General features: G+C 41.1%; 54 protein-coding genes (2 of these 54 cut by a window edge). 15 read left to right on the forward strand and 39 right to left on the reverse strand.

All coding sequences use genetic code 11. The features are described 5' to 3' along the window. Both HG263_RS01455 and HG263_RS01460 read left to right on the forward strand, forming a co-directional pair. A protein-coding gene (locus HG263_RS01455; protein WP_171624310.1) for a collagenase crosses the window boundary here: on the forward strand, positions 1 to 589 show its 3' portion. 245 nt of this gene lie to the left of the window's left edge; 589 of the gene's 834 nt are visible here — the last part of the coding sequence; its start codon lies beyond the left edge, outside the window; it ends in the stop codon at positions 587 to 589. 90 nt (positions 590 to 679) lie between these two features. Then, the gene (locus HG263_RS01460; protein WP_171624311.1) at positions 680 to 1,387 is read left to right on the forward strand and encodes a hypothetical protein; all 708 of its coding nucleotides are present in this window, start codon (positions 680 to 682) and stop codon (positions 1,385 to 1,387) included. Positions 1,388 to 1,471: 84 nt separating this feature from the next. Here HG263_RS01460 and HG263_RS01465 read toward each other — a convergent pair whose 3' ends face one another. The 6 genes from HG263_RS01465 to HG263_RS01490 form a co-directional block, all read right to left on the reverse strand. Next, on the reverse strand, positions 1,472 to 2,860 hold the full coding sequence (locus HG263_RS01465) for a DUF4910 domain-containing protein (RefSeq protein WP_171624312.1): 1,389 nt from the start codon (positions 2,858 to 2,860) through the stop codon (positions 1,472 to 1,474). After that, a complete protein-coding gene (locus tag HG263_RS01470) occupies positions 2,850 to 3,635 on the reverse strand; it encodes an AAC(3) family N-acetyltransferase (RefSeq protein ID WP_171624313.1) in 786 nt (261 codons plus the stop codon). The genes HG263_RS01465 and HG263_RS01470 overlap by 11 nt, the downstream gene beginning before the upstream one ends. Before the next feature lie 943 nt (positions 3,636 to 4,578). After that, positions 4,579 to 5,139 (reverse strand): YbhB/YbcL family Raf kinase inhibitor-like protein, encoded by a 561-nt coding sequence (locus HG263_RS01475; protein WP_171624314.1) that lies wholly within the window; start codon positions 5,137 to 5,139, stop codon positions 4,579 to 4,581. Between the two features lie 84 nt (positions 5,140 to 5,223). Then, positions 5,224 to 6,030, reverse strand: a complete 807-nt coding sequence (locus HG263_RS22635; RefSeq protein WP_171624315.1) for an AraC family transcriptional regulator — start codon at positions 6,028 to 6,030, stop codon at positions 5,224 to 5,226. A 229-nt stretch (positions 6,031 to 6,259) separates the two neighbouring features. Further along, positions 6,260 to 7,186 carry an electron transfer flavoprotein subunit alpha/FixB family protein gene (locus tag HG263_RS01485; RefSeq protein ID WP_171624316.1) on the reverse strand — a complete coding sequence of 309 codons (927 nt, stop codon included), beginning with the start codon at positions 7,184 to 7,186 and terminating at the stop codon, positions 6,260 to 6,262. After that, a complete protein-coding gene (locus HG263_RS01490; RefSeq protein WP_171624317.1) occupies positions 7,183 to 7,935 on the reverse strand; it encodes an electron transfer flavoprotein subunit beta/FixA family protein in 753 nt (250 codons plus the stop codon). Before HG263_RS01490 ends, HG263_RS01485 begins: the two co-directional genes overlap by 4 nt. Positions 7,936 to 8,110: 175 nt before the next feature. Between HG263_RS01490 and HG263_RS01495 the strand changes: the two genes are divergently transcribed. From HG263_RS01495 to HG263_RS01515, 5 genes are all read left to right on the forward strand, one after another. After that, positions 8,111 to 9,760, forward strand: coding sequence for an electron transfer flavoprotein-ubiquinone oxidoreductase (locus HG263_RS01495; RefSeq protein ID WP_171624318.1), 1,650 nt, complete (start codon positions 8,111 to 8,113; stop codon positions 9,758 to 9,760). A gap of 129 nt (positions 9,761 to 9,889) precedes the next feature. After that, positions 9,890 to 10,366 (forward strand): acyl-CoA thioesterase, encoded by a 477-nt coding sequence (locus HG263_RS01500; protein WP_152085857.1) that lies wholly within the window; start codon positions 9,890 to 9,892, stop codon positions 10,364 to 10,366. Between the two features lie 105 nt (positions 10,367 to 10,471). Then, a complete protein-coding gene (gene tsaA, locus HG263_RS01505; RefSeq protein ID WP_171624319.1) occupies positions 10,472 to 11,176 on the forward strand; it encodes a tRNA (N6-threonylcarbamoyladenosine(37)-N6)-methyltransferase TrmO in 705 nt (234 codons plus the stop codon). A gap of 79 nt (positions 11,177 to 11,255) precedes the next feature. After that, positions 11,256 to 12,980: a proline--tRNA ligase gene (locus HG263_RS01510; protein WP_171624320.1), complete on the forward strand. Its 1,725-nt coding sequence runs from the start codon at positions 11,256 to 11,258 to the stop codon at positions 12,978 to 12,980. Positions 12,981 to 13,339: 359 nt separating this feature from the next. Continuing rightward, on the forward strand, positions 13,340 to 14,485 hold the full coding sequence (locus HG263_RS01515; protein ID WP_171624321.1) for a peroxidase, FMP-type: 1,146 nt from the start codon (positions 13,340 to 13,342) through the stop codon (positions 14,483 to 14,485). Positions 14,486 to 14,869: 384 nt separating this feature from the next. Here the strand turns inward: HG263_RS01515 and HG263_RS01520 are convergent, their stop codons facing one another. After that, a complete protein-coding gene (locus tag HG263_RS01520) occupies positions 14,870 to 15,703 on the reverse strand; it encodes an HDOD domain-containing protein (protein WP_171624322.1) in 834 nt (277 codons plus the stop codon). A gap of 166 nt (positions 15,704 to 15,869) precedes the next feature. Continuing rightward, complete coding sequence (locus HG263_RS01525) at positions 15,870 to 16,328, reverse strand: energy transducer TonB (protein WP_171624323.1); 459 nt, start codon at positions 16,326 to 16,328, stop codon at positions 15,870 to 15,872. Positions 16,329 to 16,682: 354 nt separating this feature from the next. Between HG263_RS01525 and HG263_RS01530 the strand changes: the two genes are divergently transcribed. Continuing rightward, complete coding sequence (locus tag HG263_RS01530) at positions 16,683 to 17,486, forward strand: UDP-2,3-diacylglucosamine diphosphatase (RefSeq protein WP_171624324.1); 804 nt, start codon at positions 16,683 to 16,685, stop codon at positions 17,484 to 17,486. 63 nt (positions 17,487 to 17,549) lie between these two features. Here the strand turns inward: HG263_RS01530 and HG263_RS01535 are convergent, their stop codons facing one another. Genes HG263_RS01535 through HG263_RS01545 form a run of 3 tightly spaced genes read right to left on the reverse strand, consistent with a single transcriptional unit; the run spans position 17,550 to position 20,344 of the window. Beyond that, entirely contained in the window at positions 17,550 to 18,758 is a 1,209-nt protein-coding gene (locus HG263_RS01535; protein WP_171624325.1) for an ABC transporter permease, read from the reverse strand. Next, complete coding sequence (locus HG263_RS01540) at positions 18,751 to 19,536, reverse strand: ABC transporter ATP-binding protein (protein ID WP_171624326.1); 786 nt, start codon at positions 19,534 to 19,536, stop codon at positions 18,751 to 18,753. Before HG263_RS01540 ends, HG263_RS01535 begins: the two co-directional genes overlap by 8 nt. Continuing rightward, positions 19,502 to 20,344: a DUF3025 domain-containing protein gene (locus HG263_RS01545; RefSeq protein ID WP_171624327.1), complete on the reverse strand. Its 843-nt coding sequence runs from the start codon at positions 20,342 to 20,344 to the stop codon at positions 19,502 to 19,504. Before HG263_RS01545 ends, HG263_RS01540 begins: the two co-directional genes overlap by 35 nt. 159 nt (positions 20,345 to 20,503) lie before the next feature. On the opposite strand from HG263_RS01545, the gene HG263_RS01550 reads away from it, so the two are divergent. Beyond that, positions 20,504 to 22,132, forward strand: coding sequence for a M28 family metallopeptidase (locus HG263_RS01550; RefSeq protein ID WP_171624328.1), 1,629 nt, complete (start codon positions 20,504 to 20,506; stop codon positions 22,130 to 22,132). A gap of 69 nt (positions 22,133 to 22,201) precedes the next feature. Here the strand turns inward: HG263_RS01550 and HG263_RS01555 are convergent, their stop codons facing one another. Both HG263_RS01555 and HG263_RS01560 read right to left on the reverse strand, forming a co-directional pair. Continuing rightward, the gene (locus HG263_RS01555) at positions 22,202 to 22,345 is read right to left on the reverse strand and encodes a hypothetical protein (RefSeq protein WP_171624329.1); all 144 of its coding nucleotides are present in this window, start codon (positions 22,343 to 22,345) and stop codon (positions 22,202 to 22,204) included. An 87-nt stretch (positions 22,346 to 22,432) separates the two neighbouring features. Next, complete coding sequence (locus HG263_RS01560) at positions 22,433 to 22,867, reverse strand: AAA family ATPase (RefSeq protein WP_171624330.1); 435 nt, start codon at positions 22,865 to 22,867, stop codon at positions 22,433 to 22,435. 306 nt (positions 22,868 to 23,173) lie between these two features. Here HG263_RS01560 and asnS point away from each other — a divergent pair, with 306 nt between their 5' ends. After that, the gene (gene asnS, locus HG263_RS01565; RefSeq protein ID WP_171624331.1) at positions 23,174 to 24,571 is read left to right on the forward strand and encodes an asparagine--tRNA ligase; all 1,398 of its coding nucleotides are present in this window, start codon (positions 23,174 to 23,176) and stop codon (positions 24,569 to 24,571) included. A gap of 114 nt (positions 24,572 to 24,685) precedes the next feature. Here the strand turns inward: asnS and HG263_RS01570 are convergent, their stop codons facing one another. The 3 genes from HG263_RS01570 to HG263_RS01580 form a co-directional block, all read right to left on the reverse strand. Further along, entirely contained in the window at positions 24,686 to 27,544 is a 2,859-nt protein-coding gene (locus HG263_RS01570; protein ID WP_171624332.1) for a TonB-dependent receptor plug domain-containing protein, read from the reverse strand. A gap of 360 nt (positions 27,545 to 27,904) precedes the next feature. After that, the gene (locus HG263_RS01575; protein ID WP_171624333.1) at positions 27,905 to 28,048 is read right to left on the reverse strand and encodes a hypothetical protein; all 144 of its coding nucleotides are present in this window, start codon (positions 28,046 to 28,048) and stop codon (positions 27,905 to 27,907) included. Between the two features lie 386 nt (positions 28,049 to 28,434). Next, positions 28,435 to 28,893 carry an HPP family protein gene (locus HG263_RS01580; protein ID WP_171624334.1) on the reverse strand — a complete coding sequence of 153 codons (459 nt, stop codon included), beginning with the start codon at positions 28,891 to 28,893 and terminating at the stop codon, positions 28,435 to 28,437. Between the two features lie 88 nt (positions 28,894 to 28,981). Here HG263_RS01580 and HG263_RS01585 point away from each other — a divergent pair, with 88 nt between their 5' ends. Continuing rightward, positions 28,982 to 29,533 (forward strand): TetR/AcrR family transcriptional regulator, encoded by a 552-nt coding sequence (locus HG263_RS01585; RefSeq protein WP_171624335.1) that lies wholly within the window; start codon positions 28,982 to 28,984, stop codon positions 29,531 to 29,533. Positions 29,534 to 29,551: 18 nt separating this feature from the next. Here HG263_RS01585 and HG263_RS01590 read toward each other — a convergent pair whose 3' ends face one another. Both HG263_RS01590 and HG263_RS01595 read right to left on the reverse strand, forming a co-directional pair. Then, positions 29,552 to 31,744, reverse strand: coding sequence for a fasciclin domain-containing protein (locus HG263_RS01590; RefSeq protein ID WP_171624336.1), 2,193 nt, complete (start codon positions 31,742 to 31,744; stop codon positions 29,552 to 29,554). A gap of 358 nt (positions 31,745 to 32,102) precedes the next feature. Then, a complete protein-coding gene (locus tag HG263_RS01595) occupies positions 32,103 to 32,396 on the reverse strand; it encodes a YciI family protein (protein WP_171624337.1) in 294 nt (97 codons plus the stop codon). A 585-nt stretch (positions 32,397 to 32,981) separates the two neighbouring features. On the opposite strand from HG263_RS01595, the gene HG263_RS01600 reads away from it, so the two are divergent. Continuing rightward, a complete protein-coding gene (locus tag HG263_RS01600; protein ID WP_171624338.1) occupies positions 32,982 to 33,728 on the forward strand; it encodes a hypothetical protein in 747 nt (248 codons plus the stop codon). Positions 33,729 to 33,906: 178 nt separating this feature from the next. On the opposite strand, the gene HG263_RS22540 is transcribed toward HG263_RS01600, so the two are convergent. Continuing rightward, positions 33,907 to 34,038, reverse strand: a complete 132-nt coding sequence (locus HG263_RS22540) for a hypothetical protein (protein WP_281358233.1) — start codon at positions 34,036 to 34,038, stop codon at positions 33,907 to 33,909. A 458-nt stretch (positions 34,039 to 34,496) separates the two neighbouring features. Here HG263_RS22540 and HG263_RS01605 point away from each other — a divergent pair, with 458 nt between their 5' ends. Beyond that, the gene (locus tag HG263_RS01605) at positions 34,497 to 36,983 is read left to right on the forward strand and encodes an EF-hand domain-containing protein (RefSeq protein WP_171624339.1); all 2,487 of its coding nucleotides are present in this window, start codon (positions 34,497 to 34,499) and stop codon (positions 36,981 to 36,983) included. A 462-nt stretch (positions 36,984 to 37,445) separates the two neighbouring features. On the opposite strand, the gene HG263_RS01610 is transcribed toward HG263_RS01605, so the two are convergent. Next, on the reverse strand, positions 37,446 to 38,222 hold the full coding sequence (locus HG263_RS01610; protein ID WP_171624340.1) for a hypothetical protein: 777 nt from the start codon (positions 38,220 to 38,222) through the stop codon (positions 37,446 to 37,448). Positions 38,223 to 38,732: 510 nt separating this feature from the next. On the opposite strand from HG263_RS01610, the gene HG263_RS01615 reads away from it, so the two are divergent. Beyond that, positions 38,733 to 39,758 (forward strand): IS110 family RNA-guided transposase, encoded by a 1,026-nt coding sequence (locus tag HG263_RS01615; protein ID WP_171624341.1) that lies wholly within the window; start codon positions 38,733 to 38,735, stop codon positions 39,756 to 39,758. A 367-nt stretch (positions 39,759 to 40,125) separates the two neighbouring features. Here the strand turns inward: HG263_RS01615 and HG263_RS01620 are convergent, their stop codons facing one another. From HG263_RS01620 to HG263_RS01695, 16 genes are all read right to left on the reverse strand, one after another. Then, the gene (locus tag HG263_RS01620) at positions 40,126 to 40,920 is read right to left on the reverse strand and encodes a trypsin-like serine protease (RefSeq protein ID WP_009840416.1); all 795 of its coding nucleotides are present in this window, start codon (positions 40,918 to 40,920) and stop codon (positions 40,126 to 40,128) included. Positions 40,921 to 41,121: 201 nt separating this feature from the next. Next, positions 41,122 to 41,499 carry a nuclear transport factor 2 family protein gene (locus HG263_RS01625; protein WP_042779881.1) on the reverse strand — a complete coding sequence of 126 codons (378 nt, stop codon included), beginning with the start codon at positions 41,497 to 41,499 and terminating at the stop codon, positions 41,122 to 41,124. Positions 41,500 to 41,594: 95 nt separating this feature from the next. Beyond that, on the reverse strand, positions 41,595 to 42,512 hold the full coding sequence (locus HG263_RS01630) for a TIR domain-containing protein (protein ID WP_171624342.1): 918 nt from the start codon (positions 42,510 to 42,512) through the stop codon (positions 41,595 to 41,597). Positions 42,513 to 42,976: 464 nt separating this feature from the next. Then, positions 42,977 to 43,186 (reverse strand): hypothetical protein, encoded by a 210-nt coding sequence (locus HG263_RS01635; RefSeq protein ID WP_171624343.1) that lies wholly within the window; start codon positions 43,184 to 43,186, stop codon positions 42,977 to 42,979. 125 nt (positions 43,187 to 43,311) lie between these two features. Beyond that, positions 43,312 to 44,505 (reverse strand): hypothetical protein, encoded by a 1,194-nt coding sequence (locus tag HG263_RS01640; RefSeq protein ID WP_171624344.1) that lies wholly within the window; start codon positions 44,503 to 44,505, stop codon positions 43,312 to 43,314. A 223-nt stretch (positions 44,506 to 44,728) separates the two neighbouring features. Beyond that, positions 44,729 to 45,808: an MBL fold metallo-hydrolase gene (locus tag HG263_RS01645; RefSeq protein ID WP_171624345.1), complete on the reverse strand. Its 1,080-nt coding sequence runs from the start codon at positions 45,806 to 45,808 to the stop codon at positions 44,729 to 44,731. Between the two features lie 293 nt (positions 45,809 to 46,101). Next, on the reverse strand, positions 46,102 to 46,620 hold the full coding sequence (locus tag HG263_RS01650; RefSeq protein WP_171624346.1) for a hypothetical protein: 519 nt from the start codon (positions 46,618 to 46,620) through the stop codon (positions 46,102 to 46,104). A gap of 126 nt (positions 46,621 to 46,746) precedes the next feature. Further along, positions 46,747 to 47,376, reverse strand: a complete 630-nt coding sequence (locus tag HG263_RS01655) for a LysE family translocator (protein WP_171624347.1) — start codon at positions 47,374 to 47,376, stop codon at positions 46,747 to 46,749. 27 nt (positions 47,377 to 47,403) lie between these two features. After that, positions 47,404 to 48,237 (reverse strand): hypothetical protein, encoded by an 834-nt coding sequence (locus tag HG263_RS01660; RefSeq protein WP_171624348.1) that lies wholly within the window; start codon positions 48,235 to 48,237, stop codon positions 47,404 to 47,406. 54 nt (positions 48,238 to 48,291) lie between these two features. Further along, positions 48,292 to 49,050 (reverse strand): substrate-binding periplasmic protein, encoded by a 759-nt coding sequence (locus HG263_RS01665; protein WP_171624349.1) that lies wholly within the window; start codon positions 49,048 to 49,050, stop codon positions 48,292 to 48,294. A gap of 75 nt (positions 49,051 to 49,125) precedes the next feature. Beyond that, positions 49,126 to 49,515 (reverse strand): hypothetical protein, encoded by a 390-nt coding sequence (locus tag HG263_RS01670; protein WP_171624350.1) that lies wholly within the window; start codon positions 49,513 to 49,515, stop codon positions 49,126 to 49,128. Continuing rightward, positions 49,515 to 50,444, reverse strand: coding sequence for a bifunctional Delta(1)-pyrroline-2-carboxylate/Delta(1)-piperideine-2-carboxylate reductase (gene lhpI / locus HG263_RS01675; RefSeq protein ID WP_171624895.1), 930 nt, complete (start codon positions 50,442 to 50,444; stop codon positions 49,515 to 49,517). The genes HG263_RS01670 and lhpI overlap by 1 nt, the downstream gene beginning before the upstream one ends. A gap of 14 nt (positions 50,445 to 50,458) precedes the next feature. Then, positions 50,459 to 51,538 carry a M24 family metallopeptidase gene (locus HG263_RS01680; protein ID WP_171624351.1) on the reverse strand — a complete coding sequence of 360 codons (1,080 nt, stop codon included), beginning with the start codon at positions 51,536 to 51,538 and terminating at the stop codon, positions 50,459 to 50,461. A gap of 84 nt (positions 51,539 to 51,622) precedes the next feature. Next, the gene (locus HG263_RS01685) at positions 51,623 to 52,291 is read right to left on the reverse strand and encodes a GntR family transcriptional regulator (protein WP_171624352.1); all 669 of its coding nucleotides are present in this window, start codon (positions 52,289 to 52,291) and stop codon (positions 51,623 to 51,625) included. 63 nt (positions 52,292 to 52,354) lie between these two features. Continuing rightward, positions 52,355 to 53,320: an NAD(P)H-quinone oxidoreductase gene (locus HG263_RS01690; protein WP_171624353.1), complete on the reverse strand. Its 966-nt coding sequence runs from the start codon at positions 53,318 to 53,320 to the stop codon at positions 52,355 to 52,357. Beyond that, positions 53,320 to 53,727: a DUF4488 domain-containing protein gene (locus HG263_RS01695; RefSeq protein ID WP_171624354.1), complete on the reverse strand. Its 408-nt coding sequence runs from the start codon at positions 53,725 to 53,727 to the stop codon at positions 53,320 to 53,322. Before HG263_RS01695 ends, HG263_RS01690 begins: the two co-directional genes overlap by 1 nt. A gap of 158 nt (positions 53,728 to 53,885) precedes the next feature. On the opposite strand from HG263_RS01695, the gene HG263_RS01700 reads away from it, so the two are divergent. Further along, positions 53,886 to 54,710, forward strand: coding sequence for a hypothetical protein (locus HG263_RS01700; protein ID WP_171624355.1), 825 nt, complete (start codon positions 53,886 to 53,888; stop codon positions 54,708 to 54,710). A 146-nt stretch (positions 54,711 to 54,856) separates the two neighbouring features. Here HG263_RS01700 and HG263_RS22640 read toward each other — a convergent pair whose 3' ends face one another. The 3 genes in view from HG263_RS22640 to HG263_RS01715 are tightly spaced (each overlapping or abutting the next) and all read right to left on the reverse strand, a layout consistent with a single transcriptional unit that may run on beyond the window. Continuing rightward, positions 54,857 to 56,110, reverse strand: coding sequence for a histidine kinase dimerization/phospho-acceptor domain-containing protein (locus HG263_RS22640; protein WP_171624356.1), 1,254 nt, complete (start codon positions 56,108 to 56,110; stop codon positions 54,857 to 54,859). Next, positions 56,107 to 56,796 (reverse strand): response regulator transcription factor, encoded by a 690-nt coding sequence (locus HG263_RS01710; protein WP_171624357.1) that lies wholly within the window; start codon positions 56,794 to 56,796, stop codon positions 56,107 to 56,109. Before HG263_RS01710 ends, HG263_RS22640 begins: the two co-directional genes overlap by 4 nt. Then, a protein-coding gene (locus HG263_RS01715) for an efflux RND transporter permease subunit (protein WP_171624358.1) crosses the window boundary here: on the reverse strand, positions 56,786 to 57,671 show its 3' portion. The gene runs 2,324 nt beyond the window's last position; 886 of the gene's 3,210 nt are visible here — the last part of the coding sequence; its start codon lies off the right edge, out of view; its stop codon occupies positions 56,786 to 56,788. The genes HG263_RS01710 and HG263_RS01715 overlap by 11 nt, the downstream gene beginning before the upstream one ends.

Raw genomic sequence — 57,671 nt, forward strand, 5'->3', positions numbered from 1 at the left:
TGATGATTTATTAATGGTGATTTTTGATGATTATCAACAGTATAACCGTTATGGCTCTCGTTTTTATGGCATTAACACCAACAATGGGGGTATGTATATCGAAGGAAACGCTACGGACCCAAATAATCAAGCTACATTTTATGCCCATGAAGCAGACTGGCTAAGGCCTGAATTTGCAATTTGGAACTTAGAGCATGAATACGTTCACTATTTGGATGGTCGTTTTAACCTAAAAGGCAACTTTTCTGACTATCCTGAAAACACCGTATGGTGGAGTGAAGGATTAGCAGAGTACATCTCGCTAAAAGACAACAATGCGGATGCCATTGCACTGATCAGTCAGTCAGGTCAAAACTTGTCTTTAGGAACTGTGTTGAACACAAATTACAGTAACAGTACAGATCAGATCTACCGTTGGGGCTATCTAGCTGCACGCTTTATGATGGAGCGCCACCTTGATGACGTACGTATACTCAGAAGCAATACGAGAGAAGCTAATTGGTCTGCATATCAGCAGCAGATCTCTTATTGGACAAACGCTTATGAAAGTGAATGGCAAAACTGGTTGGTTCAACTTAGCGCAGGCTAATAGTCACTAAGTTGCTTTTGGCCTAGTACTTTGCTGGGCCAAAATTTCGCTCTGTTAATGCTTAATAATAGAAAACTCAAGAGGTCCTCAATGTTTAGGTTACTAATGATATACCTACTCGCTATTGGTTTTAACGCCGACGCACAGCCTAAAAGCGAAGAGTTATCCAGATTATCGACCCAATTATATAGTTTAATTGATTCAACGAGCACAGCAAAACAGCTTTCGGTTTTAGCTAATGTTGAAACGCTGTACGCCCCCACACAAGGTATTCATATTGCGATGATATTAAAAATTAAAACGCTCAGTAGCGTGCCACAGCATGTTAAAAATGATGTATATCAGTCGACGAGTATGCAGGAGCTATCAAAACAGCTAAAAGCTGTTTCTCATCAAATTTTCTCTCTTGAAAAAATACACACATCATTAGTAAAAAATAATGAAGATACAGAAGGTAAAACGATCGCGGATAAACTCAGTTTCGCGAAAAAAATGAAAGTCTCCTTGGCCCAGAAATATAACAATCAGTCAAATAGGCTTATCGAACACTATATGGCTAAACAGCTAAGCTCCGAGATATACGAAAATTTCCTGGCGTTAGCATGTAACATTGAGCAGTTTAATTTAACAAACAGTCCAACAGAGTCATTTGCGTTTACATTGCGCACAGCATCAGCTCTTACTGAAGAGTTAGCAACTAACTCAGTATGGGTTTTTCCAAACGAATCTATTACCCACTGCCAACAAGAACACGCCACACAATTGCTCAGAGAAAGCACAATAGCGATGGAGATATGAACTCATTACCTAAGTGTTATATTACTTTAGTAACTAGAGTAAGGCTTGGCTACTTGCCAAAGCCTTACAGGCTAATTGTTAAAATTAGACAGGTTGCATATCAAAATATCGTTTAAGATCAAAATCTGATGGTAACTCTAATGGCACTGTTTTTTTGTGTATTAATGAATCAGATTTGCCATTGTGTACTGCGACCGGCTCAAGTACACCTTCAGATTTTAACGTATCAATAATACTTTTAAGCTCCCACAATGGCACTTTAATGATGTTAGCTATTTCTAAATTGCTCAAAAAGCCATCACAATATGCAATAAAGTTCATCATATCTCTTACATGAGTACCACTGGTCTTGGTACTTAAAGTCGGATACAGCCCCCTTTTACCCATCTGTGGTTCACAATAAACTGACGTACATAAAAGATCATCCATCTCAAGTACTTCAATAGATTTTTGCAATACTTCAAAGCCACCTTGTAAACCTGTTGGGGTAACAAGGTTTAGGTCATCAAGTGATGTATGATATTCAGGGTAAGCGCCATATTTAGTGCGCATGATAGAGCAAACTGGTAGGTCTATACCAGGGCTGCAGTACTGCCGCTCATCACTGCCTCTATCCAGAAAGCTATAACGCACAAAGTCAGGTTGCAAATTTTCAAGTACATGTAAAGCAACTTTATCTGATAACGTACTTCCTCGGCGAGAAGGTAAATATGAATAGGCAAGATCATCCCCTACGCATGATACGTTAAACCCAGCTATCACTTTTTCTTTCATATGTTGATAGTAACGACTCAGATAAGTGATAGAGCCTATCGTTTCAGGGATTATTACGATGCGATAGGTATACTTCAAGTTTTTTAACTTCGATATCCATTTTGCCAAAAAAGTTGTAACAACAGGTCCCGAAAGTTCATTGTTTGCCATAGATGGGTGACAAAGATAGCTTGAAATAAAGACTTCCTTATCCGATTCACCCGGAATGATGAGCTCACCATAAGTAAGCGACCCCATTTTTAGTTCGCTGTCTATATAAACCCGATATAGTCCTTTCGTTAACTTTTCTCTTTCTGCATGGGTTATACAAAACCCCCAACGTTCTTGATAATAAGAAGTTATATAGGGAATTGCATTAGGTTGTTCAGGAAGTGAATACAAATGTTTTTGTAACTCTTCTAAGTCGACCTCTTTATCAACAGGAATAGAATAACCAACTACATGCAGATTTGACTGCTTCAAATCACATATTTTCTCACCTTGAGGTGAAATAATATAAGCTTCTCTTATATTCCACTCCTTAGGCACTTCCCAATCAAAACATTTGGTACCGGTTGGAACTTCTACCGCTCTAATATCTGGTATGTGCTTTTTCAATATAGAAAGAGACTCTCGAAACCCATCTCCTGTAATACTGCGACATATTGGAAAGAGCTCTTGACACAGCTGATGCATTTGTTGGCCTATATTATACACCATCCACTCCCTCTACTCGGTACAGCGTATTTATAGCTTTGCCCGTATTTATTAAGTCAGAAACGAAATCATACATTTTCTGAGCTGATATAACTCTTAAACCAGTCCCTTCTTTAGGCCTATCACCTGAATACAAACCAGCTTCCCACATCAACTCTCCGGCTGGATTAACGTGCGTCACAACGCCTTTATCGAGGTCTCGTACAAACAACCCATATTCTTTTTTTGATTGTTCTGCTGAGGCATTCATGTAATCTGCACAAAACGTCTTATGGTATCTGTAGTCAACTTCTAACATTTCCTCTACATGGTGGTAAAAGGTCATACTATTTTGATCAGGCAGATCCAAGACTGCGATCTTTCCATCTAGATCTTTGAGTAATGCAAAAGGAGAGTCAGCACCGTAGCCACTATAGTTATCAATATTTTCAAACTTGCTGGCATGGTGACCTATTACCGCAAAAGAATAAATTGGATGGCCCGTTCGAATGGCGCAAGGATACATTCTAGCAGCTTCCGTAATAGCTCCCATCTGTGAAGGCGTGTTTCTAATATCAAACGGTACGCCCTTGGTAAAATCAAAGTTAAATAGCGGTAATATCAACGTACCCTTTGTACCAACAGCGTCAATAAACGACATTAAAATGTCATTAGCACTTAATTTGATCCCTATTTTTAAATATCGCTTAAATGTTCGCTTAATATTGCTGTGCAAAAGCAGTATATCACCATCTTGCACTCCTGCCTGCTTCCATTCCTGGGCAAGTGTCTTTATCATTTTATTTTCCAATATATCTGTTTATTCTTTATAGTTTGATTGGTTATAATTTCGCCTAATTATCACCAAAATTAACACTGGCGTATTGATTGTATTTCAACCAATAAAGTCAATGAAAAAAGAGCGGTTTTAACTTTATAGAACCAGTAATAGCTTAAAATTTAAAAACCAAATCATCATACAAGTTAATTAAAGTTAAAATTTAAATTAATATAAAAGTCAAAAAACACCTGTAAAATACTGAAATAGATAAAAATAAACTAACATGACTGTACCTGAAAACCAACCTTTTAGGTCGGTTTTACTTCTTTATTTTAAATACTTAGCCACAATAAATTTAAATATCAACGAGAAATAAATTTTCTTAATAATTTTTACTTTCTGTTATTACTCCAATAAAATTTATCAGCTAGTTCTTTAGCATTTAACAGCATATCCCTTGCTAAAGCTGTTAGTTTTTAAAATTACCGCCATAGCAGATCATGCCTTGAAGACATTCTCCTTAACCAAAGCTCTACGTGATTTAATACAAGTGGTAGCATGCAATGTAATTGTCAAAACACGCATTTGTTATTATTAAAAAGGCATGAGCTATGACAGGCATCGTTATTATTACCATCTTGTTGTCATTCTTAATCGGATTATACTTTTGATATATCAGTATCGTAACCGAGCGCAATAAAGAACAGTAGGCCTTTGCAGGTATTGACGTACAGTTAAAAAACACGCTGACCTTATTGCTAATGCGCTCGTTAGTTTGTGGAACATGAAAAAGCACTGATAGAAGAAGTCACACAGCTAACAGCGCAGATCACTTATGGGCAAAAGACACCGCACGGCAATTTATACTTATTGAGAATTTAGCAAAGAGCTTACTTAAATAGAAACGTACAAAATACGTAGCCCAAGTTTAAGCCGTAAATGAAACTTGGGTCATAACCTGCTATTTATCCCTTTGGTACAACGCTTCAATTGTGCTCGACTCGATAGTGTGTGCGTTGATCATATAGCCAACTAAAGCACCTGAGGATTGCTCAGTAACACTTAATTGCTCAACTGACAGTGCGTGTACAGTAAATTGATAGCGATGTACTCCATGCCCTACTGGTGGACAAGCGCCCCCAAATGCTGCAACCCCATAATCATTTTGAATTTGTAAGCTTCCTGGTGGAATCTGTTTACTCTGAGCCCCACCCGCACCAGTTGCTAGTTCCGTCACTGTGGCTGGTATATTCACTATTTGCCAGTGCCACCAACCGCTACCTGTGGGTGCATCAGGGTCATAGGCTGTTATTGCGAAACTCTGTGTTTCTTTAGGTGCCCCGGTCCATTTAAGGTTCGGAGATAAATCTGAGCCTGTGCAGCCAAATCCATTAAACTCCTGCAGCTTAGACATGTGTACACCATTGCTAATATCATCACTGGTTAATGTTAGCGAGCTTGCCATCGCAGAGTTTGACAAACCAACGACAACCGCAACTATAGAACTATAATACTGACGCATGTTAATTTTCCTTTTTCGTTATTGATATCACTATCATAGCTTGCTGATGCATTAAGTTTCGCTTTATACCGCCAAAGTTTCGCCTTAAACCGCCTTTTTAGTATTTCTTAGTTGCGTAGGAGTCAATCCAAAACGGCTTTTAAATCGTTCCGTAAAGCGTGACTGCGACTGGTATCCGCATATTTGCGAAATAACCCCAATGGTATAATCTGTGCTTTGTAATAAATGCAAACCTAGGCCAAGTTTAGCTCGGTCTTTTATAGTTTGGACGGTTGTACCTTCTGATTTTAGTTTACGACGCAGTGTTGATTCACTCATGGCCAAACTATCGCATATTTGCTGCATGCTTAAATCTTCATCTGTTGGTTCACAAAACAAACTATGCAACCTATTGCTGATTTTACTGACTGCAACTGAAGATAATGCATCTGCACATCCCAAGTGACTCAGCAAAAACAGAATTTCTTTACGCCTACTGGCAATAATTGACTCAGGAGCCCAATCGCTTGATTGGATAAACTGGCTCAGGCATGGCTCTAATGATGGTGTTAAACTGCCAATACAAAACTGCGTTTGCGCCTGTTTAGTTGAGCTAAACCCTAAAAAATCATCATGACTAAACTCTATTAGCAACGCTTGGTATTCACTCTGTGCTGGTATATTTCTCATATCTACCGATGGACTATCAGTCAAAAAAATAAAATCTCCTGCTTTACAGGCAATAACCTCTCCTTCGATGACTAATTCTTTAATGCCTTTAAGTACAACTATCAGTAACGGGTTTAGTACTGGTACATTCAGTAGTTTTTGTTCTTTTATGGACTCGTAAATAGCAAATGGGTAGTCATCGCGTTTCTTTAACGTTTGTTGAATTGCCCGTATTAAATCCACTTACAAAGCTCCTTTGTATGGCGCATCAGTTATACGATATTAAGCTTTAAAGTATCATATTAATTAGCAGTAAGTTAGATAAAATTAGAAACAGTTTAAGGCTAACTAAAAAGTGGTTGCACATAGGTTAACTAGGTCGCTAACCGCCATTAACGATAAACACCAAACATAAAAAAAGCCGCGGCCATACGGCACAACGGCTTTAACAACCAGAATTGTTATTATTCTTTTATAATGCGGCTTCTAGCTCTGGTAGCACATCGAATAAGTCAGCAACTAGGCCATAATCTGCTACTTGGAAGATTGGCGCATCAGGGTCTTTGTTTATTGCAACAATTACTTTTGAATCTTTCATACCAGCAAGGTGTTGAATTGCACCGCTGATACCAACTGCAATGTACAAATCAGGTGCCACGATTTTACCCGTTTGACCTACTTGCATATCATTTGGTACAAAGCCAGCGTCAACAGCGGCACGAGATGCGCCAATGGCTGCACCTAGTTTGTCAGCAATACCATTTAGTAACGCAAAGTTTTCACCATTTTGCATACCGCGACCACCAGAGATCACAACTGGTGCAGCGTTAAGCTCTGGACGCTCTGATTCAGTTTGCTCAATGCTAACGAATGCGCTTAGTGCATTATCAAAGTTCATTGATAATTTTTCTATCTCACATGCGCCCTGCTCGCCTTGTGCATCAAACGCACTGGCTCGTACAGTAATCACCTTTTGTGATTCATTCGATTTCACAGTCGCAATGGCATTACCTGCATAAATCGGGCGCTTGAACGTATCAGCGTCAACGACCGCGATAATCTCAGAAATCTGCGATTTATCAAGAAGCGCGCTTACACGTGGCAAAGTATTTTTACCCGTTGTTGAAGCACTTGCTAAAATATGGCTATAACCCGAAGCTAACTCAACGATTAAGTCAGCGGTATTCTCTGCAAGTTGGTGCTCAAAACCTGCGCTATCAGCAACACGTACTTTATTAACGCCCGCAATCAATGCTGCGCTGTTTGCAACATCAGCCACATTGTGACCGGCAACCAATACTTCTACATCACCGCCAATGGCAACAGCAGCATTGACAACTTTTGCGGTCTCTGGCTTTAGTTGACCATGTTCATGCTCTGCAATAACTAATACGCTCATGAGATCACCTTTGCTTCAGTTTTTAATTTGGTTACTAGCTCTTCAACACTCTCAACAATAACACCTGCTTCACGCTTCGCTGGCTCTTCAACTTTAACCAGCTCAATACGAGGTGCAAGATCGACACCTAAGCTATCAGCAGTAATCACATCTAGTGGTTTACGTTTTGCTTTCATGATGTTTGGCAGTGATGCGTAACGAGGCTCGTTCAAGCGTAAGTCAGTTGTGACAATGGCAGGCAGCGTTAAAGAGACTGTTTGTAAACCGCCATCTACTTCACGTGTTACTTGCGCTTTACCACTTTCAATCACTACTTTTGAGGCAAATGTACCTTGGCTACGGTTTGTAAGTGCAGCCAGCATTTGACCCGTTTGATTGTTATCGGAATCTATTGACTGTTTGCCCAGAATAACCAGCTCAGGCTGCTCTTGCTCAACTAATTTGGCAAGCAATTTAGCAACATGTAAAGACTCAAGTTTTGCGTCAGTTTCAATATGAATAGCTTTATCGGCACCTAGTGCTAAAGCGGTACGAAGCTGCTCTTGGCAAGCTTTGTCACCAATAGATACGGCGATCACTTCACTAGCTGTGCCCGCTTCTTTTAAGCGTATAGCTTCTTCAACTGCAATCTCACAAAATGGGTTCATTGCCATTTTAACGTTCGTTAAATCAACATCACTGTTGTCTGGCTTAACTCTTGCCTTGACGTTGTAGTCAATCACACGTTTGATTGGCACAAGTACTTTCATGGTTACTCCATCATCTGGTTATTCTTAAAGCTGACGTCTACGTCAACATATTTATTTTATGGAATCAGACTACTTCCTGTTGACGTAAACGTCAACCTAAAATAACCTTACTTTAACGTAATAAAAACTAAAACCTCTTTTTAGTTAATACACCGTCAAATATAGTGAGGTTAAAATGGTTGAACGTGAAACCATGGAATTCGATGTTGTGGTTGTTGGCGCAGGCCCTGCAGGGCTATCTTGCGCAATTCGACTCGCACAACAGGCACAGCAACAAGAAAAAGAACTCATGATCTGTGTCGTTGAAAAAGGCTCAGAAGTTGGCGCACATATTTTATCTGGGGCTGTTTTTGAGACTAAAGCATTAGATGAACTGCTACCCGATTGGAAAGAAAAAGGCGCACCAATCACCACGCAAGTAACGCAAGATGATATTTATCTTTTTAAAAATCAAGATAATGCCACCAGCATTCCCCATATTGCGGTGCCAAAAACATTCAAAAACCATGGTAACTACATTGTTTCTATGGGTAACGTATGTCGCTGGCTAGCCGAACAAGCTGAGCAGCTGGGCGTAGAAATATTCCCAGGCTTTAGTGCCCATTCACTGATTGTTGAAGATGACGAAGTGAAAGGCATCATCACCGGTGATATGGGAGTTGACAAAGACGGCCAACCAAAAGACAGCTATATGCCAGGTATGGAACTGCGTGCTAAATACACTGTATTTGCAGAGGGCTGTCGAGGTCACTTAGGTAAACAACTGATTAAGCAGTTTTCACTTGATAAAGATGCCACCCCACAGCACTACGGCATTGGCTTTAAAGAAATTTGGCAAATCGATCCAGCTAAACATAAAGAAGGCACAGTCGTACACGGCACTGGCTGGCCATTAGAGAACGACACCCATGGTGGTTCTTTCATGTATCACGCTGAAAATAACCAAGTGGTGGTAGGTCTGATCATTGACTTAAACTACAGCAACCCGAATTTAAGCCCGTTTGATGAGTTTCAGCGTATGAAACATCACCCTGTATTTGCGCAAGTATTAGAAGGTGCCGAACGCGTCTCTTATGGTGCTCGTGCAATCGCTAAAGGCGGATTCCATAGCTTACCGAAAATGCATTTCCCTGGTGGTTTATTAGTAGGCTGCGATGCAGGTACGCTTAACTTTGCCAAAATCAAAGGTAATCACACCGCGATGAAATCGGGCATGTTAGCCGCAGATAGCATTATTGAAGCGCTAAGCAGTGAACAACCAGCAGCAGATTTAACCAGTTTTGCAGATAAGTTTAAATCAAGCTGGCTATACGATGAGCTTTATCAGTCTCGTAACTTTGGCCCTGTGATCCACAAGTTTGGCCGCATTTTAGGTGGCGCATATAACACCTTAGATCAAAATATCTTTTCGGGTTCTCTGCCATTTACATTCAAAGATGAACACCACGACTATGCCACGTTAAAGCCAGCTTCAGAGTGTGAAGCAATTGACTATCCAAAGCCTGATGGCAAACTCAGCTTTGACAAACTCTCATCAGTATTTTTATCAAATACCAACCATGAAGAGTCGCAGCCATGTCATTTACAATTGGCTGATGCAAGCATTCCAATCACGGTTAATTTAGAAAAATACGCAGAGCCCGCGCAAAGGTATTGCCCAGCAGGCGTGTATGAAATAAATGAAAATGATGCAGGTGACAAACAATTTGTTATCAACGCGCAAAACTGCGTGCACTGTAAAACCTGTGACATTAAAGACCCAAGCCAAAACATCACCTGGGTGACACCAGAAGGTGCTGGTGGCCCTAATTATCCCAATATGTAACTTTACTAAGCTGTATCCAACCTAAATTGCTGGGGCCTGTGGCCCCTTTTTATTACCACCTATAGAATCCAGCAAAAATCTAAATATTGCATATACTTAATCAAAAGTCGCAATGAAGAGCATTGAGCTATGAGTGGACACTCAGAAGTAGTATTTAGATTTTTAGCAGAGCCTACCGATGTCAACTTTGGCGGCAAAGTACATGGTGGCATTGTTATGAAATGGATAGATCAAGCAGGTTATGCCTGTGCCGCCGGTTGGAGTGGCAGTTACTGCGTCACCGTTTCTGTAGCTGGGGTGCGATTCAAACGCCCTATTCTAGTTGGGCAAATTGTTGAAGTATCAGCGCAAATTGCCCATACCGGAAAAACCAGTATGCAGATATTTATTCGCGTACGCTGTGGCGACCCACAAAAACAATCCTTAGTTGAAAGCAATCACTGTATTATCAGCTTTATTGCCATGGATAAAGCAGGCTACCCTGTACCAGTACCACAGTTTAAGCCAAAAACCGAAGAACAAAAAAAGCTCGAGTTATACGCGATAAAAATGAAAGAAATCGCCATTGAAACCGAATCTTTATTACAGCGCACCATTGAAGATTGAGCTTTAACTTAACTGCCACTACTTATAATCGCTTGAACATAGATAATCGCTGCCATACGCGCTACAATCGCGGCCGCCTTTATTTAAAGTAGTGACGTTACAACAGTGCAAAGCTATCAAATTCAACCGATTGGCTTTATCCAATCGCCTTATAAACAAAAGTTTGCTATTCCACGCCAACCTAGGCTTGTACCACAAGCAAAAGCTAAGCTGGTATTTTGTGAAGACTTTAGTCGAGAGGAATTTGTTCGTGGTATTGAAGAATTTAGTCACCTATGGCTGTTGTTTCGTTTTCACGAAACAGCCGACAAAGGTTACTCTGCACTGGTTCGCCCTCCTCGCTTAGGCGGTAACGAACGCAAGGGGGTATTTGCTACCCGAGCCACATTTCGCCCAAACGGTATAGGCATGAGTGCGGTAAAACTTGAAGGGGTAGAATATAAAAATGGTCAGTTGGCCCTATTACTTTCAGGTATAGACTTGCTAGATGGCACGCCAATTGTTGATATCAAGCCTTATTTACCCTACTCCGATGCAATGACGGATGCCAGTGCAGGTTTTGCAGATACGCGCCCTGAAACACCAATGACAGTCGAGTTTAGCGACCAAGCAAGTGATTTCCTCGTCAAGCAAACGCAATATCCCGACCTGCGAGAATTTATCACCAATGTGTTAAAACAAGACCCACGCCCTGCCTATAAAAAACAAAAACAGCAAACCCAGTTTTACGGCATGAGCTTGTACGAATTCAATATTCGTTGGCAAGTTGACGAACAACACAATAAAGTGATTGAGATAACCCACGAATAAACACTTTGTGTAGCGGCCTAGCGCTGATAAACTACGCGCTAGACTTTTGAAAAACAATTACATTACGAACGGAACCATCATGCGTACCAGTCAATATATTTTGGCGACATTAAAAGAAACGCCATCAGATGCTGAAATTATCAGCCACCAGTTAATGTTACGTGCGGGAATGATCCGCAAACTGGCTTCAGGTTTATACACTTGGCTGCCATCTGGATTAAAAGTGCTACGCAAAGTAGAGCAAGTTGTGCGTGAAGAAATGGACAAAGCAGGTGCAATTGAAATGCTCATGCCTGTTATTCAACCAGCCGATCTTTGGCAAGAATCTGGCCGTTGGGAACAGTTTGGTCCTGAGCTGCTTCGCATCACCGACAGACACAACAGACCGTTCGCTCTTGGCCCAACACACGAAGAAGTTATCACCGACTTTGTACGCAAAGAGATCAGCAGCTATAAGCAGTTACCGGTAACCTTATACCAAGTACAAACGAAAGTACGTGACGAAGTACGCCCACGTTTTGGTGTCATGCGTGCACGCGAATTCACCATGAAAGATGCTTACTCTTTCCATATGACTGAAGAGTGTTTAGCACAAACTTATCAGCGCATGCACAAAGCGTATTGTAATGTGTTTGAGCGTTTGGGGCTTGACTATCGCCCTGTTATCGCTGATACAGGCTCAATTGGTGGTAGCGTGTCACACGAATTTCACGTATTAGCAGAATCTGGTGAAGACGCCATCGCATTCAGTACAGACAGTGATTACGCGGCAAACATTGAAAAAGCAGAAGCACTCGCACCTACTGAAGCGCGGCCAGAGCCAAGTAAAGAGTTAAACACCTTTGCAACGCCTGAAGCCAAAACTATTGCCGAGCTAAAAGCCAAGCATGGTGTTAAGCCACATCGCGGCGTTAAAACATTGATTGTTTACGGTGTCCCTGATGAAAATGAACAACGCGGCTTAGTTGCATTGATCCTACGTGGTGACCATGAACTTAACGAGTTAAAAGCTGAGAAGCATCCGCTTATTGACTCACCGCTTGAAATGGCGAAAGAAGAAGATATTTTTGCAGCCATTGGTGCCTACCCTGGATCACTCGGTCCTGTTGGCCTGACCATACCTGTTATCGTTGATAGAAGCGCAGCAGTGATGGCAGACTTTGTTGCAGGTGCAAACAAAGATGGCGAACACTACAGCGGCATCAACTGGGACAGAGACGTTACTAACTACGAAGTATTTGACCTGCGCAACGTGGTTGAAGGCGACCCAAGTCCATGTGGTAAGGGTACTTTGCAAATTAAGCGCGGTATTGAAGTTGGTCACATTTTCCAACTGGGTACAAAGTACTCAGAAGCAATGAATGCAGGTGTACTTGGCGAAAACGGTAAAAACCAAATCATGACCATGGGATGTTATGGTATTGGTGTATCACGTATCGTTGCAGCTGCTATTGAGCAAAACAATGATGATTATGGTATTAAGTGGACTACCGCACTTGCACCATTTGAACTAGCGATTGTGCCAATGAATATGCATAAGTCTCATCGTATTCCTGAGATTGCAGAGCGCTTATACAGCGAATTTAAGCAAGCCGGTATTGATGTGTTGTTTGATGACCGTAAAGAGCGTCCAGGTGTAATGTTCAACGATATGGAGCTACTTGGCGTACCATATACACTTGTGATAGGTGAGCGAAACTTGGATAACAACCAAGTGGAACTTAAAAACCGCCGCACAGGTGAAAAGCTGATGCTTGATATCGAAGAAGCTGTTGCAGCAATTTCAGCGCAGATCCGAGGCTAATTCCTGACGGAATTAGCTATTTGGAGTGTTAAGTTAAGTCATGTTGATTGCTTAACCCTCCCTCTACTAAACCCATCATCATATTTCCTTTCATTTAAAATACATTTTGTAATTCAAAACACTGATTGCCATAAACAAAGTATTCCCTAAAACAAACTGACATGAGTTCTTCGCATACCTTGTACTGGTTATTGCCAATACCATGTATTTGCCTGTAATTGTTTAGGTTTATAAATTGATTCATTCTTCATATGAATAGTTACCCTACAAATCGTCTGTGCGTTTCTCTAAAAATGCGTTTTTGGAAACGTTCTGATTGACGGTGCTGGTAATTTTGCAAGGAAAATATGGAGCACACTATGTCTAAAGAAACACAAGAATCATCCGTCAGACCTTACCCAGAATGGCACGAGGGTGAACCTAATAAAGCACAATTTGGTATTTTACAAAAACTCCATGGTACATGGGTTAATTGGAAAGGTGGGCCAAAAGGCTTGCATACAACCTGTATGCCTTCACCGGGGACCTCTGCTGAAACCATCTTTGGCGTTTTTCACTTTAAGTCACAACAATATCGAGAGCAGCTTACGTTCACGCAAGTGAATGAGCCTGTCCGTAATCGTGCGGGGTCAAACGAGCAATTTAATGGTCCAGTTAAGTATGAAACAGCAATTGTCGATAATGACGAAATATTACAGCACTTTGAGAATGGTATGTACCTGTGGCTTGGTGATAACACCATGCCTTGGCAAGATAATGGTCAATATCAAAATCCACATACCCTATTCAAGCATCCTTCAAGTGTTGAGTCGGTTGAAGAAGATGGTGGTGCACCAGTAATTGGACCAGGAGAACTAGGTCCTCAGTTTGTACCACCGCATTCGATATCTCGTTCCGGGGTGATCCCGCATGGCACGACCATTCACCTTACGGGCAATATAACTCAAAGTTGCTCTTCGGACGAAAAACCATATATTGATGCACCACATATTGCAGACCTTTGGGAGCCACAGTATTTAGCAATATCACCAACAATGGGACTAAACCCAACGAGAGATTTCAAAGGTGCCACTATAGATACTAAACCCAAATGGACAGAAAAAAACCGCGAAGAACTCGGTCTTAACAGTGCCCAAGCCTATTTCTTGCGGATTTTCAATTATGATAAATTTGGTGCTAGGTACCCCTATACAGTACAACCAAACTTAACGCTCAAAGAATTTAACGACACCGTGAATTTTAAATCGTACGATTTAATCGAGTTGGACTCTCGGCACGATACGGGGGTTCAGGGGGCAACCGTCAACAATGTGATGATTGAGCGCTATTGTCGAGTAGTAAGAATGCGTTATCGCATGTGGATTGAAGAAGTTGAAATAGATGATTGGGAAAACGAAGGAAAGACCAAAAAACCATTCAACAGCTGCAATATGAACAAATTGTCGACTTTGAATTTATGTTCGGTTCAAGCGGTGAAACAACGCTGTGGCCTCATATTCAAGTGAATACACTGCGCCGTATCGAGGATATTCCCCCCAACGAGCGATTCGACCCGATTATTCTCGACGAAGGAACAAATAAAAACGCCGTTAAAACGGCTAATAAAATGACCCACAAGCGAGATTAACCACGCTTTAAAACAGATTATGCCAGTTGTATAGAGTCCTCACTGGCATAATATTTTCCCCAAATCAGTAAAATAGGCATTTATTCCTGTGTGGGAGCGTTACATGAGTACCGATACTCACACAACTAGCCTAAAACACTAAATTATGCGGTTAGCACTTTGTCAGGGTTTGTCGGTTTCGCTTACTTTGATCGGGAACAAAACAATCACAGCGAGCGTGCATTTCCATATTTTAGGGACATGGTAATTAAGACATGCAATGCTACTCATCAATAGACAAAATCAAGTCAGACAATTCACTTTCATCAATCTTAAGAAAGTCGAGAATATCCTCTTGTACCGCTTGCCACTCTGGGTCCTCTTTATCTGGATTAGCTTTTAAAAAAGCACTATGCCTTGCAACTTTTAAGATACTCAATAATCCAAGACCTGTGCTATCAAGTTCACCTGAACTAAAAATACCCTCTACATCGTGCATATAATAGATCACATAGACCATGATTTTGGGTAATCCCCACTGGGCAGCCAGTAATGAGCCAATGGTTGCATGGTTGGTTTTGTACTGAGCCATTTCTTGCACAGCGGCAAGATCCCAACCGCTTTCATCAGCTAATGAAATTATTTTTTCATAATCATCAAAATGCTGATTAAGAATTGGTACGCCGACAAAATGAAATAGACCGAGCATATAAGCATGGTTAGCCAACGATGGTTTCTGCAGCGCATTGGCGAGCACTGAGGCATATTGGGCAATTTCTGTTTGCGCTTCCCAAAAGTCGGCCATCGCTGAGTTATGTCCAACAGTTGACTTCAATGCCACCGCTTTTACCAGAGGCACTAAGCGTTTCAGGCCAAGCGTCATTATCGCTTGATCAATAGACTCTATTTCTCTACTACGACGAAATGCTGCAGAGTTTACAACCTGAAGTACAGCCGCTGAGATGCCAATATCCGCGTGCAAGATATTGGCAATTGCACTGATGTTAGGCTCTGGTTTTTTGGTCTCTTGAGAGAATTGGATTAACACTTCAGGGCGTGGCGGAATCGACACATTCTTTAAAATGCGCTTTTCTTCGTTTGTTAAAGTGATCGCCATTGACTCATACCGTCACAACAAAAAACATCATGATTAATGTATAGCCAACGGTGACTAAACCGTCACTTTTTTTCACTTTTGCCTGTACTCAATAGCCAAACTTTTAATTACTTGTCATTGAATAAGTCTCTATAATAGACGTTAATCCTTGCCCTTCTCCATGCAACTAAACGTGAAATTTGCCACACTCTTCTTGCGCTTGCTGTTTGTTTTTCGAACCGATCACTTTAAAACCCATATGCATCAAAGTAAGCACAGGTAACTTATCAACATTTGCATCTGCGGCTTTCCAACGCCACTTCAACAATGCAGCCGCAGCATAGTCATCAAATATCCCTTGTGGATATGATTTTTTCACTTTGTACACGATCATCTTGCCTTCATTGCTTATGCCAACTTCTAAGTCAACACAGCCTGATACACCGCGTTTAGCCGCGTCAACTGGGTATAAAGGCTCTTGTTTTTTTGTAACAACCCAATAGTCATCGATTAACGTCTGACTTGTATCGGAAGTTAAATCGATAAACTTTACCGGCCCTTTGCTTGGTGTGTTTTTTGTATGGTTTGTTGTACAGGCTACTAAGGAGAGGCTTAATAATATTGATATAGTTATTGTTTTACGCATGCTAAATCCTTGCTGCTTTTTTGCCCCTGTAAATAGGGCTAAAATTGATATCTTTACTAAATGATAAACACGACATGACCAAAACCAAGCTTTGAACACGGCTCAATCCAAGTCGTTAAAGTATTCTAAATCTTAGTGCAGAAATACGATATCACAAATTGTTATTTTTCTAACTCTAAAACAAAGCAGTAATCATACAGCCCTCGCCTTTTTAAGTTTAAAAGTATGCTATCCATTGTCTATTCACGCTTTTGTTTGTTTTATTTTTAATATCTCCAATATGTCGTAATTATGTAATGCTTTGTTCATCTAAGCGCATTAGTTTAGTTTTTATTACGCTTGAGGCCACTGACTATGACTACAACGTACTACCCGAGCATTTGGATCTCGGATGTTCACCTAGGCTACAAGGATTGCAAAGCCGACTACTTGCTAGACTTTTTAAACAGCACGCGCTGTGACGTGCTCTATCTGGTGGGCGACATTGTTGATTTGTGGTCAATGAAGCGCCAATTTTATTGGCAACCTTCACATTATAAAGTGCTTGAGTGCATTCAAGCTAAAGCAGAATCAGGTACTCGGGTGGTGTATATTCCTGGTAACCACGATGAAACGTTTAGAAGCTATGTGGGCAAGAGTCTGTTTAACGTAGAAGTGCACAAAACATTTATTCATACCACTTCACTAGGTAAAAAGTTTTTGCTATTACATGGCGATGACTTTGATTCAGCAACACGCTACAGCAAGCTGATCAGTATTGCAGGCGATGCTGCTTATGACTTTTTGCTATTTTTAAATCGCTGGACGAACCGAGTACGCCGCCTGTATGGTGGCCACTACTGGTCGTTGGCATCTTGGCTTAAAAACCGTGTTCATAAAGCCCGCGAAGCCATTAGCGCGTTTGAGTCTGCGGCAATTCATGAAGCTAAAAAACAGGGCGTGGATGGCATCATTTGTGGTCATATTCACCAACCTGCCATAAAAGTACAAGATGGCATTGTATATTGCAATGATGGCGATTGGATTGAGAATTGTACCGCGCTGGTCGAGGGTGAAAGCGGCCGTATTGAGTTATTGCATTGGTCTGATATTCAGCACGTTATTAATGTAGTTGAACTTGATAAAATAAAAGCATCAGGTGATGCCAAAGCAGCATAAAAGTGTGTTCTTACTTGCTGAAAATATAAAAAGCGCGATTAGTCGCGCTTTTTAATTAACCCGCTATCTAAATAACACGGTTTCTTTTGAGAACCACCTAACGCAAAAGGCCAGTAATAGAGCAGCAAGTCCTATCGACGTTAACACAATCATACTTAGCAATCCGTAATCCACCGTACCTTTAACAATTTCTTTAATTGCCAGTGCCACATTCGTGACAGGAATGAGCGCTGTTTTTGCATTGAGTACCATATTTGGCATCAACGAAATAACGATTGGCAAAAACACCCCCATACTTAAAGGGGCCATATAATTTTGTGCTTCTTTAAAAGTACGAGCATAAATAGAAATCGCTAATACTAAAGATGAAAAAATAGCCGCTATTGGCACCAACAGTGCAAATATCAGCATAAAATCAACGCCTGTAACACTTGAGAATGCTGACTTTATGGTATCAAGCTCGACAAAACTAATTGCAACCGAAACCCAAATAGCCATACTCAACACGGTGACAGTGGCGCAAGCTAAAGAGCTCAGTAAAACCGTTAAAAACTTACCAAGCACCAGTTGCGTGCGCGTGACGGGCGTTAATAACAAGGTCTCTAAGGTGCCTCGCTCTTTCTCTCCCGCGCCAAGGTCGATAGCCGGATAACTCGCCCCCATAAGAACTAAGGGGATCAACAGATATGGGATAAAGGCCCCGAGTTTTTCGCCAATGTTTTCACGTTTATCAGCAGTGTCAACTTTGCTAACTAAGATAGGCTGCAACATTGCTGCTTGCTTACTTTTATCGACTCCTAATGCAACTAATGCTTGTTCGCGCAAAGAATCAGAGAGTTCATTAGCAATTGATTTTAGTCTATCGTAGATAAAGTTAATGCTCTGTGCATCATTAAAAACCACTTGCCAACTTGCTTGCTCACCCTGTTCAATAGTTTGCGTTGGGTCGGCCTCTAAATATATACCGACATCAATCGCGCCACTTTGCACTGCTTGCTTTAAGTCCTCAATAGACAAAAACTGGTGTTTTCCATCATATTTCTTAAAGCTTTTATGGTAAAAGACCCGCTCAGCAAATTGCTCACTGTTTTGTTCATTAACGATGTAATAAGTATGCACTTTTTGCTCTGCTTTGAGTGCTGCCTGCGAGCCTAAAAACGCCACTAGCCCCATAATTACAGGAAATATAAGCATCGGTAGAGCTAACACAAAAAATAACGTTTTACGGTCTCTAACAAGCTCTAACAACTCCTTTTTGAATACTTCAAACATGTGCAGCTCCTTGTAACAGATTCATAAAGGCTTGGTTTAGCTCATCGCTCTTCCCTTGCGCCTTAAACTGCGCCACACTGTCGTCAAAACAGCTTACCCCTTTATCAATCACGCAAATTCTATCGCACAGCAGCGCAACTTCATCCAAGTGGTGTGTTGAAAAAATCACAGGTGTACCATTACTCTTAAGTTCTCGAATAAAGTTAATCACCGTTTGTGTGGTCATAATATCCAAACCAGTTGTTGGCTCATCTAGCACCACAACATCCGGCTGATGAACAACGGCACGTGCGATATTGGTTTTTTGTTTCATACCTGTTGAAAGGTGCTCTGCTCGTTTGTCTAAAAACTCAGTCATATCGAGCTTCTCAAACAGAGCATCGCATCGAGACTTAAGCTCCCGCCCTTTTAAGCCATGCAATTTGGCAAAATACTCTACGTTTTCTCGCGCACTTAAGCGCCCATATAAGCCAGTAGAACCCGACAAAAAGCCAATAGAGCGTCGCCCAATTAATGGCTTTTTAATAATATCTTGACCATTGATGGTTATTTGTCCGCTATCAGGTTTCAATGCGGTAGAGAGCATACGTAGCGTTGTGGTTTTACCTGCACCACTTGGGCCTAGTAACCCTAACACTTCACCTTGAGCACACGAAAAGCTGACGTTTTTTACCGAATGAAAATAGCCATCGTGCTCTCTTACGTCTTTAGACTTACCCTTTTGCTGATGTTCTTTGGTCAATTTAAAGCGCTTTTGTAGCGCCTTGACTTCTATCATGCGTATTCCTTCGTTTTGGTCTGAAATAGTCGGTATTGTTATAATATTCAGGGTCTTGGTTGTCGTCGCACCAAGTGGGTACGCCTAACAACGGTAACGGAGACAATGCTGAATTATCATCAAGCACGCCCTCGTTTTGTATCATATCAACCAAGCAAGCATCTAACGCGTCATACTGGTTTGTCAGATCCAAGCTAAAAAAGCACTCATCTACCACCACACACAACACTTTTCCAGTTAGGCCAATAAAGGGCTTCGTAAGCATTTCATAATTAGCATGACCGAATATAAATGGCTTAATATCATGTCCCCAACGCGTACGACTATCCACAAAAACGTCCTGCCACTGATGCGCCTTAAGTTTTAACGAAAATGCTTCATCGGTCATCGCAATAATAACGCCGCACTCATCAAAAAGAGTCAACGCATTGCGGTGTTTGCTGCGACGCTTTAAACCGTGCTCATTTATTTCATCGATATGACGTTTATTGAGTAATGATTTGCTTTTAGGAAACAAACTCCAGATCATGGCTCCAAATAAATCATGCCAATTTTGTTCTCTGGTTGGTACCTGCCCTGTTTCATAAATGATCTGCTCATAATAACGCGTCTCATCTTGAAGTTCGGCATCACTAACAAACTCAATAGGCTTAGCTTGATGGTTTTGTGTATCAACTAGACTGTTGAGCCAATTGAAGCTAGGCCAATCAGTTTGCTCGTTAAGCTTAAAAATTTGGTTCAAATGTGCAAATGCTCCGCCAGCTAATCTGTGCGGCTCAAATTTTTCAGGTGGCGTGAATTTTTTCATTACTAACTACATAAAATTCTTTGCGACATTTTACCCCAAGTTACTCCAAGCGCCAATGACAACTGAGCGCACCGGTCCGCTACCTGCCGCAGTTGCTCGAATATTTTTAATTTTTGTGTTTATACTTAGCCGTCTTTAATAAAAAACATAAGAACTGCTATGAAATTAAAAATGACTCTTAGCGCTTTGACTATCGCGGTGCTTAGTGGCTGTGCAAGTACAGCTTCTAATACCAGCGCAGATGTGCAAGCAGCTTACAACAGCATAAATGCCGAACAACTCGCACAGCATGTAAAAACACTGGCATCCGATGAGTTTGGCGGTAGAGCCCCATCATCAAAAGGTGAAGAGCTGACATTGGCTTACTTGAGCGAGCAATTCAAAGCGCTCGGTTATCAGCCAGGTAATGGCGATAGCTTCTTCCAAGAAGTGCCTTTAGTGTCTATCGAAGCTGACTCAAACATGACGTTAGACATTGGCGGTAAAGCATACCAATACAAAAAAGACATGGTCATGGGTACTAGCCGCATCAGTGCCCTTGAGTCAATTAAAGACTCTGAGCTGGTATTCGTAGGCTATGGCGTAAACGCGCCAGAGTATAACTGGAACGACTATGAAGGGTTAGATGTAAAAGGCAAAACAGTTGTTATGCTGGTGAACGACCCAGGCTTTGCTACCAAAGACGCAAGTATGTTTACTGGTGAAGCCATGACTTACTATGGCCGTTGGACATACAAATTTGAAGAGGCAAGCCGCCAAGGTGCGGCTGGTGCAATTATCGTCCACGAAACAGCCCCCGCATCATACCCGTGGAGTGTTGTAGAAAACTCTTGGAGTGGTGAGCAATTTGGTTTTCAAAAAGCCAATAACAACATGGACCGCGTTGCAGTTGAAGGTTGGGTAACGGTTGACGTAGCTAAAGAGCTATTTGAAAAAGCGGGTTTGAACTTTGAAACTGCCAAAGCCAATGCAGCCAAAGGCGCGTACCATTTAGACATGGGCGATTTAACTGCATCTGTGACGGTAAAAAGTAAAATTAAAACCTCAACGTCATACAACTTTATCGCAACCCTGCCTGGTAGCGAAAAACCCGATGAGCATGTGATTTATTCGGCGCACTGGGATCATCTTGGAACTGATAAAAATCGCAAAGGCGATCAGATTTATAACGGTGCCCATGATAACGCTACCGGAACTGGCGGCATGATTGAAGTAGCTGAAGCCTTTGCTAAATTGCCAAATCGTCCTAAACGCTCGATGACTTTCTTAGCTGTAACCGCAGAAGAGCAAGGTTTATTAGGTTCTAAGTTTTATGCTGCAAACCCTGTGATCCCAGCTAACAAAACTGTTGCTAACATCAACATGGATAGCTTAAATCTACTAGGTAAAGTAAAAGATATCAGTGTGGTGGGTATCGGTAAGTCGTCATTAGATAACATGCTGGCAGCTGCGGCTAAAGCCCAAGGACGCGTGGTATCTGGCGATCCAAAACCTGCGTCAGGCGGTTACTATCGCTCAGATCACTTTGCATTTGCTAACATGGGTGTACCTGCAATGTACGCAGGCGGCGGTACTGAAGCATTCGATGAACAAACCGCTGACTATCGCAAACGTATGAGTCTGGTATTACGTGGTTGTTACCATCAACCATGTGATCGCTACCGTGACGAGTGGGACTTAAGTGGTGCAGTACAAGACTTACAGCTGTTCTATCAAGTAGGTTACGATATTTCACAGCAAACACAATGGCCAACATGGAACGAAACATCAGAGTTCCAACGCAAATAATTGTGCAATAAAAAGTAAAAAGCCAACGTGTTAACGTTGGCTTTTTACTTTATCTAATCATCGCATTCATTAACAATACATGCGACTTAACTCTTTAAACCACTCAGAGGTAAAACCACCCCCTGCGATTTGCCGCGTCGCTTTATCATCTAACTGCTCTTTAGGCGGTTGCTTAAGTGTTTTTATAGTCTTTTTATTTAACTTGATTTTCATGGCCAGTCTCCTTTGACTCGTAATTGGTCAATTGACTATGAAACAAATAGCACACAATGTAAACACCTTGTAACTTAATACAGCCAGTTACCACTCAAAAATATAAGCCATCTTACTAATCGTTCTAAGCGCTACGCCATGCGTGTTACGCTTGGCATAAAGGTGTTGCATAGATTTGTCTTTTACTTCACCGACAATCACTTCTTTAACCTGATAACCCATTGCGGTTGCCGCGGTACTGTACGCCACAAACTCCCATTTTTTAATGTTGGTATTGTCTAAAATAACCAATGGAATGCCTTCACTTAGGCCATTGATAAAGCGTGCCAAATTTAAGTTATGGTATTCGGGTAGTTTAAACTTTTCGAAATGATAGTCACCAGCATCATTGTAAAAGTAATCATCTGTAGAACAGATCAAATATTGTGTTTCATCACCAGCAACCATTTCGTCCGCTAGTGTTTGCGCATAATGACTCTTACCACAACCGGGTAAGCCTCTCAAAATAAAAACTTGTTTCATCGACAATAACGTTACCTAAAGTCAGAAATATCACTTCATAAAATAAACGACTATCATGCCATAACTTTACAATATAATCATGGTTTACCGCTCCGGCGCGTATCATTATTCAAAAACGCTGCCAAATAGAACAAAAAACAACCAAAACACGAGGCTAATTCCATTGCAAACGGATTAACTTGTAAAAGAGTTGCAATTGAGTGTTTTTTTATTGCTTTATCAAAGGTAATATACGGTTCACGTGCCTGCACTGTTTTTCAGGTACAATCGAATAATTATTAGGTAACTTATATCATTGGAGTGAAGATGAGCCACATAGCGATAACGGAGCTACTAAAAGGCACCGTTGCGGTCGACAGCCAAGTAACAGTAAAAGGCTGGATCCGCACACGCCGCGATTCAAAAGCAGGTATTTCTTTCTTAGCCGTTCATGACGGTTCTTGTTTTGATCCTATCCAAGCAGTTGTCCCTAATTCGCTCAATAATTATGATGAAGTTACCCGCTTAACCGCTGGTTGCTCTGTAAAAGTAACAGGCGTGTTAGTTAAATCTGAAGGTCAAGGTCAAGCATTCGAAATTCAAGCTAATTCAGTTGAAGTACTTGGCTGGGTAGAAAACCCAGACACCTACCCTATGGCTGCAAAACGTCATAGTATCGAATATTTACGTGAACATGCCCACCTTCGCCCACGTACTAACGTGATTGGCGCAGTGACTCGCGTACGTAACTGCTTATCACAAGCGATTCATCGTTTTTTCCATGAACAAGGCTACATGTGGATCAGCACACCGATTATCACCGCAAGCGACTGTGAAGGTGCCGGCGAAATGTTCCGTGTATCAACGCTTGATATGAACAACTTACCACGTACGGATAAAGGGGATGTAGACTACGCTGAAGATTTCTTCGGTAAAGAAGCATTTTTAACCGTATCAGGTCAGTTAAATGGTGAAACATACGCCAGCGCAATGTCAAAAATTTATACTTTTGGCCCAACTTTCCGCGCTGAAAACTCTAATACATCTCGCCACTTAGCAGAGTTTTGGATGGTTGAGCCAGAGGTTGCGTTTGCAGATTTAGAAGACATTGCTAAATTGGCTGAAAACATGCTTAAGTATGTTTTCAAAGCCGTTTTAGAAGAACGCCGTGATGATATGGAGTTTTTTGCACAGCGTATCGAAAAAACCGCAATTTCACGTTTAGAAGAGTTTGTTGATAAAGACTTTGCACAAGTTGATTACACTGATGCAATTGAAATTCTTAAAAGCTGTGGTAAAACGTTTGAATTCCCTGTTGAATGGGGCGTTGATTTACAATCTGAGCACGAGCGTTACTTGGCAGAAGAGCACTTTAAGGCACCAGTAGTTATCAAAAACTACCCACGTGACATCAAAGCCTTCTACATGCGCCAAAACGAAGATGGTAAAACTGTTGCTGCTATGGACGTAGTTGCGCCTGGTATCGGTGAGATCATCGGTGGCTCTCAGCGTGAAGAACGTTTAGATGTGCTTGATCAACGTTTAGAAGAAATGGGCTTAAACAAAGAAGACTACAGCTGGTACCGCGACTTACGCCGCTACGGCACCGTACCTCATTCAGGCTTTGGCCTTGGCTTTGAACGTTTAGTTGCATATGTAACGGGTATGGGTAACGTACGCGACGTAATCGCCTTCCCTCGTACTAAGGGCAGTGCTACGTACTAAGCACATTCGTTGAATTTGATAAAAACCTAGGTGTTTACCTAGGTTTTTTTATGTGCAAAAAATACCCAGCAAATTGCTGGGTATTTATAACTTACTAACTTTATTTACTAAAGTTTAGAAACGACCTGTCCACTCCAATGAGAATGTACGACCCATTACAGCCGTTGTTACTGGGTATCTTTCTCTGTTAAACCAAGGTTTACCGTAGACGTAACTTTCGTCATTACGTGCTTTTGAGTCACGTAGGTTATTCACACCAAGTTTAACAAAATGATTGTCGTTAATTGAATATGTCACCCCTAGGTTATAAATTAACCATGGCTTCAAACGCTTAGCTAATGCTCGGCGATCATCTGACGGGTTACGTATTGGATCTGGGTCTTCATCGTTCCAACTAGAGCCATAACGTGTTTGCTGAAGTGATACGCTCCAGTCGTCGTTGTTCCAACCAAAGCGGTTATCCCAACGTGAACGGAAGTCGTTGTTTAAGTAGCTATCGCGATACTCTTTGTCGATTTTGTCACCTGGGAACTTTTGATCAACCACTTCAAGTACATGCGTGTATTTAAGATCTAAGTTAAATTCACCGTATGCGCCAAGGTCAAAGCCCGCCTTATAGTTAACGTCTACACCAGTTTGCTCATTCAAAGACTGGTTAATATATGTAGAGCGAGCCTTATCCACGGTCATAGCCACATCGGGTGCACCCACTGCGTGTCTGTCGATACGACTCAATACATCATCACATAACGCTTGGTTTTGCTCTTGACCGTTACGACATTTAGCTTCAGTTGTGAAGAAATGATCGGTATCCCAGCTTTCTACCTGATCTTCGATACGGATGCGGTATAAATCCGTCGTCAGGTCCATTTTGTCTGTAATGCTCCAAACAAAACCGATGGTTGCTGAGTAACCCGTTTCTTCTTTAAGGTTTTTGTTACCCGTTCTTTCACCTTGGAACTGTTGCGATTCACGTAGCTTGCCAGCACTGTTTGTATCACACTGATAAGCAACGGCTTCTTGCTCTGCTGCGGATAAGCCTGTAGCTTGCTCGCCAACAATTTGCGCACACTTGCTTTCTAACCAGTAGTCAGTAAATGTCTGATAAAAACCTGAAGGACCCGCATACACTTGGTGAATATCTGGCGCTCTAAAGGTGGTACCATAGTTAGCACGAACTAGAAGTTGTTCAAGTGGACGATATTCTAAACCAAGTTGATAAGTGAACGCGCCATCTACCGCTGTTTCATCATCATAATAATCGTAACGACCCGCAATACTGGTTTGTAACTCATCCGTTATTGGTACTCTGAATTCAACCGCCATACCATAACGGTCACGGTCACCCTTACCTTCTGTACCGGTTAATCCGTTACCCCAGCCTTTAGTTTTATCCAAAGTTCTTGGGTCAACATTAATTTCATAATCTTCTGTCGACCACTCGAGCGCCATCGCAAACGCAACAGGGCCCGCATCTAATTCAAATAGGTCGCCGGTTAATGACGCGTTTACTGTGGTAACAGATGCATCTGCACTTGAGTCATTCACTTCAACAATTGCATCTCGACCCGCTTGGTCTAATGGTTTCCAAAAGCGGTCAAAGTTAGGGTAGAAATCACTTGTTGTGCCCTCTAACGGGCTACCTAAGAAGTAAGCCACTGCCTTATCAGAGGCGATGAGGTTTTCATATTCAAAGCTGTCTGATGCACTGTGCGCAACTGACACTTCATAACCCCAATCGTCAAGTACTGTGCCTCTAAAGCCTGCTGCGGTATACAGCATTTCATCTTCAAAATGACTCTTATCGTCACCTACTTCGTTTGGTGTAAAGGTGCGACCTAAGTATAGGTAACGATCATTTGTAGCATCCCAAACCCATTGACCACCAAGTGCGACACCATCTGGTAACGTACTCGTTCCCCAACTAACACCAAAGCCACCACGGTTAGCCGCTTCACTGTCCCAATATAGTGCTTCAGCAAAGAACTCATGTTCGTTATTAATCTGGTACGTCAGGTTAGTATATAGCGACAGTTGCTCTCTATCATTGATGTATGAGTTATCGCCCGTCGTGTCTTTACCACAATAGAAACCGCGTGAAGGACGCTCTGACAAGTCATATTCATCCCATTGGTCACAAAGATTAGTACCAAACTCTTGTGGATGGATATATTTAAAGCCGCCATCAATCGTGCCAGCCATAATGCTACGCTCGTTTACACGTTGATACTCTGCCTCTTCGCTTGTTGCAGGGCCATCACTGAAATCATTCAGCCAATCACGCTCGCTACCTAACAGCATATCTTGCTTTGAGTATTCAACCGCATAGCTTACATTTAAGTCGCCTTTACCAAATCCACCTGCAATTGAAAATTTATTGCTATCGCCACCGCCTTGATCTGTTGTTGCATGGCGAAGGCGCACGGTAATGTCATCTACATCTGTTTTAGTAATGATGTTGATTACACCCGCAATTGCATCAGAACCGTAGACCGCTGAGCTACCACCAGTAAGAACTTCGATGCGAGAAATTGCTGCAGCACTGATCGTTGATAAGTTAAATACGTTGTTTTGGCCATTGAATGCGCGTGGATAGTTAGCAACGCGACGACCATTTAAAAGTACTAGCGTACGGTTTGCACCCATACCACGTAGGTTTACCGTTTCAGCATTAGGTGTAAAGCTGTTTGTTAGACCTTGGCCTTGCGTAGAACCAGTTGCTGATGACAGTGACTGAAGCGCTTCAAATACGTTATTGAAACCTTTAGCATCAATGTCTTCTGCGGTAAGCACAACGATTGGTGAAGGACCTTCCACATCAGCACGACTAATACGTGAGCCAGTCGTTACGATGCGCTCTATTTGCTTATCGGCACCTTGCTCACCCGTGTTTGCCACGGCGCTGTGACCTGAGAATGCAATTCCCCCAATTAGGACAGCCTTAATAGAAAGGCTGAGTTTAGACCTAATCATTATTTTCTCCCTTGTTTGATGTACATCTATATCTATGAGTTGTAGCGATTTATTATATTTTTGGAGCGCATATAGAAACACAATAGAAACACGCTGTAAATGTACAAAAAGCAATTTTAGGCACAAATTCATGTTAATTATTATGAGCAGAAAGTTACCAACCGCATCAACCATTTCAAAAGCGAAAATAGAGTCACGATACCGTTACTAAATGGTTAATACACTGATTATTTAAATGATTATGGGCTTTGAGAATAAGATATTATGGTACTCATACCCCGCCCCAAAGAGTCCTAGAAGTAATAACAAGCTGATAAACTTAGCTTTGCTAATAACGTATAAATAAAACCAAGATCGCCACTAAGTGCTGGTAAAATGGCCCCTATCAGACACGCTCGGCATGAACCAATACCAAGCCTCTGTTGGGATAACTATAAAAATACCATTGACCAAAGCAAGCATCCCAAGCACAGACGCGAGTAAGACTATAGTTTGCTTAGTCATAGTGTTCACCGACTACAGGTTCAAACTTTCTAATTGGCACTAACTAAAGGGTCAGCTTTTCGATATCCTAATGCGTAGTTTAAAGTAGGGTAAACACGCTTAGAGCTAATGGCCAGTGCAATGCTAGTTAACCCAGCTTCCCCCACATTTGCTGTAACTTTTCTCTTAGTTCATCAGCTTTAAGTGAAATGAACGAAAGTGGTAATCAAACACATTATGCCTATTGTGCCACTTCAGGGTTGCTTAGAGCGGAGCAACTAATCTCTAAGCAGCACAACTATGACAATACCAGCGGGTAAGATATTGGACTCTGATACAAGTACATAATAACTAAATGAGTTCAGGAACTCTTAAATGGATACACTACTCGTACGCTGACAAAATGTTTAATTGTATTCGCTCACCCACTGCTGTCGTGCTAACTGCATAGCCTTGCCAATCAATACAATGGCAATTGCACCGACCAGCACTGGGGTTAGTAAAAATATCCAACCCTGTCCAGAGAGCATAACGAGCAACGGATTTGCCCCCGCGGGTGGGTGCGTTGTTTTTGTAATAAGCATAGCGCTCACAGCAACACCAGTTGCCAATGCTAACGTCAAAGGTGTCACACCAATATATTGCGTGAAAAACACGCCAACAAACGCCGTTATTAAATGACCTAGAATCACATTCTTCGGCTGTGCAAGAGGACTGTCTGGCAAACCAAAAACCAATACAGTTGTTGCACCAAAAGGCGCCATAAGCAATGCAATATGACTGTATGTGGCGTCAAAAAAAGACAGTACACCAATCGCCAAACTTGCCCCTAAGCCCGCAAATAAAGCCAAAATTAAATTATGCATATTCCCCCCTCAAAGTAGACCAATCTGTCTACCTGCAAATATAGACAATTTGGTCTACTTTTGTCAAGATGTGTTTGAGGAGAAATACATGAGCAAAAAACGTCAACTGCTAATCGATACCGCATTAACTCTGTTTTATAACCATGGTATTCATGCGATCGGAGTCAATGAAATACTAAAGAGATCTGGAGTGGCAAAGCGAACACTTTACAGTCACTTTAATAGTAAAGAAGAATTATTACTTGCAGCGTTAGAAGCTCGCCACCGCCTATTTATCCAATGGCTAGAAAGCAAGCTATCTAATGCTAAAAACGACCTCGAGGTCACGACCGTGCTCTTCCAAGCATTGGAAAACTGGTTTGACAACAATGAACCGCGCTTAGGGGAATTTAGAGGCTGTTTTTTTATTAATACTTGTGGAGAATACAGTGATGTATCTTGCGAGATCCGTAAGTTGTGTGAACAACACAAATCAAAAGTTAGACAGGTTATTGCTGATAAACTCAGTATCGACAATCAAGATAATGTAGCGGCCCTGTGTATTTTGATGGAAGGTGCCATTGTAACAGCGCAAGTATCTGGCAAAAACACGCTTTTAATAGAAGATTGCATCAACGCATCACAGGCCATGTTGCGCTGATGCAATAAAAGCACAGCGTTATTTCGCCTCGGTGATCACAGTATCAATTAAATGCACCACGCCATTGCTGGCTTTAATATTTGTTACTGTGACATTGCTCCCAGCGATTTGCAGTGAGGTAGTCGGTAGGCTTACTTGCCACCAAAGGTTATTAACCCCTTGCCCCTTAGTATCTCCTACAACACTATCACCGCTATAGGTGTAAAGAGGACGGCCTAAATAGGCAACTTGTGTTGTACTGTCACTGCGAGTGATAAGTGACAAACCGGGTATATTTTTTATGTTATCTTCTGACGCTATAATCGGCATCCAAGTTTGCGCACAGGCATCAACGCAGGTGCTACCGTTATTCTCTAAGTCATTATCAAATACATACACTGTCATACCTGACGTTGCAGAGCCATTACCTGTCACTAAACGCTGAGCTTGCGAGCTATAGGCAACCGCATCCGTGTTGGTATTGGTGGTCGATGAAAAGTCTACAACGTTGACACTTAATGCTTTGCCCGCAAGCGTAGTAACTTGCTTACCGTTTGCTGAAAATGCTCCCACGCTGTCAATGCTTGCGTCTGCGACAACATGCTTAGTTAACACATCACTTAACGCAGCTTGATCAGCCAGCAAAGCGCTCAGCGTATCGCTTGGGATCTTTTTAAACGCGTTATTAGTTGGTGCAAAAACGGTGAAAGTTTTGCTGATATCGTTAAATGTGTCGACCAAATTGGCCCCTTGTAAGGCGCTGACCAGCGTCGAAAGTTCAGGTGTTTCTACAGCAGTTTGTGCGATAGTTTTGCTTGAAGCCTGTTGCTCACTAGGCGGCATAATCACTTTATTTAAAACGTGAATAACGCCGTTATCAGCATTAACGTTAGCTGTCGTTACAACAGCATCGTTAACGAATAATGTCATATCGGTGTAAGACAGCGCGGCTTTTTCACCATTGGCCATGTTAACCATATTATCGTCACTGCTGGCGATGGTTACTGCGGAGTCTTGCAATACTTTTGCATCGGCAACAACGTGATACAACAAGATGTCTTTTAGTTTATCGGTATCATTAAGCAAAGCGGCAATAGTATCTTGACCAAGCGCAGCAAACGCTTCGTCTGTCGGTGCAAACACCGTAAAAGTCTTGGTTGGATCTGCCACCAGAGTATCTAAACCAGTAGCGCTGAGTGCCGCGATTAAAGTGTTAAAACTGCCGGCATCATTTGCTACATCGGCAATTGTGCCAAAGCTTTGTGGCAAGCTCACATCGGCAACCACAACTGCATCTATCACATGAATAATACCGTTACTGGTTTTGATGTCGGTACTGAGTACATTAACCCCAGCAAACGCCAATGAGTCCGTCTGATCATTGATGCTAATGGCCAACTCATTGCCAAGCACCGTTTGCGCGCTTTTACCATTGAGTGACATTGCACTCACCGAGTCAACTTCGCCCACAATAACATGCTGTTTTAAAATTTGCGCCAAAGTGTCGGGGTTTGCCAAAAGCGTGTTTATGGTTTTTTGACCCAAGGCAGCAAACGCAGCATCCGTCGGCGCAAAAACCGTAAACTTGCCAGAACCATCGCTGAGCACCGAATCTAAATTTGTTACCTCTAGTGCTTTGATGAGCGTGCTGAAAGAACCAGCGGCTTTAGCTGTTTCAACTATATTAGTAGCGGCTTGGTCTGCACTAGTTGGCGGCATCAATACAGCGTCGATGACGTGAATGATACCATTATCAGTTTTTATATCGGTTGTGATAACGGTGGATGTGTTGATCAATAAGCTATCACCATCTAATGACAGCGCAACCTTAGCACCATTGACCGTTGCAACCGTCGAGCCCGTTAAACCCAATGCCGATTGTGCATCTACCTCACCAGATATAACATGGTAAGCGAGAATATCACTTAGTGTATCGGTGTCTTGCAACAGACCATTGATGGTTTCTTGGCCCAGAAGTTCAAACGCGTCATCAGTTGGTGCAAAAACCGTAAACTTACTGGTCGTATCTGCCAAAGTAGCATCAAGCCCCGTAGCCTCCAAAGCCGCGACTAATGTCGTAAAATTACCTGCTCCTTTTGCCGCATCAACAATCGTCGTTGCTGTGACTACTGGCTCGGGAGACGTTTTAACTGTGTGATCATCATTGTCGTTACAGCCGAATAAAAACAGACCTGACGCTAGCAACAATGAGAATTGTATTAATGCTTTCAATGTTCTATTCCTCCTGTCGTTTGTAAGAACTAAAAGCACTGTACGGGGGTTGTTTTGTAAACGATCAAATTTTATTTATCTAAACAAAATTGTTAATCGCAACAATATGGTCAATTGCAGAGATGTTGTGTGCCGTTAGCACCGAAATGAGCAAGTCATGCTTCACAGTAAACATATCGCGTCACGTTTGGTTGTAATCCATCACTTCAATCGTGCTTAAACTCATATAGCTGCCTTTGTAGTTCCCCCTAAAATCGAGCCACACCTTACTACTTTGGTCTATACATTGGTCAGCGCTAGTAACAAATGGTTTTTTACTTTAAAACAGTGCCTTACAACGAAAACAATTACATTTAATCTAACAATTTTCAGCCAGAAACTTTAACGTATCACTGGCTTTGGTTGGCACTATTTGAGTAACGTCATAACTGGCTAGCTTTTCTCTATAAAATGGGTCTTTGACCAAAACTGCTTCTAATTCTTCCCTACTTTTGATAATAGAAATAATGACTCCACCTGTTCTAGGCTCTTTACGGCCAGACAAAATAAAATGTCCCTTTGCATATTGTTCATTCAAAAACTCAATATGCTCAGGAATAAAGCGGTCAACCTCTTGTAATGACACTTGGTAAGTAAGGGAAATAATAAACATGTATACTCCTTTATATTTGCGAAGGAACCTCCGCTTACTTTTATAAAATATAAATATTGATGATTTATAACTCGTTGTGGATATTATCGAAAAATCATTATTTTTTTACTTAGCATGCATCTTTATTGCTTGAGTGACTTGCTTATACGCTGATTTTAACCTTTTAATTTTAAAATTTTATGGGCGAATGAGTATATCTAATAAAGTCTCACAACATATATATTGTTTGTACACAGCGAACAAACATAAAACGCTGAGCCACATTAAACTAGCTTTTAGTGCTCTTGCTCTGAGCAACCACCCCATGCTAGCGCCAACAACAGCAATGAGCAAAGATACATAACTTTGCCAAAACGCTCCAACTTTTACTTTAACCACTACAAGTGTATTTTCAAAATCAAGTAGCAAGCACTGGTTAAAATACCATCTGCGACAAACTTTGAACCTAACAATATAGTTAGGTTGGCACACATACTGCTGTATTTCATGACTTGCTAGGTTAAAGGAGCATAGATAAACCGCGCAAGTGTTTATCACACTAGGTAGCAAGCTACCTATTCATTTTTTACTAAGGAGTAGAGCAAAATGAAAAACCTCTTTATTTCAACCGCCTTTTTACTTTCAGGCACAATCAGCTTGTCATCACACGCAAATGATATAGATCCAGAACTGCAACTCAAGCTAGATGAAACCTACGACCTATACCAAACTGGGCTTTATAGAGAAACACTGGATAATATCAAATGGTTAAACAAACATGCTGTAGCTATTGACTATAACTTTTATCTGGTTCGCCTAGGAGCGGTTCTACCTCTGTGGAATAGTCTGGGCGAGGTCTATGAACCAGCACGAAAAAGCTTTATCCACGCCCTTAATAATGCAATTCAAAACACATTAGACTCGCCAAATAACTGTAACGCATTTGACGATACACGCCTTATGTTGGATATTAACGATAAGTACGATGAGTTTATTTCACTATTAGAAAACAAGGAGTTGAGCTACCCATCGGTTTGGAAACGGTGCTGGGACTATAATATGTCACTTACCACCGTTGAGCATTCATCTAAGCCGCTAATTGACGCTTACTTGGTCGACCTATCAGATCACTTCAAAAATACGTTTGTACCAGTTATTGACGGTCTGTACGATACATGTTCTGGCCTTGGTGATTACACCCCTATCTGTCAAGACGATGTAAAAGTGTATTTGAACGATGTTTCAATGGCATTTAGAAATGCAGCAAAAGACCACTATGGACTTGAAGAAGAGGGACAAATCGGAGGGATTACATTGAAACTATTATTGAAATGGCAAAATCAATCTCAATAATTTATACATAGAATATAGAGGTAAAGTATTACCTCTATATTTAACAAAGCGGCAAAAAAATGCCCCTGCAAACGCAACATCTAATCAAAATTACCACGAAAATGAGAAATATCTCGAGCTGAATAAGATTCATCAAGTACTTCCCTAAAATCTAAAAAATCTATTAGATTCTCGTTATTCACATCATGCTTCCCCAGGCATTTGCTTTCCCGTCTGCACCTCTGTCATATGCCAAACCTTTCATAAGTACGCTTGGTACTTGTTGCGCTAGCTCCGGCATTTGCTCATTACTATTTAATTTCTCAGACAATTATTGCTTTTGCTCATCGCTAATATGCCCGCTGACTGCAAATTGACCTTTTTCGTCACTATAAAGACACTAGTCATCTAATATCACAACTACCTGACATACAGAGAACCATCATTAACTAAAAGCAAAAATTGTTAAACTTACTTTTATTTTATAGCTTTCTAAATCAAAAAAACGCAACATACATTATATTAAATTAATCTTATTATCCATGAAGAAAACAACAAATTTAACCACTTTTGCTTCACAACAATAATTGAAAAACAAATTGCCATTTAGTTTACTTTGATTAAAACCCAATTTTTAATATCTATTTTTGTATAAACAAAATCACTAGTATTTTGACTCACATAACAAATAAAACAATTTGTTTACATGGCATTATCTTATCATTTATGATCTGCGGGTGAGTATAATTGCGCTCACTGTAAACTTCACATTCACCCTAAAGGAATACTATGACAACTGCGACAGAGCAGATCATTCAAGGTCTGAGACAAAACTTCCAGCATGCATTAACAACATCTGATTTAAACCGTGATGGTACGATAGACAGAAACGAGTTGATCCAAGTTTTAACCAGAGCAGCAACCCCTTGGCAGATAGCTCAGAATATGGTTAACGAAATCTTTAATCGACTAGATAATAATCGTGATGGACGATTGACGATTGACGATGTATCTGGGCAAGTAAACCAAATAACACAACAGCCTCAGACAAATATGTCTCAGGCAGCGCAGCAAGTTCTTAACGGATTACAACAAAACTTTCAGCAGTCACTAAACAACGCTGACACAAACCGCGATGGCACCATAGACCGCAATGAACTCGTGCAAGCGTTGATGCGCGCGGCAACACCATGGCAAGTGGCAAATAACATTGCTGGCGAGATTTTCTTAAAATTAGATAAAAACCGAGATGGTAGAATATCTGCTCAAGACGTTTCCCAGCAAATACCAAATATGGGGCATCACGTTAATACTAGCAACCCTGCAGTAGAGCAAATTATTGCGGGCTTTAGACAAAATTTTCAACAAACGCTGCAAACCGCAGATATGAACAGAGATGGTACATTAGACTTTAACGAACTAGTCAATGCATTGGTAAGAACCAATGTGCCTTATAGTGTTGCGCAAACTATGGCTAGAGACGTGTTTCAAAAGTTAGATACCAATCATGATGGCAGAATCGCAGCGCACGAAGTAAGCCAACAAATAAATAGCTCCACAACTTTAGATTACAACTTAAGAACCAAGTTGGAGCAAATGATTCAAATCCTGAGCGCTAATTTCCAAAACACCCTACGTCAGTCAGATCTCAACTGGGACAGCACGCTAGATCGCAACGAAATTGTTCAATTATTGGTTAGATCTAATGTGCCATGGAACAGTGCCCATGAAATGGCAGATGAGATTTTTACCCGCTTGGACAAAAACCGCGATGGCCGACTGTCAGTGCAAGATGTAGCAACAACACTGCCACAAACTGGTCATCATGGCATTACACCAGGAATGACCTATGCGCAGGTTTATCAAACGTTTTTAACTAACTTTGAACAAGCCATACAAGTAGCTGATGTAAACCAAGATGGTATGGTAGATCAAAACGAGTTAACCAACGTGTTAGTCAGAACTAACGCCCCTTATCAAACAGCACAACAGTTATCTGCATTTTTGTTCCAGCAATTAGACCACAACCGTGATGGTCGTCTGTCACTTCATGATATAAGAACAAATGCCCCTTCCCAGCATGGCTATAAAAAGCGCAACCTGCCTCTTGGCAGAAATCTATCAATTATTGGCCAAGGCAGTCACCGTGCACTTTATATCCCGTATGCGTATGCAGGAAACAGTGACGTCGGTGGCAGCGATGGTTGGTTTGATGTGTATGCCAATTCCACCGAAAAGTGGATCAACATCTTACATGAAGGTGGTGGCGATGAGCATAGAGTAGATGATACTTTCGGTGGCTATCGCTTTATTGCCTTTATGTTTAAAGCCTGTTACCCAGATCTTTCCTCTGTCGATGAAACCAAATTCCGCTTATCGATGCCTTTTGATGCACCGACAGAAGAAGAAGCTGTGAATTTGCTTGAAGCCATGTTGATGGGCAATAGTGAAAGCCCAATTGATCTGCCAGATAAAAACAGCGAGCAATCCTACTTAGTTGAATATTATATGGTGCCGTTGTTGTCTAAGTTTACCATCATGTATGGTCGCCAGACTCTGTTACGCATTATGCACAAACATGGCCACACCTTTGATCGAAACGTGGTGGAAAATATTACTAAGTGTGCCACACAGTTTAAAGATGTGTTCGGTGAAGGACAAACGTCAGGCCTAAATTATCGACTCGCACAGTGGACAGACCCTGTTATGGCCATCATCAGCGGTGGCTTCTTGCTCGTTATTGAAGGTATGATGGATATCGTGAAGCTGCAAAGATCGGATGCCTTTTGCTTAGCAAAAATAAGAAACGGGGCAAAAACGCTTAGAGCTTGCCTTGATGGTATCACCACCACAACTTCCTTTATTGATATACTTCTCACTGCCGTTGAGGTGACAGCCCTTGTAGTTATTACAGGAGCAGCAATGTTAGCAAGCGGTGGCACCGCTGCTGCTGGTATTATTGCAGCAGGTGTTGCCGGTGTTGGTTGTGGCGGTTTAGCTATCACTAAATTGTTAGTATATAAACTTGCCAGTGGTGACAACACGAGTGACATTAAAAACATGGAGCGCGACATGAAAGATATCATGGAGAAGGTGCTAAATATGTTTAGTGAGTTCGGTAACACTGCATACCTGAATGACCCTGAAATGCGCCGTTTCATTACCCCTGCGATCCGTACTCGCATTGAAGCGGCCAAAGCGAGTGGCCATAAACTAAATGGTGCATTAAGTCAGGATATCGTTAGCGCTTTCCATTGGGGGATTGACTACCGTTAAGTAATCGAAACTATTAATTGTGCAGGCGGAATAACAGTCCGTTACTCCGCCTTTTTAACGAATGCTGATCTAAATTATTATCTTATGCACTGTTTCAGTTTATGGGGGAATTACACCATCGTTCACTCCTTGAACTTAGAATTGAAATAATTTTGAAGAACTAAAAGCTTAGACAAGACACCCAAAGTTTCAACTTTGAGTGCCCAAATTGAGTGACCATATATGTCCCTAACAGTCCTTTCTTGTCACTTATCTCAAAGTAAACATAACGCCTTGCTCACCGGAAAATTGGGAGCGCAGCGAATAATTTTCCGTGTGGAGCAACTTGTTAGTTGCCTATAAAATATACCTAATTCTCTTATTAGCTTCTATTATGAAATAAGAGGCTACTGCTGAAAGTAGAATACATGAAACAGTTAACATAGTCGTTACGCTTACTTGACCGGAGAAGGTTCATATGTGTTAGGCTGGCCAAATACGCTTAGCCTCATGATAAGTATTGTTTCTATACTTATCATGATAAAAGTTAAATATATCTTGATGATCAGTCTCATCAAAATAATAAACAGGCCTTCCTCCTCCAGGAACCCCCTGAGTAACCAACATAAAATAGCATTGGCCGTTATTAGTTTTTTCATCAATAAAGCAGAATGAATCTAACCAACCGTTAGCACATCTAATTTCTAGTAGTTTATTGTCCTTTATTTCAGTCAATTTATCTTGACCGAATTTTTCGACAATAAACGAGTCAATTCTTTTTATCGAATGAATAATTTCCTTTGCTTCACGTTCAAATTTACCATTGCTAACGCCTTGGTACATTTGAATAACTTTTTCATCAGTTATGTCAGAAATTAATATGTTTATTTTTTTGCTGAGACTAAGTGAGTTGATTAGCTTTTCAAAATTTTCAGGGTATCGATGATGGTTTAATACATAGTTTTGGCTTGGGCCTACCAGCAAAACCGAGTTTTTATATTTTTCGTAAAGAGTTGGTATGCTCAACTCTGTTGAATTTACATTGAGATTGTAAGGAATCTCCCCCTTGTGAGGATATATAAATTTATTTTGTGTATAACTAAGCAGAATACACAGGATCACGAGAAACAGAGTAATGAATATTATTCTTGGTAAGGTTTCATACGTATCCGGTATTCCACCCTGAATTAGCCATAGTAATGCACTCCCTGTTACCCCGAATGCAAGAGAAGTTAAGGTACTTTTTAACCAGTTTGGCACAAATTCTCCCTAAGAGCCTAACGCCTTAATAAACGGCGAAAAAGAGTAGGCTAAAATAAGCGACGAAGGAGCGCAAGCCTACTGTTTTGCGTCCACGGTTTAATTAATTTGTTATGTGACTTTAACTCTTTTACCTAAATGCTTGCCTATAAGCCCTATTGGTAAAAGGCATGTATTAATGATGATTACCCTAAAAATTATCCCTAAGAAAAACAATATATCCATATCAGGAGTACCATCCCACTCTGGCTTTTTCATAAACTCTGACACTAAATAAATATCACTAATAGCAATGGATAAGAGTACAATTAAATGGGCGATAAAAAGACCTAGATAACCGAACCTTTTAGCAGAGAAAAAGGTAACTAAACACCATACAATCCAGAAATAAAATTCGTACTCCAGAAACACTGAACTTCCCTAGTCACATAACGAATGATATGGACTCCCCACTCGGCATCAATGTGCCATAGTGAAGTTGATAAAAAGCTTCAATTGAGGAGAGTCCATATGTCATTAATTAAAGCCATTGGCATCGATTTAGCCAAATCTATCTTTAGTATCCACGGTGTTGATACTCATGACAAGTGTAAATTACGTAAAACCATCAAGCGAAACAAACTCTTAGCTGAAATTGCAAAATTACCGCCTTGCATTATTGGCATGGAAGCCTGCTCGGGCGCACATTATTGGGCACGCGAATTTACTAAGTTGGGCCATGACGTACGTATCATGGCATCCAAGTTTGTCATTCCTTATCGTCAAAACGAAAAGAACGATGCCAATGACGCTGAAGCTATCTGTGAAGCAGTTACCCGACCTAAAACACGATTTGTCACTATCAAAAGTGAAGAACAACAAGCTGTTCTTTGCCTGCACCGTATTCGACAGGGAGCCATAAAAGACAGAACTGCGCTGATAAACCGCTTACGAGGATTACTTGCTGAATTTGGTATTGTTATGCCCAAAGGTCGATACCCTGCACAACAGGCGATAACAAGTATTTTAGAAGACGCTGAAAATGCTTTGCCGATACTCGCCAGAGAGTTACTTCATGATTTATGGCTAGAGATTAAAGGGCTAAACCAACAAATTCTCAAGCACGACAGAAAGCTTTACCAATTAGCCAATCAAATGAACGCCGCTAAACGCTTAATGAGCATTCCTGGTGTCAGTGAAGTCACTGCAACTGCGGTAGTTGCCACCGTGTGTGATGCCACAGAATTCGATACCAGCCGGGCATTCTCTGCTTGGATAGGTTTAGTACCAAAACAATACACCACTGGTGGCCAAGTTAAGCTGGGTCGAATATCAAAACGAGGCGAAAAACACATACGCACCTCACTCATTCATGGCGCACGAGCCGTGATTGCTAACTGCAAGCACAAAACTGATAGAACCCGTTTATGGGTAAAAGACCTTATCGAACGACGAGGATTTAAACGAGCGACGGTAGCCTTGGCAGCCAAAAATGCGCGATTAATTTGGGCATTGTTACACTCAGAAAAAGAATATCAGATTGATTATGTGAAATAGTTAAATCAGTAAAAAAGAAAGGTTAGTTAAAACGGTTAACCCCACCGAGTCTTAGCATTAGCAAGTGACGATAACACGGTCAGACCGAGAGCATGAAAGCCTGTTTAGTCGGGAAGAGTTAGCAACTCTGTTTAACGAATGAGGCATTGCTCAAGCGCAAATCATCAGGGCGATAGCGTAGATAAGCTAATAAACGCCGAATGTAGAGCTGCTGTCAGATCTTCTTGTTGTCAAAACTGCTATTGCTTGACAAAGGGGAGTCCATGTAGCCTTACTAATGGGCGCAAAAATGCTTGGCTAAAATTAGCGACGAAGGAGCGCAAGCCAAGCGTTTTGCGTCCTTTTAAGTAACTTGTTATACCGTTATTTAGTTCTCGGTCATGGTTTTTCTGATCCAGTCACTATAAGCAGAAATTCTGACCTGATAAGACTTTTTGCCGTAATGCCCAGCGACAAACTCTTCTAAATTGCCCTCAATATAGTCCCAGCTAAACAAGGCAACTAAATAGTTTTTTCCTTCAGAGGCCATAATCAAAGGGCCGCCGCTATCACCTGAACCGTCAATCCCTTCAAGCTCAAGGGCTTTTTCACCTGAGTCAAAAGTGATTGATAACCAATTAGTATGCGCTTCTTCAATTCTATTTTGCAGGTGCCTGAATTTTCCCTGAGTCCCTTGAACAGAACCGGTTATACCATTGCCCGTTGTCCCTCGGCCATAGCCTGTTATTACTTGATTGAGTTCCTTGTTTTCAGAATATATTTCAATAGTGGCACTCTCTGGTAGATTAGAGCTTAACTTGACTAAAGCAATGTCGTGCGCAGTCATCATAAAAGTCATTAATTCAGCAGCATCCCCACTCAGCATGTGTTCCGGAATATCCGTTATGCCTGGATGGATAATTACCTTTTCAACTTCAACTTCGTATTCGCCGATTTGTAGTGTTTTATCAAGAATATTTGGTGGTAAAAGGTGCGCTACCGTCACAACCCAATTAGGTGCTATCAAAGCACCGTGTCCGCCATTTGGCATATCAACGAAAAACGATGGTGTTTTTTCTAATTCATAGTTACTGGCTTGAACATCATGGCGAACAACTACCGCTAAACTATCAACGGAAAGTAATAGTAGGCAGACGAAGTAAACACATTGACCAATTTTCATTTTATTTCCCTATTTATGTTTTTATTAGACTGTCGAAGAAATTAACTCATAGAGGTATATAACGCCGCGTTAAGGGGTGAACAACGCCAACCACCTAACCTAAACCATTGTGCCGTAATCACTTAAGCCGATTCAAACTAAAAATGCCAAGCGTTGAGAATCCCTCTTGAACGCTTTGTTATATGCCTGTTTTCTCAAGCTTCAGTTATGTTCTAGCTCGAATGGCGAACACGGTGTGCCTTGGTGATACTTGAGTTGCCAGCAAGTACCGGTAAATACCCAAATTGAACAACGTTTAGCAAAATCACTAACTTCGCCAAATTCACTTACCAGAGCTGACTCGTACCTCAGAAGTTGAACGGAAGGTTCTAGCTGAATACATTCATACCTCTGTGAATGTATACGAGTGCTTGAAGGTTCCTCACCTTCCATCATTTCTATGATTGAGTCGAAATCATAACTCGTACCTGATTTACCGACTTCCACAAAACTAGGATGGATTAGGCGCTCAATATCCGTTTTACTTTGACGTATTTCATACTGATGCAACTCGATCTCTTGCTCAATGAGAATATCCATTTGGTCTCCAAAACTTCAAAGGCATATAACGCCCGCAGCACGGGAAAAATTGTAGCGAAGCGGAAATTTTGTCCCTGTGCCTGCGATTGTTAGGCTTATACCTGATAGCCAACACTGCGCATCTCTTTTTTAAGCTCTTCCTTCCAGTTACCTAGCGGATCAAGAGCAACGTAAACCACACCGCTTATGTCATTCGGAGTTTCAACAGTATCTTTCACAATTGCTGTAACTCTAGGACGCCCCAATTTTCCAATTAGATATCCATGCTCGAAAACCACATTCTGTCTTGCTCGGTAATTGCCATTCAAAGCCCCAACTTTTGAGCCAACATCACAAGGTGTATAAAGAACAATTCCAAACCCAACGTTTGAATAGTGCTCTATTTTTTCTATTATTGTGCGGCCAGAGCTGGCTTGCATATGTAAAATTATTGGCTCTAGCCCTAAGCTCTCGATGAAGTCTGCCATTTCCAGTTTTGCCAGATCATCATGGCCATGAACAATAAACACTTGCGATGTATTGAACACACTTTGACCGCCCGGTGCTGGCGGCGGCACTACCGGTGGAGGTGGTGACTTAATAGCTTGAGAGGCATCTAGTTGTTGCTGTGAAATATGGCCTTTTCTAAGCAGAATTTCAAAGATCGGTTCATCTTTTACCGCCCAGTGAGTTCTCGATAACTCAAAGCGACCTAGATCAATATCAATCCTCATGTCTTCGATAGAACCAATTCTAAGCACTGGTAGGATAGGATCAAATTCGAAATGAATTACAACCGTGTTCAGACGCACGCGAATATCAGTTATGTATCCAATGCGCGACTCTCGTTCTTCATTTTCTACGACGAATAGACAAGGAAAGCTTTTTAACTCACGAATAGATTTATCATCAAAATTTCTGTAACGCTCACGAATTTCATCGGCAGTGTATTCGACAACCGAGCGTCCTCGCTCAAGCTCATATGGACTCGAATCCCAGCTTTCTGGATTTCCTGAAATCAGCAAATTAAACAAAATTGTACTCCGAATCTATTTTGAGCCTAACAGTGTATTAGCGTGAATTTGCGTTAATGTTCTACCCATTATCCCTACAACACACCAATTAACAAATTTAATTGCGCTAAATATTAGCATGTTAGCCGCCATTTTGTCCTCAAAAAGTAACAACGCTCACAGAGCAAAACGAGAATCTACTTAAACGAGAATGAGTCAACTTATCTAAAATGGTTAAGCCTTGTTATAATCAAATGGTTAGGGAGCTTTTCAGGTCTACAGGTGAACAATTTGAACAAAAATTAACGGGGTCTCTAGTTGCAAAGTTTGATGCCTTAAATTATACCTGTATAAAATCACAGTAAATGAATTTACTATGAACAAATCACCTTTTTTAGAATCTGTACGCGTAGAGCTTAGCTAATTCGAGTGACTGTCCTCTACGGGGTTGTGGAACTAACTCAATGAGAACTCGTGCACCATTTTTAATTCATATCGTCGAATTTATGCTGACTAAGCAATATTCGCTCAGAACCGTTGATACCCCGTTGAGCAAAGTTTTCTAGCTTGTTTTGGGGCAATAAATAAGTTTGCGAAATGTCTGCTATGTGGAACTGAGCCAATAACACCAAATTACTACGACCGACTCTTACTCGCTCATAGCGGTCTGTTCGATAAAGTCCAGTCCTATTCATCGAAGCTTTAAGATCAGATATGAGCGACTACAAATTATGGCTTCTTGTTACGCTCTATTTAAAATTTAATTAGAGCCACTTGCTAACAAAAGGCAACCCTTGCCCCATTTGGATTTGTTAACGTCTTACCCTGCTCCTTTACCGCGCTCTTCATATTCACTTTGAAAATACGCTCCAAGCCCATGCATTAACGCCTCACTTACTGTTTGGTCTTTTTCTATATGCTGAGATACAACAACAGGCAACCCCGATAAAAAGGTACCACTAAGCCCAGCAGCAAAAGCCGCTGCCGCAGCATCAGACACGTTATCGTAATTTGCAATAGCAATATCAACAATGTCTCTGGTTGCATCATCCATATGTTCTTCAACAAATTCTTGCGGGTCGGCCTTTAGCTTATTATAGGCATCGTTCCAAACCTGTGAGTCGCCTGTTGTTCCACTTGATGTTGCAGCCAGTGCCTGATATCCAGACTGTGAGTCTATTTGCAAACCTGCTGGTTGATCTGTGCGATGTTGCTTTTCGGCATTTGATAGATCACCCACTAATTTTGCAGGGTCTTCACTGGGCTTTAAACCATATGCAGAAATGTTTCCAAGAGCTGCACCTTTTTCGTCAGACGCTTCTCTGACCTTAGGACTGCCCAAGTCAGAGGTGATATTTGCCGTGTAAGCGGTTGCGCCTACCTTGCTTGTGTCAGTTACATCGTTCCATGGGCTGACCACTGCATGAAATGTTGCTTTGGCGTTGCTAGAATTTGCACTGGTATAATTGGTAGCCCCAGACACACTAACAGAGTATTTCACAGCGGTTTTATCCTTCCACAGCGCATTTTTTACATAATTCTCTGATGTAGAAAGGTGTTTGCCATTGGCCCCTTTTGAAATGGGATACAAATTGTTGTCTAGCGCAGTGCCACCTAAATTATCATTAAGTAGGTGCCCCTTTACTGACATAGCGCCTTTTGCCTGCGGATAAACACTTTTTATCCACGCCATTAGATTATCTTGCGAGGCATTAACACTGGCGCTTTGCCCTCTAACTGGGTCGGCTGGGTCAAGCCAAGCATTCATGGTGTGACCAACAGTCACTGTTTGTGCGTTGGTTGCAGGCCCATATGTACAAGATTGACCAATATTTTCAATCACTGTTTTGCGTTGAATGGGCTGTTGATTTGCCAACGATTGCAATAGCGTATTATCTGCTGTTGTGGCGGCTCTGTTGTCTTCAAGGTAGCGCCCCTTGCTCGCAGATTTTGACTGGGTACCAACACGCTGTAGCGTGCTTTGCTGCTGGGTGTTCTTATTTGTGAGTATCAAAGTCCTTGAACCTCTTTTAAATGACCAGTACCTATGCTTTATAAGAAAAGCGTTCAATGTCAGGCATACCGTCACATCAGTGTAGCTTTAAAGTACCATGAGATAAAAACCGTGCAAAGTTTAAACTACTAAACAGCTCAATCTGCTTGTCTGCATGCTGTAAAATAAGAAGGTGGCCGACATAGTGGTCAGCGTCCCCTCATTGCTTCATCATAAATTTGTCTTACAATTCAATCTGCTCACCTTCGTTTAAGATGATTAAAGGTACTTTGCTCTTTAACTGTTGATATTGCCCCAGTAATCTAAACAATGGCGCGTGACTGCTCTTGTCTCCCATTTTCCACGATGCATTGCCATACCCCCAAGGGATCATCACTTTACAATTCAGTTCATCAGCAGCGTAAAGGGCATCTTCGGGTGTCATATGTACCTTTCGATACCATTTTCCCGCTGTTTCATGAAAATAAGAAGCGATTGGCATTAAACAAATATCAAAAGATGCAAATCTATTGGCTATTTCGCTAATGTGAGATGAATAACCTGTATCGCCAGCATAAAACAATCGGGTGCTTTTTGACTCAATCACCCAGCCCCCCCACAAGCTCGCATCATGATCTTCTGTAATATAGGGTACAACAACTCGGCTACTAAAGTGATGGGCAGGCACAAAATGCAATGTTGAATTACCTAAATTAGTTTTCGTAAACCACAGCATTTCAGAAATTTTGTATCCGCCTTTAGGAAAATAATCTGCAAACCCCTTAGGGGTGAAATAAGTAACTTTATTGCCAAGCTCATTTATTGTTTCTTTACTAAAGTGGTCATAATGAATATGAGAATAAATAACCCCGTCTACGTTGTCAGAAAGGTTATCGGGCCATTTTATTTCATTGCGATAAAACCCGTTTAGCAACCTAAACCCCAAATCAACAGGCCAGTCAAATTGGTGTTTTACTGGGTCAATTAAAATCGTTTCATTGGTCGGTGTTTTAATAACAAAGGTTGCATGGCCAAGCCACTGGATCTCATAACCCAAGCGAGTTTGAGGTATGTTATTTTCACCAACATACTGGCATTGCTCCATATCTGTTTTGCACTCAATAAGTGCCGTACTTGGATAGCAATCAGTGTCACAGCTAACGGGATACAGCTCAGGTTTTTTATAGAAGTTATCAAACCTATCTTCATAGCCTTGATGTTTACTATAAGCAACAACTTGCTCTTGTGAAGTAATACTTGTTACTTGATTTGGAGCAGAGCATGCACTGATTAAAACAATTGACAAAAGTGGTAGATACTTCAATTACATAACCTATTTTTAGCTAAGACTAGAGCCTATTGCTCTTTACTATTATTTTCGTTCCCCAATGGGCAGCGCTTGATTGCCTGACGCACATAGCATAACTATGTAACCTGACTCTATCTTGTATAGATATCAATCAAGCTGCTGTAAAAGCAAACTTGAAAAACAAACATGCGCTAAAATCTAATTACACGGTACTAACTTACTCTCAAGAACCTGTTAGCTTCACACAAAATAACATATTGGTATCAGTTTGTGCGAAGCTAAATTGTTGTTTAACTATATCTATACTTTTACCATTTGTATAAGCGACACTTCTGCTTCACTTTCAATGCGTAGTTAGCAACCGTGTACTGCCCCACTTCTTTTTGTCTTACTGGGTCAAAGGTAAATGTTTCCATTGATACGTCCAGTGTGCCGTTACTATCTAATGAGTAAGTCGACTGAATTTTTGAACTTGCTATTTCAAACAAACTCATAAATTCGTTGCCAACTAAGTATTGGTCAATCACTATGCCATTATTTTCATCTACTGCATAATGGCCTAAAGATGCATCGATAGTTTTAAGCGTATAACTTCTCACTTGCTGTGATTTTCCTTCACCATAAGTGATGATCCAGTCAGCATTTTGCTGATCAACGTCAGCAACTTCTAATGCCATTGGAAACGTGTAAAAACTGCCTCTGGCCGGTGATATTAGTTCGCACTCCCCTTTGAAATACCCAACCCAACCATCAGGCGCAGATGCAAGGCTTGATGTGCTACCTAGTAGCAATACTGATGCAGTTAATAGAGTCATTTTGGTTTTCATAGTTTTCTCCTTGCTGTATATGCCATTACTAAAATTCACGTAAATAAAACGTGACGATAAAACTATAATTACAAAACAATTACCCATATTGCAAACAAAAACACTGTACTAAAGATTTTTAAGAGGTTACTGAGTAAATAAGGCAGCGCAAATTACATCAATTAATTCATTTACAACTGGTAGCACAGAAAGGATCAACAACAATGACATGGTGTAGTTGAAACATATAAGATATCTAGGTTTCGTCAAATGGCGTTTAAGTACAGAGCCAAATAACAACCATATTCCGACGCAAGGAAACGATACAAATAGGAAGATTAAAGCTATTGTTATCTGCTGTTCAAAAGAACTGACATTAACCGTCGTAAACGCTGCTATCGCCCCTGATGCAACAATCCATGCCTTTGCATTAATCCATTGAAATAATGCACCGTTTAGAAATGACAATGGCGTTGGTTGACTGCTGGATGAAATAGCATTGGATGAATTTGCTATCAAGTACGCTAAATAAAGCAAATAACCCACACCTAATGTTTTTATGACTAAATGCAATGAAGGAAAATAAGTAAACACCTGCATAAAACCAATACCAACTATCAGTAGCATTACCGTAAATCCAAAGCAAATACCACATAACAAAGGCATACTTCTTTTTACCCCAAAGTTAAGACCTGAAGTCATAACAAGTACGTTGTTAGGGCCTGGTGTAATTGAAGACGAAATAGCAAATAATAAAATAGCGATGAAATAGTCCATTTAATGGTTCTTACTAGTGTGCAAAAATCAACTTTGGGCGGATACCTGCTGCTGTATGTAAGCTCGATTGCGGCTGTTTGTTTTTATCCGTTCAATCATTAGTACTCGTGGTATATGAATTACAATACATTGCGAGGCGATATACACAATCCAATTTAGCTCTCGAGCCAAGGGAAAATACCCAACACCATCATTACCGAACAACCACAACATACCAATAATTGCATCAGCCACAGGGGCCAATATCAGGCCCAGCGCAATAACAAAAATATCAGGTGAAGAATACCACTTATCAAGCGCAAACAGTATTAATATTGCGCAGCAAGCTGGTAAAGCAATAAGCACACTATACAGCAACGACATACTCATGATGTACGTGCCACTGTTAAACATAACCATATTTAAATAACACGTTACAGCAACCGCAACCGTAAGAAACAAGTAAATTATAAGGCTTTTTATAGTATATAAACGAGATATCACAGGCCAAAGCGCACATATCAATAACACGTATCCCGGCGCAAAAAACCAGATAGAGTCGATTAAATAATCGTGCTTTATCACATTGCTATGTGAGTAAAACTGCTGAGCAAGGTTGAAGTTCACTACATCGCCACACACACATAGCAGTAGAGCTAAAAAGCAAAGTTTGGCCATTTTAAATTGTGGAACACTTGCTTCAACCGAGCGCATAATGAAATAAGCGTTAGCCACCAGCAATAATAAAGTAGCCGACTCTATTGCCAGTACATATACTTGGGTCTGTTGGTTTGTAACTGACCAAAGCCCTGCGATTGCAGCTACCGAATTACTCAGCGCCATTAAAAATGCAAAACCCGAGAGCACAGTGTATTTACTCAAAATATATACGTCCTTTTATATTTTTTTTAAAGTATCTGCCAAAAGGCATTGAGGTCAGCGATATTGCTTTCTGATCTTATCTATATTATCAACACTTAATGCTTTTAGCTTTTTCTCTAAATATTCTGCTTTCGCTTTAGTATGTTTTGCAACGTATCCTATAAATTGTGGCTCAACATGAACAGGCTCTTCGAAAACCAAAACTGGTAGCTGATGCTTCCTAACCACTTGTTTTGCCCAAAATCGATCAACTAATATGGCTTCGACATGCGAGCTTTTAAGTATCGCAAACAAGGCTTTGGCATCTTCATCTGACGATTCATAATAAGACACTCTAGCAATGACAGCATTAAGATTTTTTAATTTTGAGAGCAAAGAATCTGGATAATCATACTCTTGTGCAAGAATCACTCGAAAATCTTTGAGCGCTTCAATATCATGAATATTTTTAATCCCAGAGTTCACTTCTACCGCAAACGATAACTGCCATGAAGAAATTGAGTACCTAACCATGTCAAGTTCGTCAGTCTCGTCGATATCTAAAACAAAGTCGTATTTCCCTAACCGGACATAATCTTTACAGCGTTTAAACGGTAATTCAGTAAACGACAAACTCACGCCAGAGTCTTGCATCGCCATTTTTAATATATCTACTTGCATCCCTTTTGCTACCCCGTGCTCACTGTAGTTATATGGCCACCAACGAGAGAAACAAAAGTGCATAGCGTCTATGTCGTTCTCAACAACACTTTGATTGGCGGGAGTATCGAAACTCATTAGCAAAAACGCTAGCAATAGAAATAATTGCGACATAAAGGGGCTGCTTAATAATCGATCAACGCTCTCTTAATAGCGTAAACCATTGCCTGTATAGCGCAAATACAGTTTTTATATTAGCTCTTTTAGGACCAAGCAAGTAGCCACTATCAATGCAAGAAAAAGCCATAGCTTTGCATAACGCCACTTAGTTTGAGCATTGTGCAAACATTGTGTCGGGTTATCGGGGTCGATATAGATGTATGTTGCTTTTTTTGATAAAAATGAATTGTATAACGACTCTGTGTATGCCGTTTGACAGCTATATTTTTCGCCTTTAAATGTATACTCGATCAGCAAGCTTGATTCAGCAAGTAACTCTAAGGGGCCAACAGTATGTTGCTTGACTTTTGTTAGCCCCTCAACCTTTACTGGACGCCATGCTCGTTTACTTAATTTAATCTTGATAAACGCATAGCAAAATGAAACAAGCAAAACTGTCGAGATAAAAGCGATAAGCATTAACGAGTTAACCCATACACTAACGCAGCTGATAGTAAGTCACTCAGCGCCATACCAACTGATTTAAATACGGTTATTTGCTGCTCACTCCTTTGCCATTGCAATGTGTGCATTTCACTGAGCTCGGCAACAACCTGCGGTTCACTAAACACACCTTCGTTAATAGGGATTAATAGCTCTCCTGCTTCTTTTAGCACATTCTCACGACTATCAACGAAAACACTGGCTCGCGTTATTGTTGTGCTGTCACATTCTCGGGCATTTTTGTGGTGGTTTCCGATTAAATCAACATGTGTTCCGTCGCTTAACCAGTCGCCATTAAATAGCGGTTCATGTGCGCCTGTTGCACAACTGATAATATCGGCACTACTAATTGTGTGCTCATCACTCACTCCAAGCTCAAAAGCAACTTGCGGATAGAGCGCAGACAAATGCGCGCACAGTTTGCTTGCTTTATCTGAGTTGCGCGCAATGACAGTCACCTTACTAATTGGTCTTACGCTTAAATGAGCACCAATCATGTATGGGGCAAGCTTACCTGAACCGAAAAACACCAAATGGTTAGCATCTGATTTTGACAAATATTGGCTTGCCAGTGCAGATACACAGGCAGTTCGCCAAAGCGTGACACTGGTGCCATCAATTAGCGCTAAGGGCTCTCCAAATTCACGGTTAAAAAGCAAAATTTTTGAATATAAACTGTCGTAACCCTGTTCAGGGTTATGCGGAAAGTAAGTAAATGCCTTTACGCCGATATAATGCTCATTCCATGCTGGTAAAACAGCAAATGCATCATGTGTAACCGGGTTTAATTCGTATACATTTCGAGGTGGCGAACCCGATGGTTTGGCAAACCCAACGTGCAAGGCCTCTACAAGTTTGTCAAAAGACAGCGTGTTGTGAACTTGTTCTGAGCTTATAACTAGCACCATGTTGCTCCTTTTTAAGATAATACAAAAGATTTAGGGGCATGGGTTAAGCACTCATAACCCTGCTCTGTTATTAGAATATCATCCTCAATTCTTACGCCCCCAAGGCTTGGTAGATATACACCTGGTTCTATCGTTATCACATTACCGCGACATAATGTGTACTGAGTGCTCTGGTTTATAAAGGGTGCCTCATGAAGAAATAAGCCTAATCCATGGCCTAAGCCTTTACCTGCATACTCCTCATAACCATTTGAAAATAAAACTTGCTGCGATATTTCGTTCAGAGTTTGACAGCTGATACCTGCTTTAGCTTTACCAAGCGCAGCTTGCTGCGCTGCCAGCACAGTATCAAACATATGTTGTTGTTGTTTTGAAGGCTCACCGAATACATATGTCCGTGTCATATCTGAACGATAGCCATTAATTACTGCGCCAAAGTCAATCAAAATGAAATCTTGGTGCGCAAGTTTTGTGTCATCAGGTTTACCGTGAGGAAGCGCACTTCGACGACCAAATAGTAATATTGTGTCAAAGCTAACACCATCAGAACCCAGCTTTTTCATTGTGTAGTCAAGTTCTGTTGCAAGATCTCTTTCAGTAACACCTAAGCGAACTTGTTTTAACACCTCACACAGAGCCGTATCAGCAAGGGCCGCGGCTTTTTTGATGCTTTTAATTTCCCAGTCATCTTTTACCATACGCAATGCTTCAACAAGCCCCTGAACAGGGTAAAGTTCTTGTTGAGTGAGTGCACTTGCAATGTCTTGCCACATTTGAACAGTAACAAAAGCAGACTCAAAACCCGTTTTACCTGTCGCTAAAAACTGTGCAAAGCATTTTCCCAACGACTGAGCTTCTCTATCTCTACACACAACCTCACAATGATGTGACTCGAACTTTGCTCTTTCGTAGTAACGGTAATCAGTGATCAAATAGTTTTGCAACGGTGTCACAATCAGGTAAGCAGCATTACCACTAAAGCCACATAAATAGCGGATATTTTCAAAACCGAATATAATTAAATTGTCGATGCCGTGCGTATTACAGCTGTTTCGAAGTGCTTTAAGGCGAGGAGTATAAATAGAATCCATATGCGTTATGTTATTGCTTTGTAAGTTGAGCACTAACATAACGCAAAGTTAAATTGTATACAATATTAAATATCCATAAAATACTTACTTATCGCTATTTTCCATTTTCAGCAATAATTGCTTAATATCGTCTTTGGCACCTGTGATGTGTTTTTTCAAAAACTCACACGCCTTTTTAATCTCTTTGCTTTTACATAGCTCTAGCAATGTGCGGTGTTCCTCTGGCGCCGTTTTAATACCACCAGCAAGTAAAATATGCATACGTACATAGCGTTCAGAGTTTTTGCTATATACGTCGACTAACTCTGCTGTTTGAGGTCGTTGAGCTTTGCTATATAGCTTGGCGTGAAATTGCGCATTCAATTTACCAGTTGCTGATTCTGTATCGCCAGCTGCGGTAGCTTCTTCCAAATCGTATAAAATGGCTTCAGCCTCAAGCAAGTCTCTTGGTGTTAAGTTGTTAATTGAGTGGCTCAATAATTCCGCTTCTAACAACGCCCTTAAGTCAAATATTTCATCTATTTGCTCTGCGCTAAGTTGTGTTGCCGTTGCGCCTTTATGGGCTTCAAAATTAACAAGTCCCTCTGACTCTAGTTGCAACAGGGCTTCTCGAACAGGAATACGACTTACATTGAGTTCATCGGCAAGTGCTGCTTGGCGCAAAGGCTCACCGGCTTTGATTTCCCCTGATAAAATCTTTTCTCTAATTGCTTCTGCAACTAGCTGCGTGCGTGTTTTATGCTCAATCGCCATAACATTCTCTCAAATTGCATTTAGCATACATTATACATAGATAACTGATCTTCGCCATGTTTATCATGATATTGATACTACGACCTTACCTAAATTCTCATTTTGCTGCAAAATTGCATGTGCCTGCTCTATGTCTTCGATATCAAGTGATTTATAGATTGGAATGCTCATAGAATCACTAAATAGCTGTGCGCCGATGCTATTGGTTAATGCATTGACCAAATTACGTTTGTATTCGATATCTCTGTTTCTTAATGTTGAGCCATGCAGATTAAAACGTTTAGCAAGCATCAATGCCATATCAAGATTGCAGTATCGTCCGCCGAGCATAGCCAACATAATACAATGACAATCCATAGCTGCAACTTGAAGATTTTTTTGTAAGTAGTCACCGGCAATAGGGTCAATAATCACATTCGCTTTAAGACCTTGTGATTTCATTGCAGACGCAAAACATTGCTGATTGTAATTGATTACTAAGTCAGCCCCCAATTGCTTTGCATATTGGCATTTGCGTTCGCAGCTTTGGGTTGTTACGACATATGCCCCTAGCCGTTTACCTAACCGAATGGCTGCACTACCAACGCCTGATGCCCCACCATGGACCAATAGCGTTTGAGACGAACCAAGTTGACCTATTTGGACAATGGCATCAAATGCCGTGAGGTAAACCTCAGCGATACTCGCAGCAACGTCAAAATTTACTTCATCAGGTATTGCAATCAGCTGCTGTGCATCAATGCAAACATATTCTGCGTAAGCCCCGCCTTGAGTCAGGGCAAACACGCGCCGGTTAAGCCACTGCCCATACAAATGAGGGGCGCAATCAACAACCGTGCCGGCGGCTTCAAGCCCTAATATAGCACTGTCTCCGCTTGGAGCTGGGTACTTGCCTTGCTTTTGCAGTAAGTCAGCTCGATTCACCCCAAAAGCTGCAACTTTGACCAAAACCTCATGGCTTTGAGGCTCTGGTATGGTAGTCATTTTAATGCTTAGCTTGCCAGCTTCATCAAAACTGACATATCGCATTAATTTTTGCTGTCTACTTTTTCCCATATTTCCGATTCAACAAGCTTGCCGTTTTCATGCAATGTATGATGCCATAGTTGGCCTTCAATTTTGTAGCTAAACGCCATGGTTTTACCCAAAAGTGAAGGTACATTGCCATATGCAAAAGTCTCGTAAAAGTGCGTTTTGTCAATTTTGTAAGGCCCGCCACCTGCATATAAAAAATTGCCATTTTGCTGCGTAATATAACTAAAGTGGGTATCCGAAATAACCTTTACTGACGTTAGGTTTGGAGATTTGGCAGTGACGTAACCGTTGTCGGTGGCATATTTACCTTCAATAAATTGCCAAGTACCAAGCAATGGATTCGCTTGAGCATCAACTAAACAAAACAGCGAAAACGTCAAAAGTAATTTTTTATAGTGCATTAAAAAACCTCAAAATTTTATTGTTTATCGGCGTAACAGTACAGCATACAATGGCCATTAACTCACTTGATTAAAATTCAACAGTTCTTTGACTAATCTGTAATTGTTTTGCTTTTTTCCGGTCTATTTAACAAATACAGTTAATTTGTAAATTCACTATGCGCCGACTTTTTTTATTTTTGTTGCTATTTAATACGTTAGCTTGTGCCCCATTTGCCATGGAGGTTAACTATACCAATTTAGGACTACTATCCCCCGCAAAACAAGGCAAAATCGAAAACTGGGTTCAGCATGGTATTCAAAGTACTTTTAGTACACTAGGCCCCTTAAAACAGCAAACACTCCCTGTCACCCTTAAGCCTCGCTATTTTGCCTTTGAGCCAGTCCCTTGGGCGAGTGTAAAACGCGGTAAGGTTGATGGTATCGAGCTACACTTTGACCGCTACGCAAGCTTAAAAGTACTTATCAAAGATTGGAGCTTATATCACGAACTTGCTCATTTATATCACCCACTCTTTGACTATGATAATTTTTGGCTAAGTGAAGGTCTCGCAACATACCTACAAAATATAATCATGCTGGATAACGGTATTATCAATCACAAAGAGTTCATCTCTAGATTACGAGCTGGACTTGAAAGAGGCGCATTGCAAACAAGCACTATCAAAGGCCCACTTAACGTGATCAGTGAAAATATGTGGTCACTGAATGCTCAGCAACGAGTTTATTGGAGTGGCGTCGCTTTTTTTGTTGAAGCCGAGTTAGCATTAAAAGCACAGACAACGCCCTATAACTCGATTTCCAAACTCATAAATGCTTATCAACGGTGTTGTAAAAAGTCTAACCACTCTGCACGTCAATTTATACTTGAGCTTGATAAGCTATCTCGAAGCGTAATTTTTTCAAACTTATATAGTAGATATTCACAGCGCACTACCTTCCCATTAATCAACGAACAACAGTTAATCCAATTGAGGTTTTAGCAGACAAGTAAAAAATAACAACAACTTGATAATGATCTCAGTTAGTCTGTTTCTATTAAAAATAGTACATTCGATAATACACCTTATAAACTTTAAATAATGCAAGGAGAGCAATTGATAATGGCTCTTGTGTACCTTCTTCATTATCAGCTTTTAAAAGTAATCGTCACTGTACGCCCACGTTCACCTTCCTTACTTACAAACTGCCATTGGTAATGTGAAATGAGCCTTTGAGTCAACTCCAAACCTAAACCAAAGCCAAGTTCCGCGTGTAGTTCTGGTTGATAATCAATGTTTTGAATTATTATTTCTGGTCCAGTTTGAATGATAGATACGACGCCTTCATTGGTGTGGATATAAGCATTACGGATCACGTTTTGTAAGATGATTCTACATACCGTCTCTGGTAAATTCATCTGCGTTTCATCAGTTTCCAAAACAAGCTCAACCTTTTTATCAGTAATTAAGTATCCCAATTCCGATATTAACTGCGTGATAAGGTCCGATAAGCATATTTTATTAATAGAAACATGGTTGTTTACGCCCCGATTTAACCACAATAATGTTTCGGTGAGCGCCCCCATTGTCATAGCTGCACGCTCTATTCTTTCCAAGCCAATCATGTGCTTTTCTTTTGGAAAATCACCTTTGAGCATTTTTTTTAGTAGCTCTGCATTAGAGCTTACTGTCGCAATAGGGGTTCTTAATTCGTGGCTTGCATAAGCTAGAAACTTTTGTTCGCGCTCAACACTTTGTTGCACGCGCCTAACGCTCTCGTTCATCATCTGCGCTAACGAATTCAATTCACTAAACTGAAAGTCTGGTACCGGGTCATCTAAATTTGCATTTTCCAATTGTTTTGCCCAAATTTTTAAACGTTCAACTGGCATTGTTATTTTCTTTAAAACCACTATGAGAATGACTATAAAGACTAAAATAGCCCCGACTGCAGTTGCAATTATTACAACAAAGTGCGGGATCTCAGGTGAAATCATCAACATGCGATCATCCGGACTAAAGGTGCTTGCAACATAGACAGTTTGCGTGGCATTTTTCACTTTCATAACAAAGTAGCCTGCACTTGGCGGGGTAAACCATGTGCCACCTATCATATGTTTTTTTAGGGTGTTTAGTGGCATATCGTCAGCTGAAAAGTGAGAGGTAATTTTGCTCGGCAAGTCATGCCATTTAGCTGCTATCATATACTGCTGACTGGTAATTGGGATGCCATCCATAACGGTGTATTGCTGAGCTTGCGCATACATTCCCCCTCGCATGGCAACATCCATACCCGTCGCAAAATAATGCATACTCAAAGCTGATAACAAAACAATGCTACTGACACCTGTAAGTAGCATTGCAACCAATACATAAATACGAAGGCTTATGCGTATTTTCACACATCCCCCGATGACTTAATCGCGAAACCTTTAGAGGTAATGGTATGCACCAGTTTTTCGCGATGTGGTGCATCTATCTCTTTTCTAATATGAAACATATGTACTTTTAAGCTATTACTATCAGGGGGATCATCTGCCCACACCGTTTGGATAATTTTTTTTCTCGACACCACATTAGGGCTTTCTCGCATCAGTAGCTCTACAATCTTTGTCCCGATTGGAGACAAGCTGAGTAACTGGCCATCCCGATAGACTTCTTGCTGTTTAATATCCAACTCAAGGTCTTTAACCGTCAACTTTGCTACTTGACCACTTTTGCGTTTTGCTAATACTTGGGTCCGAACGATAAGTTCAGCCATCGCAAATGGCTTTACCAAATAGTCATCAGCACCCTTTTCGAATCCCATCAACTTATCTTCTAAGGTGTCTTTTGCTGTCAGCATAAGAATGGGTGTATCTATCCCTTTATGCCTAATATGCTCGCAAACTTGCAAGCCGCTCACCCTAGGCAAGTTCAAATCTAGAATAATCACATCATATATGTGGCGTTCGATAAGATTTAGCGCTAGTGCTCCATCACTTGCATGGTCGCAATAAGCATTTTCCAAGGCGAAATAATCCACCACAGTTGCGGCAAGATCGCGATCATCTTCAACTAAAAGCACGGTGAGTGTGTTACACGCCATCTCGGTACTCCTGTGGTGATACGGTTGTCACAGTTACGTTTTTTTTGTCACAAAAATAATTCAGCCTAACCCAGTTTATGCAGTTCATTATGACTTGTTTACTGTCTTGCTGTATTAATAGTAGCGCAGGCGTTAGTAATAACGTGATAAACGACGCAAACAATATCCCATAACCTAATGCCGCCGCTGCAGGTATTAAAAATTGTGCTTGTAACGAAGTCTCACTGAGCAAGGGCAATAGCCCGGCAAATGTGGTTACGGAAGTTAGTATAACGGCACGAAGTCGTGACCTCCCAGACTCTATAACCGCCTGTTTACACGTGTATTTTCCTGTCTTTATTAATTGATTGTAACGCGATACCAATAGTAAACTATCGTTAACTACTACGCCACTCAATGCCAAAATACCGTTGAGCGATAATATGCTTAGGGTTAATCCATTTAGCCAATGGCCTAAGACTGCGCCTACCACACCAAATGGAATAGCGGTCATAATGATCAATGGCTGAATATACGACTTCAACGGGATCGCTAATAATGCGTAAATTGCGAGCATCGCAAGTGCAAACATTTGCACCATTGAGTCTGACGTTTCTTGCTGTTGCTGTGCTTCACCTGCAAACTCAACGCGCACATCAGGATAAAGCTTTGCAAACTTATCTAACGTTGTATCTTTTAATTGCGCTATGAGCTCATGTGGTGAAATAGCATCCTTATCGATCACTGCACTGATAAACACCGAGCGCTTTCCTTGAACTCGAGTTATTTGAGCTCTTTGGTATTGACTGTGCACATTTGCGATACTACTTAGCGGTACCGTCACCCCCGAAGGTGTTCTTACATAAGCGGCTTTTATATCCGCAAGAGTTTTACGT

Source organism: Pseudoalteromonas caenipelagi (assembly GCF_013140855.1).
Lineage (GTDB): Bacteria > Pseudomonadota > Gammaproteobacteria > Enterobacterales > Alteromonadaceae > Pseudoalteromonas > Pseudoalteromonas caenipelagi.

Excerpts from the sequence above, each read along its gene's own strand:
- HG263_RS01625 (WP_042779881.1), bottom strand. The coding sequence starts at position 41,499 with ATGGATATTCTCATTGAGCAAGAGATCGAGTTGCATCAGTATGAAATA.
- HG263_RS01570 (WP_171624332.1), bottom strand. The coding sequence starts at position 27,544 with ATGATTAGGTCTAAACTCAGCCTTTCTATTAAGGCTGTCCTAATTGGG.
- HG263_RS01550 (WP_171624328.1), top strand. The coding sequence starts at position 20,504 with ATGAAATTAAAAATGACTCTTAGCGCTTTGACTATCGCGGTGCTTAGT.
- HG263_RS01620 (WP_009840416.1), bottom strand. The coding sequence starts at position 40,920 with ATGAAAATTGGTCAATGTGTTTACTTCGTCTGCCTACTATTACTTTCC.
- HG263_RS01635 (WP_171624343.1), bottom strand. The coding sequence starts at position 43,186 with ATGAATAGGACTGGACTTTATCGAACAGACCGCTATGAGCGAGTAAGA.
- HG263_RS01500 (WP_152085857.1), top strand. The coding sequence starts at position 9,890 with ATGAGTGGACACTCAGAAGTAGTATTTAGATTTTTAGCAGAGCCTACC.
- HG263_RS01575 (WP_171624333.1), bottom strand. The coding sequence starts at position 28,048 with ATGACTAAGCAAACTATAGTCTTACTCGCGTCTGTGCTTGGGATGCTT.
- HG263_RS01485 (WP_171624316.1), bottom strand. The coding sequence starts at position 7,186 with ATGAGCGTATTAGTTATTGCAGAGCATGAACATGGTCAACTAAAGCCA.
- HG263_RS01545 (WP_171624327.1), bottom strand. The coding sequence starts at position 20,344 with ATGAAAAAATTCACGCCACCTGAAAAATTTGAGCCGCACAGATTAGCT.
- HG263_RS01580 (WP_171624334.1), bottom strand. The coding sequence starts at position 28,893 with ATGCATAATTTAATTTTGGCTTTATTTGCGGGCTTAGGGGCAAGTTTG.
- HG263_RS01540 (WP_171624326.1), bottom strand. The coding sequence starts at position 19,536 with ATGATAGAAGTCAAGGCGCTACAAAAGCGCTTTAAATTGACCAAAGAA.
- HG263_RS01490 (WP_171624317.1), bottom strand. The coding sequence starts at position 7,935 with ATGAAAGTACTTGTGCCAATCAAACGTGTGATTGACTACAACGTCAAG.
- HG263_RS01465 (WP_171624312.1), bottom strand. The coding sequence starts at position 2,860 with ATGGTGTATAATATAGGCCAACAAATGCATCAGCTGTGTCAAGAGCTC.
- HG263_RS01515 (WP_171624321.1), top strand. The coding sequence starts at position 13,340 with ATGTCTAAAGAAACACAAGAATCATCCGTCAGACCTTACCCAGAATGG.
- HG263_RS01680 (WP_171624351.1), bottom strand. The coding sequence starts at position 51,538 with ATGGATTCTATTTATACTCCTCGCCTTAAAGCACTTCGAAACAGCTGT.
- HG263_RS01605 (WP_171624339.1), top strand. The coding sequence starts at position 34,497 with ATGACAACTGCGACAGAGCAGATCATTCAAGGTCTGAGACAAAACTTC.
- HG263_RS01685 (WP_171624352.1), bottom strand. The coding sequence starts at position 52,291 with ATGGCGATTGAGCATAAAACACGCACGCAGCTAGTTGCAGAAGCAATT.
- HG263_RS01475 (WP_171624314.1), bottom strand. The coding sequence starts at position 5,139 with ATGCGTCAGTATTATAGTTCTATAGTTGCGGTTGTCGTTGGTTTGTCA.
- HG263_RS01525 (WP_171624323.1), bottom strand. The coding sequence starts at position 16,328 with ATGCGTAAAACAATAACTATATCAATATTATTAAGCCTCTCCTTAGTA.
- HG263_RS01600 (WP_171624338.1), top strand. The coding sequence starts at position 32,982 with ATGAAAAACCTCTTTATTTCAACCGCCTTTTTACTTTCAGGCACAATC.
- HG263_RS01665 (WP_171624349.1), bottom strand. The coding sequence starts at position 49,050 with ATGTCGCAATTATTTCTATTGCTAGCGTTTTTGCTAATGAGTTTCGAT.
- HG263_RS01690 (WP_171624353.1), bottom strand. The coding sequence starts at position 53,320 with ATGCGATATGTCAGTTTTGATGAAGCTGGCAAGCTAAGCATTAAAATG.
- HG263_RS01510 (WP_171624320.1), top strand. The coding sequence starts at position 11,256 with ATGCGTACCAGTCAATATATTTTGGCGACATTAAAAGAAACGCCATCA.
- HG263_RS01470 (WP_171624313.1), bottom strand. The coding sequence starts at position 3,635 with ATGATAAAGACACTTGCCCAGGAATGGAAGCAGGCAGGAGTGCAAGAT.
- HG263_RS01695 (WP_171624354.1), bottom strand. The coding sequence starts at position 53,727 with ATGCACTATAAAAAATTACTTTTGACGTTTTCGCTGTTTTGTTTAGTT.
- HG263_RS01530 (WP_171624324.1), top strand. The coding sequence starts at position 16,683 with ATGACTACAACGTACTACCCGAGCATTTGGATCTCGGATGTTCACCTA.
- HG263_RS01595 (WP_171624337.1), bottom strand. The coding sequence starts at position 32,396 with ATGTTTATTATTTCCCTTACTTACCAAGTGTCATTACAAGAGGTTGAC.
- HG263_RS01710 (WP_171624357.1), bottom strand. The coding sequence starts at position 56,796 with ATGGCGTGTAACACACTCACCGTGCTTTTAGTTGAAGATGATCGCGAT.
- HG263_RS01555 (WP_171624329.1), bottom strand. The coding sequence starts at position 22,345 with ATGAAAATCAAGTTAAATAAAAAGACTATAAAAACACTTAAGCAACCG.
- HG263_RS01460 (WP_171624311.1), top strand. The coding sequence starts at position 680 with ATGTTTAGGTTACTAATGATATACCTACTCGCTATTGGTTTTAACGCC.
- HG263_RS01670 (WP_171624350.1), bottom strand. The coding sequence starts at position 49,515 with ATGCTTATCGCTTTTATCTCGACAGTTTTGCTTGTTTCATTTTGCTAT.
- HG263_RS01495 (WP_171624318.1), top strand. The coding sequence starts at position 8,111 with ATGGTTGAACGTGAAACCATGGAATTCGATGTTGTGGTTGTTGGCGCA.
- HG263_RS01520 (WP_171624322.1), bottom strand. The coding sequence starts at position 15,703 with ATGGCGATCACTTTAACAAACGAAGAAAAGCGCATTTTAAAGAATGTG.
- HG263_RS01535 (WP_171624325.1), bottom strand. The coding sequence starts at position 18,758 with ATGTTTGAAGTATTCAAAAAGGAGTTGTTAGAGCTTGTTAGAGACCGT.
- HG263_RS01560 (WP_171624330.1), bottom strand. The coding sequence starts at position 22,867 with ATGAAACAAGTTTTTATTTTGAGAGGCTTACCCGGTTGTGGTAAGAGT.
- HG263_RS01585 (WP_171624335.1), top strand. The coding sequence starts at position 28,982 with ATGAGCAAAAAACGTCAACTGCTAATCGATACCGCATTAACTCTGTTT.
- HG263_RS01615 (WP_171624341.1), top strand. The coding sequence starts at position 38,733 with ATGTCATTAATTAAAGCCATTGGCATCGATTTAGCCAAATCTATCTTT.
- HG263_RS01700 (WP_171624355.1), top strand. The coding sequence starts at position 53,886 with ATGCGCCGACTTTTTTTATTTTTGTTGCTATTTAATACGTTAGCTTGT.
- asnS (WP_171624331.1), top strand. The coding sequence starts at position 23,174 with ATGAGCCACATAGCGATAACGGAGCTACTAAAAGGCACCGTTGCGGTC.
- HG263_RS01655 (WP_171624347.1), bottom strand. The coding sequence starts at position 47,376 with ATGGACTATTTCATCGCTATTTTATTATTTGCTATTTCGTCTTCAATT.
- HG263_RS01650 (WP_171624346.1), bottom strand. The coding sequence starts at position 46,620 with ATGAAAACCAAAATGACTCTATTAACTGCATCAGTATTGCTACTAGGT.